Consider the following 55775-nt stretch of genomic DNA (forward strand, 5'->3'; position numbering starts at 1 on the left):
TGATGGCAGAGAGGTCACACCCGTTCCCATACCGAACACGGAAGTTAAGCTCTCTAGCGCCGATGGTAGTTGGGACCTTGTCCCTGTGAGAGTAGGACGTTGCCAGGCAAAATGGAGGATTAGCTCAGCTGGGAGAGCACCTGCCTTACAAGCAGGGGGTCGGCGGTTCGATCCCGTCATCCTCCACCATATATGTCGGAGGGGTAGCGAAGTGGCTAAACGCGGCGGACTGTAAATCCGCTCCTTCGGGTTCGGCAGTTCGAATCTGCCCCCCTCCACCATTCTTAATTAATGGGCTATAGCCAAGCGGTAAGGCAACGGACTTTGACTCCGTCATGCGCTGGTTCGAATCCAGCTAGCCCAGCCATTAAGAGCCATTAGCTCAGTTGGTAGAGCATCTGACTTTTAATCAGAGGGTCGAAGGTTCGAATCCTTCATGGCTCACCATTTTAAATAAATATGCGGGTGTGGCGGAATTGGCAGACGCACTAGACTTAGGATCTAGCGCCTTTGGCGTGGGGGTTCGACTCCCTTCACCCGCACTTTTAATAAAATAACTCAAACATGTCTTGCGGAAGTAGTTCAGTGGTAGAATACAACCTTGCCAAGGTTGGGGTCGCGGGTTCGAATCCCGTCTTCCGCTCCAATTTTCAATATGACATGCCGGGGTGGCGGAACAGGCAGACGCACAGGACTTAAAATCCTGCGGTGGGTGACCACCGTGCGGGTTCGACCCCCGCCCTCGGCACCATATGCGCCCGTAGCTCAATTGGATAGAGCGTTTGACTACGGATCAAGAGGTTAGGGGTTCGACTCCTCTCGGGCGCGCTTTTATTTACGGGAAGTGGCTCAGCTTGGTAGAGCACCTGGTTTGGGACCAGGGGGTCGCAGGTTCAAATCCTGTCTTCCCGATATTCCCAAAAACATGGGGCCTTAGCTCAGCTGGGAGAGCGCCTGCCTTGCACGCAGGAGGTCAGCGGTTCGATCCCGCTAGGCTCCACTTTATTTATTATATGTCTCGGAGGTATACCCAAGTTCGGCTGAAGGGATCGGTCTTGAAAACCGACAGGCGGTGAGAATCGCGCGGGGGTTCGAATCCCTCTACCTCCTCCATTTTCTTTTTAAATGGTTTAGATACATATAATAATAAATTTTTTATTTTTTCCTTCATGGAGGTATACCCAAGTTCGGCTGAAGGGATCGGTCTTGAAAACCGACAGGCGGCGAGAGTCGCGCGGGGGTTCGAATCCCTCTACCTCCTCCATTTTTTAAAAACATTATATTGTCGCGGGGTGGAGCAGCACGGTAGCTCGTCGGGCTCATAACCCGAAGGTCGCAGGTTCAAATCCTGTCCCCGCAACCAAATGGTCCCGTGGTGTAGTGGTTAACATGCCTGCCTGTCACGCAGGAGATCGCCGGTTCGACCCCGGTCGGGACCGCCATTTATGTTGGCTCGGTAGCTCAGTCGGTAGAGCAGAGGACTGAAAATCCTCGTGTCGGCGGTTCGATTCCGTCCCGAGCCACCATTTTTTTATGCCGACTTAGCTCAATTGGTAGAGCAACTGACTTGTAATCAGTAGGTTGGGGGTTCAAGTCCTCTAGTCGGCATCCTTTAGGGGCATAGTTTAAAGGTAGAACTGAGGTCTCCAAAACCTCCAGTGTGGGTTCGATTCCTACTGCCCCTGTTTAAAGTATATGGGCCTATAGCTCAGCTGGTTAGAGCGCACGCCTGATAAGCGTGAGGTCGATGGTTCGAGTCCATTTAGGCCCACCATATATATTATTCCGCAGTAGCTCAGTGGTAGAGCTATCGGCTGTTAACCGATCGGTCGTAGGTTCGAGTCCTACCTGCGGAGCCATGGCCCGTTGGTCAAGTGGTTAAGACACCGCCCTTTCACGGCGGTAACACGGGTTCGAATCCCGTACGGGTCATAAAAAAAGAGTCAGCATATTGCTGACTCTTTTTTATTTTGTAGAATCCTCCTTTATCAACTGATTTTCCTGAAATAAATAAAGGGATTTAGGAAAAGCTATGGTATGTATAAAAAGGAGGAGACAAAAATGACACGAGTGAGAGATATTATGAGTACTCATATTGTACATTGTACACCGCTAGACAATGTATATGAGGCTGCTGTAAAGATGAAAGAAGAATCGATTGGATTGATTCCAGTTGTTGAAAATGAACAAGTTGTTGGGCTTGTTACGGACCGAGATTTAGTTGTTCGAGGGATTGCTGAGAAACATCCTGGATCTAATAAAATTACAAATGTAATGACAACAAACATTGTTTCAGTCTCTCCAGATGATTCTATTGAAAAAGCTACAGAGTTAATGGCACAGTATCAAATTAGACGATTACCAGTAGTTGAGGGTGGTCAACTGGTTGGGATGCTAGCACTAGGTGATTTAGCTATAAGAGAATCGGCAGATGATCAAGCTGGATTTGCTTTAAGTGAAATTTCGGAGCATACGGAATGAAGAGAGACTTTCATTAGTGGGATAAGTTACGTATAAAAATCAGATGCATTATTCTAGTATATATGGATTAAACTAATATGTTAGCATGATGTATCTGAGCCATTATATAATAAGTGTATAGTTAGTAATTTCGACAGTTTATTTAAATTTGTCATTCTTAATTTTAAATAAGAGAAAAAATGATATACTGATAGATATAAGTATTATGAAAAATTTTGAATATAGCAATATTTATTGTTAATGATGTAATAATGGATTAATATTTCCTATGTAGATAAAAGGGAAGGGGAATTATATGAGGGCTATACAGCGCGATCCAAATTGGAATTTGGTTACAGATACATATATAGAGCCAAATAATTTCGCTGAATTATTTTCTTTGCTTGTACCTTGTCATCCAAAAGGTGAAGGGAAAGAACGGACTATATTAGTTTGGAAAGAAAAAGAATTTTATAAAGAAGAAAATTTAGCTTCATTTATCGTATATGGAATGAATAAAGTAAAGAATTTACCGCAGTTTCATAAAGATGAAATTCCAACTTTAGTACGTATTCTTCGTTTATGCCAAGAGATTGGTTGGTATGAAGAAGCAAATACTTTTATGGTAACTCAAGGACTATCTGAGTTTGTTCATACTTCATTGGAATATGAAACGTGGGATCTTTTGACGCAAGCGGTTGCTTTAAACTATTTAATTATTAAATATCGTATTGGTGAATTGACTGATGGGGATGTAGAAATTTGGGATAGAGTTAAATTTAATGAGAAATGTATAACGAATTGTAAACATCTATTATCTCATAAAGAAGTATTGGAATTTACATTCTTTTATATGTGTAAGAGAGCTAAATTACTATCAAAAGAACAATTGAATAGTGATATGATGAGTCTAGCGATGTATTGTAATACGTTTGTGTATGACTTATACACACATGACTTATTACGAAAATATCGTAAATGTACAGACTTCCTATCATATTATGGACCTAGTCAAGCGGTGTTAGCTTGTCAAAGAGCTGTACTTTCTCAAATTTCAGATCGATTAGACCCATTGAAAACTACTCATGTAGATGATTATTTATATGTAATGAAAGAAATGATGGAGCATATGACGATAGGAATAATGGATCGATATGATCATTTTATCGGAAAGTTATTATCATATGTGCCATTTTTCGAAATGATTCAAGTTCCACAACATGCATATTATTGTGAAGAATTATTGTATATTTGTAAGGGCATTGAATATAAAGAAGAAATATTACGCAATTATATATTTATACAATTACATGATTGTTTACCATCATTCTTTAAACTATTTCTTAAAAATAAACGTTATGCAACGATTCACGATATTCTGTTCTATTGGTGTGACGATGAGCAAAGAATGAGCTTAGAAAAAAAATATAATCTTAGTTTTATTTATGAAAAATATGCTTGCGGATAAAGAGCATTTTCTATATAAATTAAAAAGGATCTCAAGTTTATGTGAGATCCTTTTTTTATTAGTAAAGCAAGGAGAACGTAATTAAGACGAGAAATAACATGCCATAAAGGAGAAATTGTGCAGTATAACTTCCTTGTATACCAAAAAAACTATTTATTTTTGCATATAAATTCAATATATATTTTATCGGATTATCTTTGAAAGATTGGTACAAAGTGTCTCCTCTTTCTAAGCTTCTTGTTCGTGTTTTTTGTTAGTAGGAACATGAATGTATCTAGCTATGAATAATAAAACAGCCATAAAAAATACAGGAAATACGGTAGATAAATAAAAACCATTACTAATAATATTTGCTATTAGGGCACTTAATAGAAAGATGGCATTATAAATATGGGCAATTTTTTGTTTAAGTTGAACTTGAAAAGATTCCATCATAATTTCTAAAGCAACAAAAGCAATGATAATAGATAAAAATACAGTATTTGTATTGTAAATGATTAAACAACAGATTAAACCTAAAAAGGCTAAGTATTCAATTAAGAGAGGTATATTGATATTGCGTGACATACAATTTACCTAACTAAATATGGCAGTGGGTTTACTGCATTTGTTTTTTCAAAATTCCATTCTCCATTGTGTAATTCAAAATGAAGATGTTGCCCGTATGAATGACCTGTGTTTCCCATATGACCTACTAATTGTCCAGCTTGTACTTGATCACCAGCTTGTACAGTGCGATCTTTCATGTGAGCATAGACTGTTGTATATAATTTCCCGTTTATTTGATGGGCGATGAACACAACATTGCCATAGCTAGCTGAATAATATGATTTCACAACTTTGCCTGCAGCCGCCGCCTGGATAGAGACATTACCTGGAGCTGCAATATCTATACCGTAATGCATCTGTTCCCAACGCATATCAAAGGTTGAGCTAATTCTTCCTTGAGTAGGGAATTTGAAAACTGCTGGAATGGAAGCAGTTTGGGCTTTTTGAACTTGTGCTTGATTTTGCACTACATAATGTTTTGCCACGTATCCGTATCCTGTGCCAAAACGAATTTTATACCAAGTTCCTACAGTTTCCACTACTTGTAGTTGTGTTCCATTTTGTAATGAACCAAGTAGTGCACTACTTGTACTAGCGGTGCTACGTACATTAAGTTTAGGTGTTGCAACTGTGTATTTTGTATTATTTTGAACTGTGATACCTTTTACTAAAGGCTGTGAACCATTAGAAACGAATGCTTTTTGTACGTAACCTGTTTTGCCATTATGTAAAATTTTATACCAATCGCCTTGTTCTTCTTGAATGGTAACGAATTTTCCATTTGGTAATACATCTAAAATTGAAGATTCTAAATTAGGTTCAGATCGAACATTTAATGCATTGGCATTAACGATATATTGATTATTAGATTGAAGTTTGTTTTTTAGTAGAATAGAATCTTTTTGTACGTAACCTACTTTATTATTAACAGATACTTTATACCAACCATTAGTTGTTTCAAGTATGTTCACCTTCGTATTAAAGCGAATTGTATCAATTGATGAGCTATTTGCGTTATCTTTTGTATGTAAGGCTACCTGATCGACTTTTACATATCCAGTTTTCACATTAGATAATTGTTCAGCGTTGGCTGTTTGTACATTTGTTTCTCCCATAGAAGGAAGTAAAGAAGCAATTGCGACAGTAGTTGCTGTTAAAGCAGTAGCTTTCATATTCATATAATAGAGACCTCCTCTAGTTGTATAGTTGTAATTTTATTATAGTATAAAGATATAATATAGTGGGTTTATTCACATAAATGTAATATGAAATCAATATAAAAATAAATTTTTTGAGGATAATGATTCCTTTTTACCTAATTAATTAGGATAATAATTTCTAACATAGAATATAAGTATTATATAGCTTTGTTATTTTGTTGATAATTGAGAAAATTAAAACAGTTGATGATGTCTTATTACGGTGTTATACTGACAGTGTTAATTTCATAGTTTGCTAGGAGAGCTGGTGTTGCCAGCTGAGAGTAGGCCGTAAGCCTTTGATCCTTTTCATTACCTGATCTAGATTATGCTAGCGTAGGGAAGCAATTCGGACACTAATAATGAGTCCCCGTTTCTTTGCGTATAGAAACGGGGCTTTTTTATTTGAAAATTTCATATTGAACCACTAGGGGTGCTTGTTGTGCTGAGAGAGGAATAATCCTTAACCCTTACAGACCTGATCTAGGTAATACTAGCGAAGGGAAGTGGAGCAACGAATAAATTATAATTTTGTTTGCTGTAACCACTTCTTATTTAGAAGTGGTTTTTTATTTATATACACATACCGGAAGGGGATAGGGAAATGAAATTTTGCGATAGATTATTAGAAACTGTACAACCAGTTTGGGAGATGAGTCATAATCATCCGTTTGTAGTAGGTATGGGGGATGGCACGTTAGAAAAAGATAAGTTTCAGTATTATATTATTCAAGATTATTTATATTTGTTAGATTATGCAAAGCTATATGCGATTGGTGTTGTAAAGGCAACGAATCCACAAGTAATGGGGAAATTCGCTGAACAAATTGATGGAATATTAAATGGAGAAATGACGATCCATAAACAGTATGCAAAAAGACTTGGAATTTCTATAGAGGAGATAGAGTCAGCAAAACCATCTGCTAAAAATTTAGCTTATACAAATTACATGATGTCTGTATCTCAAAATGGCACACTTGCGGAATTAATAGCAGCACTTCTTCCATGTATGTGGAGCTATTGGGAAATTGGAAAGCGTTTAAATGATATTCCTGGAGCAAGAGATCATGAGTTTTTTGGTGAGTGGATTCAAGGATATAGTTCTGAAGAATACGGTAACCTTTGTATTTGGTTAATAGATTTATTAAATGAAATGGCAGTTGGAAAGTCTGACAAAGAGCTAGATCGATTAGAGGAGATTTTCCTATATTCCAGTCGATTTGAATATTTATTCTGGGATATGTCCTACCGTAAGGAGATGTGGGGATTTGAGGAGCAAGAACATACTACAGTTTCATAATGTTTCTTTTCATTATGATGAGAAACCAATCATCAATGAATTAAATGCTTCTATACAAGATAAAGAGTTTGTAAGTATTATCGGACCGAGTGGATGCGGGAAAAGTACTTTATTTCGCCTTATTACAGGTTTAGAAGAAGCAAGTACTGGTCAGATAGAGCTGACAGAAACGAAGAGCCATCCTGTAGGGTATATGCCCCAAAAAGATATGCTCCTGCCGTGGAGAACGATTATTGAGAATGCTGCTCTGCCGCTAGAGTGCCAAGGTGTACAGAAGAAAGAAGCACAAATAAAGGCAAAGGAACTGCTACATAAATTTGGATTACAAGGGTATGAGACTAAATATCCGAAAGATTTATCTGGTGGTATGAGGCAACGCGTATCCTTTATCCGAACTTTATTAACAGGCGGGGAGATATTGCTGTTAGATGAACCGTTTAGCGCGCTAGATGCTTTAACGAAGGCATCTTTGCAAGAATGGTTGTTTGAACAATGGAAAGAGTGGGAAAAAACAATTTTGTTTATCACTCATGATGTGGAAGAAGCATTATTTCTTTCTAATCGAATTTTCGTTGTAGAAAATCAACCGATAACTACTTTAACCGAGAGGATTGTACCGCTTGATTGTAACCGGACAAGAAAAGATTTATATAAGCCGGAAGTGTTAGCGCTGAAAGATGAGCTTCTTAGTATGTTACAAAGGCAGGTACTCGTATGATGAACCGGTTGAAGGAGTTATTACCTGCTCTTACACTTTCTAGTATTTTACTTGCCCTTTGGGAAGTAGGGGCAAGAATTGTAGATGAAATGTACATTTTACCGTCACCGTCTGCAATTGTAGTGAAGATATGGAAACTAAAAGATATATTATTTACGGTTCATTTACCGGCAACCTTATCCGTCGTTTTAATAGGGGTGGCTATTTCTATCGTACTTGGGGTAGGGCTAGCGATGTTAATGAATGCGAGTAATTGGATGGAGAGAGCATTTTATCCATTATTAGTCGCTTCACAAACAATTCCTATTACAGCACTTGCTCCGCTTTTCGTTTTATGGTTTGGATATACAATTTGGAGTAAGGTCGTTGTTACGGTTTTAATTACGTTTTTCCCAATTGCGGTCAATACGTATGATGGACTACGCAGTACGAAAAAAGAATGGGAGGAGCTCTTAGTTACGTATGGAGCAACGAAAAAAGATGTTTTTCTTAAATTAAAGTTGCCATCTGCTCTTCCTTATTTTTTCTCAGCTTTAAAAATTGCAGTTCCGCTTAGTGTGATTGGAGCAGCAATTGGTGAATGGCTCGGTGCACAAGCTGGGCTAGGATATTTCAGTAAAAGAATGATGACGCAGTTAGACGGAGCAGGTGTATTTGCACCCATTGTATTGTTATCATTATTAGCTATTTTCTTCGTCATACTTATTTCGGTATTAGAAAAGAAATTTATTAGTTGGAGGAAGCATTCATGAAATTATTAAAACGCATCTTTGTGTTTACATTATTAGTTGCAATGATCGCTGGATGTTCTAGTAATTCGGCATCAGAGAAGAGTAAAAAAGAAAAAGAAATAACGGTCATGCTTGATTGGTATCCAAATGCGGTACATAGCTTTATTTATGCGGCTATTGAAAAAGGCTACTTTAAAGAAGAAGGAGTAAAGGTGAATATTAAATTCCCTTCCAACCCGACTGACCCATTAACTTTAGCAGCTGCAGGAAAAGTAACAGTGGGCCTATATTATCAGCCAGATGTTGTTATGGCAAAAGCAAATGAACAAATTCCAGTGAAATCAATTGGAGCTGTCGTACGTTCACCATTAAATCATGTTATATCGCTGAAGTCAGCGGGCATTCAATCGCCAAAAGATTTAGAGGGGAAAACAGTTGGATATTCTGGAACACCTTTAAGTGAGATGTATTTAAAAACGATGATAAAAGAAGCTGGTGGTAATCCAGATACAGTGAAAGTAGTCGATGTTGGCTTTGATTTAGTACCAGCAGTAATTACGAAAAAAGTGGATGCGGTAACAGGGGCGTACATTAACCATGAAGTACCTGTTATGCGCCATGAAGGTCATGAACCAGCATACTTTAACCCAGCAGATTACGGTGTACCGAATTATCATGAACTTGTATTTGTAACAGGTGATAAAACGTTGAAAAAAGATAAAGAAGCGTTGCAAGCCTTCTTACGTGGTACGAAAAAAGGCTATGATTTCATGAAGAAAAACCCAGATGAAGCATTAAATATTTTATTAAATCATCAAGAAAAAGAAAACTTCCCGCTTGTACCAGAAGTTGAAAAAGAAAGTATGAAAATTTTATTAGAGAAGATGGAAACGAAAGATGAGCCATTCTTATCGGATTCAAAAGAGTCATGGGAGAAACAAAATAAATGGCTAAAAGATAAAGGAATGACGAAAGAAATCGTTCCGGCCGAGGAGTTATTCGAAAACATTTTAAAGTAGGCGAATGAATATGAAAAATGAGCTTCATGTAATCTCAAATGGTCACATGTCATTCGAAGAGTTAGTGAATATAGCAATGCAAATTGAAAGTGAGATTGATTATTTGCATATTCGTGAGCGTGAGAAAAGTACGAAGGAATTGTATGAAGGTGTGGAAAGTCTTTTGAAGAAAGGCTTTCCAGCATCGAAAATAGTGATAAACGATCGAATTGATATTGCTATTTTATTAAACATCCCGCGCGTGCAGCTAGGATATCGAAGCGCAGATGTAAGGTCAGTGAAAGAAAAGTTTTCTTATTTGCATGTCGGTTATTCTGTGCATTCTTTAGAAGAGGCGATTGATGCATTTAAGAATGGAGCGGATTCACTTGTCTATGGTCATGTATTTCCGACAGATTGCAAAAAGGGTGTGCCAGCGAGAGGGCTTGAAGAAATTTCAAACATTGCAAAGTGTTTATCCATACCGATTACAGCAATTGGAGGAATTACCACGGAAAACACCGGGGATGTTCTTACTAACGGCGTCAGTGGTATTGCTGTTATGTCTGGGATTATAAGTAGTAGTAACCCGTATAACAAAGCGAAGTCTTATAAGGACTCAATAAGAAAGTGGGCGGAAAAACATGTGTAAGAAGTATGATGTAGCGATAATTGGCGGTGGTGTAATTGGTAGTTCAGTTGCACATTTTCTAGCAGAAAGAGGATATAAAGTAGCGATTGTAGAGAAGCAAAGAATTGCATCTGAAGCCTCGAAAGCAGCTGCTGGTTTACTTGGGGTTCAGGCAGAATGGGATGAATATGATCCGCTATTTGAACTTGCTAGAGAAAGCCGTGCTATATTTCCACAACTTGCAGAAGTTTTACGTGAAAAAACAGGCATCGATATTGGATATGAAGAGAAAGGCATTTATCGCATTGCTCAAAATGAAAATGAGAAGGAAAGAATTCTTCGCATTATGGATTGGCAGCAGAAAACAGGTGAAGATTCTTACTTTCTAACGGGAGATCGTTTACGAGAGAAAGAACCATTTCTTTCTAAGTCAATTATAGGTGCTGTATATTATCCGAAAGATGGTCATGTTATTGCACCAGAGCTTACGAAAGCATTCGCACATTCTGCATCATTTTCGGGTGCTGATATATATGAACAGACAGAAGTGTTTGATATTCGTATTGAAAATAATAAAGTGACTGGGATTGTGACGAGCGAAGGTATTATCACATGTGAAAAAGTGGTTATTGCGGGTGGTTCATGGAGCACGAAGTTACTAGGTTATTTTCATCGCGAATGGGGTACATATCCAGTTAAAGGAGAAGTAGTTGCGGTAAGAAGTAGAAAACCACTTTTAAAGGCGCCTATTTTCCAAGAAAGATTTTACATTGCACCAAAGCGCGGCGGACGTTACGTAATTGGAGCAACGATGAAGCCTCATACGTTTCATAAAACTGTGCAACCGGAAAGTATTACTTCTATATTAGAGCGCGCGTATACAATAGTGCCAGCTTTAAAAGAAGCAGAGTGGGAAAGCGCATGGGCAGGGTTAAGACCACAATCGAATCACGAAGCTCCTTATATGGGAGAGCATGAAGAGATAAAAGGTTTATATGCTTGTACGGGCCATTATCGAAACGGCATTTTATTAAGCCCTGTTTCTGGTCAGTATATGGCGGATTTAATAGAAGGAAAGCAGGCGAATCACTTGCTAGATTCATTGCTTTCGAAAACAGTTTAGAAAGGGGCTGGAAGTTTGAATTTGAAAATTAATGGTAATCAAATTGAAGTGCCAGAGAGTGTAAAAACAGTAGCTGAGCTACTTACACATTTAGAGTTGGAAAACAGAATTGTTGTAGTAGAGCGTAATAAAGATATTTTACAAAAAGATGATCATACAGATACATCTGTTTTTGATGGAGACCAAATTGAGATTGTAACTTTCGTAGGAGGCGGTTGATTATGTTAAACATTGGACCATTTTCATTTCATTCTAGACTTTTATTAGGAACAGGAAAATTCCCTGATTTTGATGTGCAGCAAAAGGCAATTGATGTATCTGAGGCGGAGGTTTTAACGTTCGCAGTACGTCGTATGGATATATTTGATGCAAAGCAGCCAAATTTATTAGAGAAACTTGATGTGAAAAAATATAAGTTATTACCGAATACAGCTGGAGCAAAAAATGCTGAAGAAGCTGTTCGTATTGCAAAATTAGCAAAAGCTTCAGGGCTTTGCGACATGATTAAAGTAGAAGTTATAGGTGATGATAGAACGTTATTACCTGATCCGGTAGAAACATTAAGAGCATCTGAAATGTTATTAGAAGAAGGATTTATCGTACTTCCGTACACATCTGATGATGTTGTATTAGCACGTAAATTACAAGAACTAGGTGTGCATGCAATTATGCCAGGAGCATCACCGATTGGATCAGGGCTTGGTATTGTAAATCCGTTAAATTTAAGCTTCATTATTGAACAAGCGACAGTACCAGTTATAGTTGACGCTGGTATTGGTAGTCCAGCTGATGCAGCATTTGCGATGGAATTAGGAGCTGATGGTGTGTTATTAAATACTGCTGTGTCAGGAGCAAAAGATCCTATTAAAATGGCACAGGCAATGAAATTAGGTATTGAGGCAGGCCGTTTAGGATTTGAGGCAGGTCGTATTGCACGTAAACGTTGTGCAACAGCAAGTAGTCCTTTAGAAGGAATGAGCGTAGTTGAATAATCGATATTCTCGCCAAGAATTATTTTCTCCAATTGGAGAAGAAGGGCAACGAAAGATAAGAGAAAAGCATGTACTCATTATCGGTGCAGGTGCATTAGGTAGTGCAAATGCAGAGATGTTTGTAAGAGCTGGTGTAGGCGCAGTAACGATTGTTGACCGGGATTATGTCGATTGGAGTAATTTACAAAGGCAGCAATTGTATGCAGAGAGTGATGTGGAAAATAATCTTCCGAAGGCTGTAGCGGCAAAAAAACGTCTAGAAGAAATTAATCGTGAAGTAAGAATAGAAGCTCTCGTTCAAGATGTAACAGCTGAGGAGTTAGAAGAACTTGTTACAAACGTTAATGTAATTATTGATGCAACTGATAATTTCGAAACGCGTTTCATTGTAAATGATATAGCGCAAAAATATTCTATTCCATGGATTTACGGAGCATGTGTAGGGAGTTACGGCCTTTCTTACACAATTCTTCCTAGTAAGACGCCATGTTTATCATGTTTACTACAATCGATTCCGCTTGGCGGGGCGACATGTGATACAGCGGGGATTATATCACCTGCTGTATCTCTCGTCGTTTCTCATCAAGTAACGGAGGCTCTTAAACTGCTGGTAGAAGATTATGATTCACTTCGAGATGGACTTGTATCATTTGATGTATGGAAGAATGAATACTCATGTATGAATGTGCAAAAGCTTCGTAAGCATAATTGTCCTTCGTGCGGAGAGAATGCATTATATCCGTATTTAAATAAAGAAAACACATCAAAAACAGCGGTGTTATGCGGGAGAAATACAGTTCAAATTAGACCACCTCATAAAGAAGAAATGGATTTTGAGAGGTACAAAAAGCTGCTGAATGATCGTGTGAATGATTTAAATATAAATCCATATTTATTATCATTTTCTGTAGAAGAAAAGAGATTAGTTGCTTTTAAAGATGGTCGTGTACTTGTACATGGAACGAAAGATATAAGCGAAGCAAAAACAATTTATCATCGCTATTTTGGATAGAAAAGGATGAGTGGGATGGAAGTAAATAAAGCTTTAACAATTGCAGGGTCTGATAGCGGCGGCGGTGCCGGCATTCAAGCAGATTTAAAAACATTCCAAGAACTCGGTGTATACGGAATGACGGCTATTACGGCAATTACTGCTCAAAATACGCTTGGCGTTCAAGGGGTATATCCAGTTCCATTAGAAGGTATTACGGAACAGCTGAATTCAATTGGTACGGATTTAACACCAGATGCTGTGAAACTAGGAATGTTATTTAGCAGCGAAATTATTCAAATCGTTGCAGAACATATTAATAAATTTGGCTGGAATAATATTGTACTAGACCCTGTTATGATTGCTAAGGGTGGTGCATCATTATTACAACAAGAAGCAGTACAAGCATTAAAAGAATATTTATTACCAGTAGCAACCGTTGTAACGCCGAATGTTCCTGAAGCAGAAGTGTTAACTGGAATGGAAATTCATAATGTTGAAGATAGTAAGGAAGCTGCGAAAGTACTGCATGAATTAGGTGCGAAATACGTGCTTATGAAGGGCGGACATGCAGCATATCAAGGTAATGAAGTAATTGATTTACTCTTTGATGGAGAAACGTTTATTGAATTTAGAAGTGAACGAATTCCTTCAAAGCAAACACACGGAAGCGGGTGTACATTTGCTTCAGCGGTTACAGCAGGACTTGCGAAAGGCTACTCGATTGAAGAGGCAGTTCAAGAAGCGAAACGATTTATTAGTATAGCAATTGAAGAGCCATTGAATATTGGAAGTGGTCATGGGCCGACGAATCATTTTGCTTATAAAGTGAATAAAGCGCATGCGTAAGTAAGAAAAAGTCAGTTGTATAACTGGCTTTTTTTCTGTTTACTTTTTCCAAATAAAGGAGTAATATATCAGCCAGAATATATTTTTGTAATACGCTGAGTCCAATTATATGGAGCGGAGGAACCAATTTGTGCGTCGTCACTAGGGGTGAATCTTTCAATTTTGAAAGTAGGGCTACTCTCAAAGTCCGAATCCGACAGCTAACTTCGTAAGCGTCTTGAGAGAGGACGGTGCCATGATGGATACATCACTTCATCGATCTGATTAGTATAGGGGAATATCAATCTATGTTTGAGTTCTTTTATGCTAAGGAGGATGAGGTACGTGGAACTAACACTTATTTGTGTTGGAGAAGAAAGCAAGGTAAATAGTTTAAGAGATTTAGTAGCATTTCAACATGAGTTAATTATTTTTACAGCAAGTGAAGAGATAGCGGCTGAAGTTAGGAATTGTGGGTTTGATTGGACTTATAGCTGTAGTAAGGCGCAGGATTTTACTAGTATTTGTGAGTGTATTAAGAAGGTGATTTTACTAGGTGATGAGCTGCCAATCGTTAGCTTCTTTACAGAACACATTCGCTTTTCTTTTCAAGCACCTATTACTGTTGTTACAAGGAATAAACGATATCCAGCAAGGCTCTATGAAACAATTGGAGCTACATTTGTCGTGTTTACAAATTGTGATAATATTTCTTTTTTATTTTTTGAATAGGGCGGGGGAAAAGAAGATGAAGGTGTTGTTATTAGGAGATATAGCGAATCGTTGGGCGGTATCAGTAGATCGAGTTCAAGAATTGGTGGTGCTTGATCCTATTTTTCCAAGGCCCTATATCATATTGCCATCAAAAGACGCTTTATATTTAAAAACAGATGTTATCGAATATGAGCAGCTACATGCAGAATTGTCACAAGTTTATATTCGCGGGAGAAATTTACGTGCTTTTTTACGAGGAGAATAAATAGTGAATGAAAAAAGAGCGAATGCTAAGTGCAACAAGCTATGCACTTTATGTCATTCGCTCTTTTTATTTCGTATTTAAAAGATCATTTCTATGAAAATGAAAGAAAAGACGAGAAAATAGATGAAAGAATATTAATAACACTCGATGTAAGCGTTTAAATGGATGGATATTTTCTTATTTTCAGTAATTTAGCTCTTTACAAGTTAAATATAGAGGAGTATATTTACTCTCATAAATCATTCATAAAATTTCCAAAAAAACCTAAAATCGCTGAGTTCCAGAAATGGAGCGGGGGAACCAATTTTGTGCATCGTCACTTGGGGTGAATCTTTCAGTTTTGAAAGTAGGGCTACTCTTTAGGCCCGAATCCGACAGCTAACCTCGTAAGCGTTTAGAGAGGAGGTTTACTTTGTGTTGTTCATTTCGAACACTAAGTAGAGCTTAGTGTTCTTTTTTTGATTATTTAATGGTAAATTTTTACAAAAAGGAGAAGGGTAGCTATGTTAGATGTTGTAATGATCGGAATTTTTGTTGTGTTAGTCGCATTGATGGCAAGTCTTGCAAGTTGGTCAGATAAAGTTGTGAAAGAAGGGAAGCAATCATGACGATTGCCTTATCGGTTATTGTTGCAGCAATTACGGTGTACTTAGTGTATGCATTATTAAATCCGGAAAAGTTTTAATTAGGGGGAGTCATTCATTATGATCTGGGTCGCAGTTGTTATTACAATGCTGTTGTTTATTCTTGTGGCAAAGCCAACGGGAGTTTATTTAGAGAAAGCCTTTCAGGGTAGTAAAAAGTTAGATAAAGTATTCGGGCCTTTTGAAAAACTTATTTTTAAAATTACGGGTGTAAAAGAATACAATCAACCGTGGAAACAGTACGCATTGTCATTAGTTTTATTAAATGGATTTATGATTGTTGTCGTATATTTCATTTTCAGACTACAAGGAGTATTGCCATTAAATCCAGCACACATTGAAGGAATGGAGCCTACGCTCGCTTTTAATACAGCAATTAGTTTTATGGCTGATACAAACTTACAGCATTATAGCGGTGAAAATGGTTTATCTTATTTATCACAATTAATCGGAATTACATTTTTAATGTTTGCAGCACCGGCAACGACGTTAGCACTCGTTATGGCATTTATAAGAGGGCTCGCTGGAAAAGAACTTGGTAACTTTTTCGTTGATTTTACGAGAGCACTAACGAGAGTTTTTCTTCCTATCGCATTTATTGCGGCACTAATCTTTGTCGCACTTGGTGTACCACAAACGTTAGACGGGGCCGTTACAGCACAAACGATTGATGGCGCGAAACAAAGTATATTACGCGGGCCTGTTGCATCATTCGTTTCCATTAAGGAACTTGGAAATAACGGCGGTGGATTTTTCGGAGCAAACTCTACGCATCCTTTTGAAAATCCAGGACAAATGAGTAATATTTTGCAAATGATGCTTATGATGTTATTGCCAACAGCACTTCCATTTACGTACGGACGAATGGTAGGAAATAAAAAACAAGGTCGTATCCTCTTCGTATCACTATTCATGGTGTTTTTACTAGGGTTTATAACGATTACGACATCTGAACTACATGGAAATCCAGCGTTAAATGGAATGGGTATCGAACATGTACAAGGCAGTACAGAAGGAAAAGAAGTACGATTTGGAACAGTATTTTCTTCCCTATACGCAACAGTAACGACAGCTGCTGAAACAGGGGCTGTTAATACGATGCATGATACGTTAACACCAATTGGCGGGTTAGTACCACTCGTAAATATGATGCTAAATACAGTATACGGCGGCGTTGGAGCAGGATTTGTGAACATTATTATGTATGCGATTATCGCAGTCTTTATATCTGGATTGATGGTTGGACGGACGCCAGAGTTTTTAGGTAAGAAAATTGAAGGGAAGGAAATGAAATTAATTGCGGTAACGATACTATTTCATCCACTGCTTATTTTAGGGTTTTCAGCATTAGCTCTTTCAACAAGTTTAGGAACGGATGCTATTTCGCATTCCGGTTTCCACGGTTTGACGCAAGTGGTATATGAATATACATCGTCAGCTGCGAATAACGGATCTGGATTTGAAGGATTAGCGGATAATACACCGTTTTGGAATATTACAACTGGTTTAGTTATGTTTTTAGGACGCTATTTCAGTTTAATTACGATGCTAGCTGTTGCAGCTTCATTGAAAGAAAAGACGGTTGTACCAGAAACAGTCGGAACGTTCCGTACGGACAATAGTTTGTTTGGCGGCATTTTCATCGGAACAATTGTAATTGTCGGTGCATTAACATTCTTCCCGATGTTAGTACTCGGTCCAATTGCAGAATTTCTTACATTGAAGTAATGGAGGGTAAATGATGAGACCGGTAGTAGTAAAAGAAAAAAGAGTAAATGAGTCACAAATACATGCTGTAGAAGATGAAGTTAGACAAGCGAAAACGATGGATCGTGATATCGTGAAACATGCGATGAAACAATCCTTTGCGAAATTGAATCCGCAAGTCATGATAAAGAATCCGATTATGTTCGTTGTAGAAATTGGATTTATCATTACGTTCATTTTATCTTTTCTTCCAAGTCACTCTAGTAGTGTACCAGGATGGTTTAATATAACAGTTTCTCTCATTCTATTATTTACAGTTTTATTTGCTAACTTTGCAGAAGCGTTAGCGGAAGGGCGGGGGAAAGCGCAAGCCGATTCTTTAAAACAATCGAAGAAAGATGTGTTTGCAAATGTTGTAAAAGAAAATGGAGACATTGTTCAAGTTTCAGCAACTGATTTGAGAAAAGGTGACGTTGTTATTGTAAAACAAGGAGAAATGATTCCAAGTGATGGGGAAGTCATAAAAGGGTTAGCGTCTGTTGATGAATCTGCGATTACGGGGGAATCCGCTCCTGTCATAAAAGAAGCGGGCGGTGATTTTTGTTCCGTAACAGGTGGTACGATGGTCGTCAGTGATGAGATTACGATTGTCATTACGAGTAATCCTGGTGAATCATTTATTGATAAAATGATTTCGTTAGTAGAAGGGGCTGCTCGTCAAAAAACGCCGAATGAGATTGCTTTAAATACAGTATTAACGAGCTTAACGCTTATTTTCTTAATCGTTGTTGTGACGTTACCGATTTTTACAAACTATTTAGGGTTTCAAATTGATACAGCTGTACTTGTCGCGTTGTTAGTTTGTTTAATTCCAACGACAATTGGTGGTTTATTATCAGCAATTGGTATTGCTGGGATGGACCGGGTGACAAAGTTTAATGTGTTAGCGATGTCGGGTAAAGCAGTAGAAGCTGCGGGTGATATTAATACAATCATTTTAGATAAAACAGGTACGATTACTTTCGGAAACCGAATGGCACATACATTGCTTCCTGTAGGAAACGAGACGATCGAGCAAGTAGGGAAATGGGCTGCGATTAGTTCAGTTTTAGATGAAACACCAGAAGGTCGATCAGTTATCGAATATGTAAAAACGAAATCTATATCATATAATCGAGAAATTGCAGAACAAGGTGAGTTTGTTCCGTTTAAAGCAGAAACGAGAATGAGTGGTGTTGATTTACAGGACGGAACGAAAGTGAGAAAAGGTGCTGTTGGTAGCATTATTGAATGGGTTAGGTCACAAGGTGGAACGATTCCGAAAGATGTAAATCAAAAAGCAGATTCCATTTCCAAAGAGGGTGGGACACCACTTGTAGTTGCAGTGAATAATCGTATTTACGGTTTAATATATTTAAAGGATACAGTAAAACCTGGTATGCGTGAGCGTTTTGAACAATTGCGCCAAATGGGGATTAAAACGGTTATGTGTACTGGTGATAACCCATTAACAGCAGCAACGATTGCAAAAGAAGCAGGGGTAGATGAATTCGTTGCTGAGTGTAAACCAGAAGATAAAATTGCGGTTATTAAAGCAGAGCAAGATAAAGGGAAACTTGTAGCGATGACGGGTGATGGTACAAATGATGCGCCGGCATTAGCACAGGCTGACGTTGGATTAGCGATGAATAGTGGTACGACAGCTGCGAAAGAAGCTGCGAATATGATTGATTTAGATTCGAACCCGACAAAAATTATTGAGGTTGTAGGAATCGGTAAGCAATTGTTAATGACGCGTGGTGCATTAACGACGTTTAGTATTGCGAATGATATAGCGAAATATTTCGCTATCATTCCAGCGATGTTTACACTTGCAATTCCGCAAATGGAAGCATTAAACATTATGAAACTAACATCACCACTGTCAGCGATTTTATCAGCATTACTATTTAATGCAGTTATTATTCCATTACTCATTCCATTGGCGATGAAAGGTATCGCATATAAACCGATGAGTTCGAATGCACTACTTGGCCGAAACCTACTTATTTATGGACTTGGCGGGGTTATTGTACCGTTCATTGGAATTAAAGTAATTGATATAATTGTCGGCTTGTTCATATAAGGAAGAGGGGAAAAAGATGGCGAAGAAACAAAGTATACTATCACCAATCATCCGGATTACTTTTACATTTTTAGTGTTGTGCGGCCTTGTATATCCGCTTATTGTAACTGGTATTGCACAAGCAGTAATGAAGGATAATGCGGATGGAAGTCTAATATATAATGATAAAAATGAAGTGATTGGTTCTAAATTAATCGGTCAAAATTTCACAGATCCACGTTATTTTCATGGGCGTGTTTCTAGTATTGAATATAAAGCAGAAGCATCTGGTTCAAATAACTATGCACCGTCTAATCCAGATTTAGAGAAACGAGTAGAGAAAAGTATTGAAGAGTGGAAGAAACAAAATCCCACTGTTCCAGTTACAGAGGTGCCGATCGATTTAGTGACAAATTCAGGTTCAGGGCTTGATCCCGATATTAGTCCGAAGGCAGCTTCCATCCAGGTAGAGCGCATTTCGAAATTGACGAATATTCCGAAAGAAACGCTAAATCAATTGATTAAGGATCAAACGGAAGGTGCGGCACTTGGTTTATTTGGAGAAGATCGCGTGAACGTTTTAAAATTAAACTTAGAATTACAGAAATTAATGAAATAGTAACAGTGCTACCTCAATCTAACGGATTGAGGTAGTGTTGTTTCAAAAGAAAGGTTGTGAGTGTTTTGTATGCGGATGACTATGAACCAACGTTTCAAAGGCGAACGCCAGAAGAGTATTTAGAATATATTCGTCAGCAAAACCGCGGGAAGTTAAAGCTATACGTAGGAGCGGCTCCAGGAGTAGGGAAAAGTTATAAAATGCTACTTGATGCGAGAGAGATGAAAAAGGACGGTATGGATATTGTAATTGGTTTAATTGAAACACACGGGAGAAAAGAGACGGAAGACGCAATTGCTGATTTAGAAAAGGTTCCTTTAAAAGAAATAGATTATAAAGAGAAAGTATTTTATGAACTCGATGTGCAAGGAATAATAAAACGTGCACCGCAAGTAGTTGTTGTGGATGAACTTGCACATAGTAATATTCCTGGATCTAAAAATAAGAAACGTTATATGGATGTACAGGAATTGCTAGATGCTGGTATATCCGTCTTATCAGCGTTTAATATTCAGCATTTAGAAAGTGTTCATGACATTGTTGCTCAAATTACGAATGTAAAAGTAAGAGAACGTATCCCAGATTTTATTTTACAAAAAGCAAATGAAATTCAGCTCGTTGATGCAACGCCCGAAGTATTAAGAAAGAGATTAATAGACGGAAAGATATATAAGGAAGAAAAAATAGAGCAAAGCTTAAAAAATTTTTTTACGCTTAATAATTTAGGAGCACTAAGAGAATTATCGCTTCGGGAAGTTGCCGATGATATGGACGAGAAAATTAGCCAAACCGTTATAGAACCGATTGGCGTGAAAGAAAAAATTCTCGTTTGTGTACAATACAGTTCAACAGCAGAGAAGTTGATAAGAAGGGGATGGCGTATGGCGGATCGGTTAAATGCTGAATTGTATGTATTAAATGTTGAAAGAGAGAATATAGAGTCCCTTTCAGCAGGGAAAAAGCAAACGATTGAAGAGTGGAAGTCGCTAACGAATCAATTTGATGCGAGTTTTGTTTTAGAAGAGACAAAAGGAAGAAAGCCAGCGGATGTTATTATTGAAGTCGCGAAAAGACTACAAGTAACACAAATTTTACTTGGGCAATCGGCAAGAACACGTTGGGAAGAAATACGAAAAGGTTCAATTGTAAATGAAATTATGAGAGAAACGAAGTATATTGATATTCATATCGTTGCGGATCAAAGAGTTTAGAATAGAGACCATTTGTAGGTCTCTATTCTGCTTTTTGTACACCCTGAAAACGTAGCATTTTCATTGCGTATAAAATGATAAATAGAAATGTAATTGCACCTAGGAAGAAAATCCAAAAGTAATTTTGATTAAATACAAGAAATCCACCTACAAGTGGCCCTGTGCCCATACCGAGATAGCGGATGAAGTTGTACATACCGATAGCAGTTGCGCGTTCTTGTACGAATTCTTCCGTTAATAAAGTAGTGTGAGTTGGCATAGAAAGTCCCATACTAAAACCGTATAAAGATGTAACGATAATGATGAATGGAATATTGATGCTATATGTGAAAGAGAATAAAGTGACACATATAATATTGAAGAAACTAGTGATGAATAAAGCTTGCTTTGTTGTGAGGCGTTTTTGCAAAAGCTTGTAGCAATAACTTCCTAACATAATAGAAAGGGACATCGGTACAAATATAAGACCAATTTTACTTGCAGTTAAGTGAAATGAATTTGTTAAAATACTCGGTAAAAAAACGAGGAAGCAAAAGTAAATACAAAATTGAATGAAGCCAATAAGAGTAATAGAAAATCCAGTTTTATTTTTTAAGATAAACCAGTAACTCTTTTTTGCTTGCGGTTGCTTCATTACATTTGGTTTTGTTTCTGGAAGTAGTGAAATATTTATAATTAATAAGAGGACGCCAAGTGTAGATAAAAACAAAAATACGGATAAATGGCCATTTATACTGCCGAGATAACCACCTATAAGAGGGCCAATTGCCGGTGCGAGAGCAAGTAACATTTGATACAGGCTCATCGCTTCTCCGCGCTCTTTTCCTTCAAATAAATCACCGATAATTGTTGCTGCAACTACAGGGATAGCTGCTATTCCTATAGCTTGAACAGCCCTAAAAAATAGAAATAAATAAACGTTCGCCGAAAAAGCACATCCGATTGAACCAATTGTACTAATGATTAAACTAGGGATAAGGACAGATTTTCTCCCTTTTGTATCAATTAAAGGTCCATATATGAGCTGCATAATTGCAAGAACGAATGTGAATAGTGAAACTGTTAAATTTACTAGATAAAGAGAAGTGTGAAAAGAAGCTTGAATCATAGGCAAGATAGGTGTGTAAATATTTTGAGCGAAGGAACCGAGTAAGGCACTCATACAGACAACGTATAAAATGAAATGTAGTTTGGATTTTTTCATTATGTTAACCTCCTTGTAATTTGGTTTCCTTGGAAACTAAATTTATTTTAACATGTTTTTCTCACTTGTAAATATGAAAAAATGATTTTAAAATGGTATATAGTTAAATTGTTTCTGTGGAAACTTAGGGGGCGAACGGATTGGAACGTACAATGAAACAAATGGAAATACTTTCGGACATTCGTACACTTTTGCATAAAAAAGAAGAACATTTGAAAGGGCAAAATGAGAAATTTCTTCGTGAGACAGGTATAAGTGGTATGTCTTTATCTGAGTTACATGTGATTGAGTGTATCGGGAAAAATGGTTTGATGAATGTAACTGCTATTACGACAGAAATGGGAATGACGAAGGGTGCAATTTCTAAAATTTGTACAAAGTTGTTTCAAAAGCAATTCGTTGAGAAGATGCAAATATTAGATAATCAAAAAGAAATATTCTTCCGCTTAACGGAAAGCGGAAATGAAATATATAAAGCTCATGATAAACTGCATAAACAAGCTGAAGAAAAGTGGCTGCTACTGTTAGATGGATATACGGAAGAAGAGCAAGATTTTATTCAAAGGTTTATAAAGGATGTCTCCAAACATTTGGAAATATAATTGGAAGAAAAAACTCCTTTATTTCAAGCCTTTTGAATATAATTTCTAAAAAAACTCATATATAATAGAGGAAGATACTTAACATAGTGAATAATTAAAGAGTCAATATATAAAGAGGAGAGAATAACATGCTTGAAAATACGGGATTAGTATTAGAAGGCGGCGGTATGCGTGGTGTATATACGGGCGGGATATTAGAATATTTTATGGAACAAGATTTATATTTTCCATATGTAATTGGTGTATCAGCTGGTGCTTGTCATGCAGCGTCGTATCTTTCCAGACAAAGAAATAGAAATAAAACAGTAAATATTGATTATGCATCACACCCGCAATATTTATCGTATAAAAATTTATGGAGAAAACGCCAGTTATTTGATATGGATTTCATTTTTCATGAAATTCCAGAAAAACATGTCCCATTTGACTTTGAAACATACTTTAATAGCCCAGAGCGTTTCCTTGTAGGGACGACGGATTGTGAAACAGGAAAGTCTATTTATTTCGAAAAAGAGGGAACGAATGATGATGCATTAAATTTATTACAAGCATCTAGTTCATTACCTTTCATTGCACCTGTAGTAGATTATCGTGGTAAGCAGTTATTAGATGGCGGGATTTCTGATCCAATTCCAGTTCGTAAAGCACAGGAAGATGGGTTTAAAAAATCAGTCGTTATTTTGACGAGAAATCATGGTTATGCGAAGAAAAAGTCAAAGTTTGGATGGGTGGCAGCCAAAGCGTATAAAAAATATCCGAACCTTGTTAACACGATGCTAAATCGATATGAAGTGTATAATGAAACACTTCACTACATTGAAAAAGAAGAACAAGCCGGGAATTTATTTGTTATTCGCCCAGAAGTGCTGCTTCAAGTAGATCGTATGGAAAAAGATACAGCAAAACTACAAAATCTATATGAGCAAGGCTATGAAGATGCAAAGAGACAGTTTGCAGATTTACAGTCGTTTTTACAAAAATAAGTATTAGGCTGTGGAGAAGAATTTCTCTGCAGTCTTTTTTATTATTGGTTTGAATGTCGAATAACGGTTATACACTTCTAGTGTCATGGTATAATATGGATAAAAGTATGTAGAGAGGTGATACATATGGAAAATGTATATAAAGGGCTTAGACATACTGGATTTACTATGATGTTTATTTTTGGTGGCGTATTTTTACTACGCTGGTTCATTCATGATGAAATGCTACTAGATCAGCTTATTGGTTTTAGTGTAGGGATGGTAATGGTTATTTCATCAATTTTTATTCAAAAGTATAGTAAAGAATTACAGGTGAATGAAAAATATTAATAATTTTTAAATTCTTTTATCTTTTTCATAGTTTAGGAATAGTGGAGGCTTTCGTATGATTTTCTTATTTGCAGTATATTTTGTGATCATTATGACATTAGTAATTACGTTTCTTCTTTCAAAAAAATCATATAAGAAGCCTGTTATTAAATATATACCAACGTTAATATTGTTTATTTTGGCTGTCATTTCTTCTGTTATGTTTGTATTGAATAACGGAATGGGAGAGCTGATGATAGCGGTCTTTTTAGGGATTGCAGCGATTGTGAACGGTCTTTTACTTCTTGCATTGAAAGTAGTTCGTTTGATTGTTGCAAAAGGAAACTAGAGCATCGAATTTCGATGCTCTAGTTTTTTATGTATAAAAAAATCCCTCAGGAAGAGGGATTTTAATGTGGTAAGAAAATCAATTGATAAGCGAACAAGATTCCGAATACATACACAAGTGGGTGAACAGAACGGAATTTACCTTTTGCCACTTTCATAAGTGGGTATGAAATAAATCCAAGTGCGATACCTGTTGCGATACTTGATGTAAGTGGCATGCTTAAGATTACTAAGAATGCTGGGAATGCTTCATCAAATGCGTCCCAATCGATATGGCGAACTGAGCCCATCATAAGACTACCAACGATAATTAATGATGGTGCAGTAATAGCTGATACACCAGAAACGGCACTTACTAATGGTCCGAAGAATGCTGCTAGTGCGAATAGAACAGCTACTGTAACAGTTGTTAAACCAGTACGACCACCAGCTGCAACACCAGCAGATGATTCGATGTAAGCTGTTGATGGTGTTGTTCCAAACATAGAACCGATTGTTGCTGAGAATGAGTCAGATAGAAGAGCTCGTCCAGCTTTTGGAAGCTTTCCATCTTTCATAAAGCCACCTTGTTGAGCAACGCCAAGTAATGTACCTGTTGTATCGAATAATGTAACAAGGAAGAATGAAAATACAACGCCGTACAATCCGTAGTTAATTACATCAGATACAGCAGTAATTGGATTTGAAACGATGATTCCTTCTGGTAATCCAGGCATTGATGTAACGCCGTTTGAGAACGATAATTGTCCTGTGAAGTAAGCGATAATACCAGTTAATAGCATTCCGATAAATAGTGCGCCATTTACATTTAAAGACATAAGGACAATTGTAATCCCAAGTCCAGCTAATGCTAGTAGTACTGGAGCAGAGTGAAGATCACCAAGCCCAACTAAGTTTGCTTCATTTTTTGTAACGATACCTGTTAAGCGTAAACCGATAAAGGCAATGAAAAGACCGATACCAGCAGTAATTGCATGCTTTAAGTTTTCAGGAATTGCTTCCATTAATTTTGTACGGAAAGAAGTGAATGATAACAAAATTAAAATCATACCTGCTACGAATACAGCAGAGAATGCAATTGCGAAAGTCATGCCTTCATGAGCTTTTACAACAGAATAAGAGAAGTAAGCATTTAATCCCATACCTGGTGCAATTGCGATTGGTAAGTTTGTAAAGATCGCCATAAATAATGTTCCAACAACAGCAGCGATAATTGTTGCTGTAAATGCTTGTTCAAATGGAACTCCTGCATCCCCAAGGATTACAGGGTTTACGACAATGATATATGCCATTGTTAAGAAGGTAATAATACCTGCCATAATTTCAGTTTTAATAGAAGTTTTATGTTTTGAAAGGTTAAACATATAAACATCCTTTCTGTTTACGAATAATTTCCACAACAGTTATATATAATATTCGTTTTTTAACTATTTTGCAATAGTTTTGCATAAAAAGTTTACAACAATTCATATTTTGTGTCTTAAATTCGAATGTTAATCGTAAAAGTACGTGTGAATTGCAGTTTTTTATTGTGTGCATTATAAGGAAAAGGAGTTGAATGAAGATATGCCGCAGCAAAAAAACTTTGTAACAATGCCAGCGCAACATCAAAATAAACAACCTGGTATTGAATCGTTAATGGATCCACTTCCGCAGTTTGAAGATCCGAATTATAAAGGTAGCGAAAAGTTAAAAGGAAAGAATGTATTAATTACAGGTGGAGATAGTGGAATTGGACGAGCTGTTTCCATTGCTTTTGCAAAAGAGGGAGCAAATATTGCGATTGCTTATTTAGATGAAGAGGGAGATGCAAATGAGACGAAGCAGTATGTTGAAAAAGAAGGTGTAAAGTGTGTATTGTTACCGGGAGATTTAAGCGATGAACAACATTGTAAAGATATTGTAGAAGAGACTGTCCGGCAGCTGGGTAGTTTAAATATTTTGGTGAATAACGTTGCTCAGCAATATCCGCAGCAAGGGTTAGAATATATTACAGCAGAACAGTTAGAAAAAACTTTTCGTATTAATATTTTTTCTTATTTTCACGTTACGAAAGCAGCACTTTCTCATTTCAAGCAAGGGGATGTCATTATAAATACGGCGTCTATCGTTGCGTATGAAGGAAATGAAACGTTAATTGATTATTCCGCAACGAAAGGAGCAATTGTAGCTTTTACAAGGTCACTTTCTCAATCGTTAGTGCAAAAAGGGATTCGTGTAAATGGTGTTGCGCCGGGACCAATTTGGACGCCACTTATCCCATCGAGTTTTGATGAGAAGAAAGTTTCTCAGTTTGGGAGTAATGTCCCGATGCAAAGACCTGGTCAACCATATGAATTAGCGCCAGCATACGTATACTTAGCATCTGGCGATTCATCCTATGTTACTGGACAAATGATACATGTAAATGGGGGCGTTATTGTAAATGGATAGTTTTCATCGATAAGAGCAAAGTAAAGCTAATTGCATTTATTATGATATTAGTGCTAGGGAGGATTTAGATGAAGAAAGTATTGTTTATCGTAATCCTATTTTTCATCCTGCCGGTTAGTGCTTTTGCTGATACAGATCATTTAATATTAGTGAACCTTACGACAAATCAGTTGTCTTTTTTTGAAAATGGAAATTATACAAAAACATTCCCTGTAACGACTGGAAGAGATCGTACACCTACGCCTGAAGGTAATTTTTGTATTATAAATAAATATAAAAATAAAGAATACCATCGAAAAAAAATACCTGGTGGTGCACCAAATAATCCCCTTGGTACGAGGTGGCTTGGATTAGATAAAAATGAATATGCAATTCACGGGACAAATCGAGAAGGGACAATTGGTAGTAGGGAATCAAATGGTTGTATTCGCATGCATGACAGGGATATACAGTGGTTATACGACCGAGTACAATTGCAGACGAAAGTAATCATTTCTCGTTTTCATACGAGCCCCGAATATGAAGCGAATAAGCTTGGTTACCGGGTTGTGAGCTGGAATGGTCGTAAAGTAGAAGAAGAGCAAATTGGAATGCTTACGTTAGTAGACCGCGTGGATATATATTGGCAAGAACCAAATGGGCAGTTAACGAAAGTGAAAACGGTATTGCCGAATGAAAGATTTAAGGTGTACTCGAAACGAAAAGATGGAATATATTATATAGGAAACAATTTGTATATAGTGGATGAAACAGGAGAAAGAATTCGCTATGAGCAAATTCCTTCTTCGGCTTTAAGTAATATATATAAACGGAAATATAATGTTCCGTAATGGCTATCGTATTATAGACGGTAGCTTATTTCTACTTTGAGTTTAACTGCAACTATTGGATTTTGCTGAATATAATACAGTACAGATAGGGGGGACGGTTACATTATGAAAAGTGAATTCGCTTTTAAAATTTTCTTAGTAACGACCTGTTTATTTATCGTGTATTTGTATGCATTTCTCGTCTTTTCTTTTTATGTTCCATATGTTGATTTAATATTATTCTTCGGATTTATTTGGGCATTTGTGAAAGCAAGAGAAGGAGAGAAGAGTATATACCGGCGCATTACCTTATGTGGGACAGTTGTTCTCGTTATTTTGTACTTTTTTATCATGCATGATTTTTGGAGAGGAATGTAAAAAAGCATACGAGTAATCGTATGCTTTTTATGTTTAATATTTTGGCTTAAATGTATGACAACAAGTTTCTACACTCGTTGTTACAGAACTTTCTAGCGTCTCGTTTGTTAAAACTGCGCCTGTATATGAATCGTTTGTATTCGAACCAGTTTCTTGTGTATCTGGTTGAACAACGATTGCAGTTGCTTGACAAAAGTTACCTTGTCCCCAAAATGAGCAATTGGAAACAGAGCATTTCACTTCTGGCATAAAACCCCCTCCTTATACATTAGTTTGGGATTTTACGCCCCCTTTCATGTGTAGAAGGAGTTTCCTTTTCTCGTTATTTTTTCGTTTGCTCAAGCCATTCTTTTAATTTGTCTTCCGGTTGTTCACCACTAATACGGCTTACTTCTTTGCCATCTTTGAAATGAATGATTGTTGGAGTTCCTTTAATTTTATATTCATCCCAAGGAACATCTAGTTTTTCAATATCCATAACTTTCATATCAACGTTCAAGTCTTTAGCCATCGGTACTACGACAGGAGATAGCTTTTGGCAATGAACACAAGATGTTTGATAAAAGTATACTGTTTCTTCTTTTTTCTCTTTTAAATTCTTTTGAAGATCTGCAAGAGAGATTTTGTTTGTATAGTAGTCAGGACCATTTGTTGTACTACCAGTAGCATTATCAATTTTTTGGCTAGTAGCATTTTTTTCTTCCATTTGTGTGACAGCGAAAATTGCTGCAAACAAGGCGATAATAATACCGCCAAATATAAGCATTTTTTTCATTCTTCCATCTCCTTATTTGTTTTTGATGACAATAAAGCTACAAACCGCGATTGTAATAAAGCCGATAAGTGCTAAAAACGGGATTGTAATAAAGCCAAACCAGTTTATGAATTCTCCGGTGCAAGGTACACGCCCGCAAGCTGCTCCAGCAGCTGAAAATGCTGCGACTTTTTGAATGGCATAGTGATATAAAGAAATACAAGCACCAACACTTGCAATTGGTAAAGAATAACTGGCGATGCGATAATCTTTCTTTGCTACAGCGATGCCAAGCCATAAAACGAATGGGTACATAACAATACGTTGATACCAACAAAGTACACAAGGCTCAAATTTCATGATTTCGGAAAAATACAGACTTCCTAGTGTAGCGACAAAAGAAGCTCCCCATGCGGTAAGTAAAGCATATTCTTGCTTTTTTTCTCGTCCCATATTTTATACCTCTCTTATAATAGTTACATACTAAATTATAGTATGAAGTGCTACAGAAAAGAAAGAAAAAATATGTTTATCAATAAAAGTTTTATAAGAGGAAACTTTTATTGATATAAACATTTTAAAAAAGCGCTATTCTCATAAAGAGAATAGCGCTATATTTTACATTTGAATTTGCTCTACTTCATCTATATGTGACTTTTGGGATGCATGGTCAATATATTGAAATAGGAGCTGCAATTGTTTATCAACTTCTGGTAGTTCTTTACTGTATTGATAAGCGTGTAAAAAATGTTCAATACGCTTAGAAAATAATTGATCGTTCGTTTGAACCATAAGAACGAGTAATTTATCCCAATTACAGCAATACGTGTAATAGAGAGCTTTATCATAGTCGTTATATGTTTGCACTGTGTACCCTCCTTACTGAGGAGTTATATATAGTGTGTGACAAGCAAGGAGAAATACACTTGAAAGAATTTGTTAAGAAAAAAAGTGAATGAAAAGAAAAAAACGAGGTGTTTTCCTCGTTTTTAAGCTTTTGGCATTGGTGTAGGTGTTGGTTTTCCATATCCTTCCTTATACTTATTGTCAATATAGTTGCGAATTTCCAGCGTTGATTTTCCTTTTTGTTTCATGGAAGCAGATTCAACTGCAATTTCTAGGCAATTGACACAAGTCGTTGCGTGGGAATCCCAAACAACTTCACCATTCTTTTTAATTTCACGAATAAAGCAGTTTTTATTATTTTTATGTCCTACACTCTCACCACAACCGCAGTAACATGGAATCCAATCTAATAGTTCTGCATTTTGTCCAGCGACAGTGTAGATATCTTTCATTTGTGGATCAAGTTTGTCTAAGAAGGTAGGAAGTGCGTCGACTCCTTTTGTTTTTTCTTGAATGTCAGCTTGCTGAGTATGCGATGCGTGGTCATGCTCTTCTTTTGATTCAGATGATTTTTTTTCGTTTGTACTAGTAGCTCCGCAACCAGCAAGAATTAAACTCAGTACTGCAAGTAAAGAAAATACATATTTCTTCATACGCTTGTCCCCTTTACAAATGTATTAATCAAATTGTATCAGAGATTATGGTGTATCGGTTGAAGATTTTTTCGACTGATTTTTGAAGCGCCATCGTAGTGAATGAAATAGAAATAAAATTGGGATATAAGCGTATACAATATATAAACCAGCTTGAGATAGTACCGTATTTAATGTGTTGATACTTTCACGGTTTGTAAAAAATAAGGACGAAATAAAGATAGCTGCGATAAAAAATGGTAGTGTAATTTTAAATGGTATGTGAAAAGATTTTTTACTAATGCGACAGGAAGACCAAATTGTCAAACAAATATTCGGTAAAATAATAAGATACCATAAGAAAATAATAATGTACTCGAACCTTTGGATAAAAGGGATTTTAATAATTTTTAGCATCGTTAATGTTGGCCAAATTGTATGGTGTAGTTGTCCTTGGCTATAGTACATAAGGGAAACGATGGCTAATATTACGTACAGGAGCGTTGTAAAAGCAATACCACCATGCGCCCATTTATTTAATGATTTTCCTTTTCTAATAAATGGATAAAAAATAAGAATTGCTTCAAATCCGAGAAATTCTAATGCAGATGCTTTCGCTGCAGTTAAAATGTCTAAAGGTGAATGAGTTAGAATTGGGAAAATGTTACGGACATGCGCATATTTCATTGGGAAAACTAAGAAGAATAGGACGAAAATCGGTATGACAACGCCCCAAAAACATATTCCTGTTACAGAGCGAAAGCCGCCTCTAATTACGTAATAAGCTACAAGTAAAAATAATAAAGTTAATTTCCACGGTTTAATTGTGGGAAAGACCCAAACTTGAATAACTTCAATATATGTACGAAGAACAGTAAGACAAAATAATAGAAGGTATGCGGCGAAGCATACAGAAAAAAATGTTCCAATCCACTTTCCGAAACATGTCGTATGAATATCCATTAAATCATTATCTTTTTCTAACATTTTAAGCATGCAAAATAATATGATATGAGTTACAATGCCGGCAACGATAAGGGAAATCCAAGAATCATAACCGGCAAATTGCGCAATAATCCTTTGGTATCCTAATACACCTACTCCGACTTGAAGCGAGTGTAGTAGAAAGAATGTGAAATAAGGGGAAACAGTATGTGTTTTATCTTGTCCAGTCATGATAGCACCTCACTATTCTCCGATACCAGATTGTACGACATTAATCTTCACATTAACAGCAACGTCTACGTTAGGGTACATGTCTTGAATTTGTTTCATGCTCCATTTTCTTGAGTGACTACGAATTTCTTCTTGTATACCGATCGGATCGATTTCTTTTTCTTGGAATTGTTTTATTAATTCGTTTAAATGTTTTTCAAGTGTTTTTTCTACATGTTTTTTGACATAAGTTACATTTTCGCTCTTTGATAAATCAAGCCAGTCAGGGGCATTTTTTATGAGTCCATTTAGTTTCAGTCGAATGTGAACTTTCGGAATGTCACCGGCGTCGGAAAGGGAACAAACACTCTTTCCAGATAAGTTTTGGGTTGCGATTAAGCCTTTATTTTTACCTTGACGTATTGGAACTTCGTAACGTCCATTTTTCGTTGGATTAATGAGTAATTTAAACAAAAAAGATCCTGTTTTATCCGTATACATAGCCACTTTATCTTTTTTTAAAAAAGCAAGTCCCTTAATAGAAGCAGACTTGTCTTCATCCACTTTAATATATGGAAGAAAGGGATCGCATCCTGATGAATAATAGTTATATAAAAAAATATTTAAAGCTGTTCGCGGAATCGTTTCGGTTTCAATATTTTGCTCCAGTAAATCAGATAAATATAGCGATCCATTTGTTTTTATATGTTTGAGTAGTTGTTCAGTTGAGCCGTCCACAAGTGCTAGTTGCACATCACGCCCTATGTTAGGGTCACGTTGTAAGTTATTGATAATACTTCCTACTCCGCGTTCGCCAAATGATTTTCCGAATAGGACAACACGCATTTGTCCTACGGCGATAGTATGTGGTGATTTGGCGTTTAGAAGAGAGGATATTGTTTCAATTGTCCCTGCATGAGTGGATTGAGTTTCTGGTTTGGATTGAACACCTTTTGTGTAGTCGGGATATAAAATCGTCCCGCGAAATTTTTTATCTTTCGTTATGTCGAATCCGCTTACGTGAATCATTCGCTGTGTATCAACTATATTTGTTTCTGTACAACCAGATTGAAAAATTAAAATGATAATGGAAAAGCATAATAAAATATTTTTCATTGTTCCTCACCATCATGTTTTTCTTTCGCTTTGTTTGGATCATAGCGCCATTTCTTTTTCGGTCTTAGAACAGAAGCCCGTCCTGCAGTTTGACTAAATGGAAGGCGGAAGAGCCCTTCAGCTGTACCTAACCCGCGAAATGGATATAAAGGTAATAAATAAGGTGATCCAAGTGATTTTAAGCGAATTAAATGAGCTAATATAAATACAAATCCGACGATGAGGCCGACACCACCAAATGCTCCAGCTAAAATGATAAGAGGGAAGCGTAATATTCGAATAGTAGAAGACATTTTGACGGTTGGTGTTGTAAAAGAAGCGAGTGCAGACAACGCAACCGCAATTAATAAAATGGTACTCGTTAAAGCGGCTTCAACAGATGCTTGCCCAATTACAATACCTCCAACAATACCGATCGTTTGGCCGACTTTAGTCGGTAAACGAGCTCCGGCCTCGCGCAGTAGTTCAATCGTAATTTCTAAAAAAAGTGCTTCCAAAACAGGTGGAAATGGTACATTGGCTCTGGAATAAATAATTGGTCCAAGTAAATCCGCAGGAATCATTTGATAGTGATACGTTAAGACAGCTGTATAAATAGCTGATGAAAATAGAGAGAATGCAGCTCCGAAAAAACGAACCATTCTAAGGAATGAGCCTGCTATCCATGGCAAATAATAATCTTCTGGAGAGACGAAGAAATCGAGTAATGTCGCTGGTCCAGCTAATGCGTACGGTGAACCGTCTGTTAAAATGACAACTCCTCCATTCAATAATGAATAAACGGAGCGATCTAAACGCTCTGTAGGTAGTAAAACAGGGAAGGGGGAGTTGCTATTATCGCTAATTAACTGTTCAATCATAGTTGCATCGAATGGAAAATCAAAGTCAATATCTTGCAGGCGTTGCACTGCAGTATTCACATGCTGTTCATTTGTAATATCCGCCATATAAGCGACTATAATTTTTGTTTTTGAGATAGAGCCAACGGAAAGCTCCTTGAAAATTAATTGCTCTGTTACAATGCTTCGGCGAAGTAAATGTATATTCGTATCAATATTCTCAACGAATCCAATTTTGGGACCGATGACACTATATTCATTTTCTGTGTCGTTATATAATCGTGTACCTAAAGCTAAACTTTCAGCGCGAATAAGTGCATATTCGGCTGTTTGAGAATCAATTTTTAACTGTAAAAGTACATAGCCACCTAATAGTTTTTCACGGATATCATCAATAGAAGGATTGGTGATAATCTCTTCAAGTGTGACAATATTAGCTATGTCACTTATATTTTGAATGCGATCTAATTCTTTTTTGATAGGTGTTAAAATGAACCGATTAATAATAAGTGATTCAACTGTAGATTTATAATAAAACAAACATAATGTCCCATCTTCTATGACGTTATAAGAAGAAAAATCGCTTGATTCTTTCATAGTATGGATAAATTCTGGAATAGAACAGACTGTTTGTTTTTTCTTTTTTGATGTTACACGAAACATTTTCACACCCCCTGACATATATCATTTACTTGTGTTAGTTTTTGGGAAAGACGGGAATTTATACTTGAAAATTGAAAGTTCATAAAGAAAAGGAAGAGTATTGAAAATCTCTTCCTTTTTGGCATGTTAATTTGTTTTCTTTTCTTTAATAGACTTCACTAATTTCATCATTTCCGCTCTTATATCTTCTTTTTTTACATTTAGTTTTTCAGCAATTTGTTTAATGTCCATTCCATCTTTTTTCATTTTTAGCACATCATCAAGAGGGGTATTACTTTTTTGAGAAATGATTGTTAATACCGTGAGCTGACGCAAGCCGATATTATATTCCTTCATTTTTTGCTTTAGCTGATCCGGTGTGGATTTTTGCATAGTTGCTAAATGTTGTAGCAGTGCTTGCTTTGTTTCTTTATTCATATGATGCTTTTTCAACTTACTTGGATCTACACCGAAATGCTCGGCTGTTTTCTCCCAAGATTTATTTTGTTTATAGTAAGCTAAAACGTCTTTTATTTCTTTTTTACTCATTCTTGCAATATGAGCAGCTTTCCAAATTTCATGTTTGTTATAGCCAAGTTTTTCGAATGACTGCATTTCTTCTTCTGAAATAGGCTTATGATGGTGCAATGTTACTTCTTTTGGCGTGGCAGCGAAAGTAGGGAAGACGATTGCCCCGAATAATAATGTTACCATGGTCATACTTACTGCGATTTTTTTGTACATATAAACTCCTCCTAGATGGATAATGTGGAAAACTGTACGCATATCATTTCCATAAAATGTGAAATACTTGTGAACAAATCAAGTTTTTTTATTCACAAGTATGAAATGACGTTTTTAGAAGTTTTCCAACATAAAACATTGATTAATAGTAAAAAACTAGGGTATAATCGAAATTGAAAATCAATATCAATAACAAACTTATACATATAGATAAAATAAGGGAGAGAAAAATATGACTACATATACTTCCATCGCAAATGTGATTAAAGAAAGACGTTCTGTTCGTACATTTACAGATAAAGCAGTAGATAAAGAGTTATTAATTGAACTATTAAACGACGCAACGTGGGCACCGAATCATAAACACCGTGAACCATGGAATTGTAAATTATACATTGGAGAAGGCCGTCAGAAATTGGTCGACGCAGTATTAAACTCTTTCACAGAAGAAGAAAGAGCGAAACGCGGTAAAATTTTATCAGATCGTTTCTTAAGCACGCCAGCACAAATCGTTGTATATATAAATGAGGACCCTCGTCAAATTCAACGTGATGAAGATTACGCTGCAACATGTGCATTTATGCAAAACTTCCAACTGCTTGCTTGGGAACGTGGATTAGGTTGTGTTTGGAAATCAGGCGGATTAAACTACAATCCATTATTTATAGAAGGACTTGGTTTAACAAGAGGTCAACGCATCGTTGGAATTCTTCACCTTGGCTATTTCGATAAAGCGCCAGAAGGAAAAGCTCGTACACCGATTACGGAGAAGATGGAGATTATTGAAGGGTAATAGATAAGACATTCTCGTTTTTATGAGGATGTCTTTTTATTATGCAATCAATCCTCATGAAAGCTTGTTTCCAATCATACACTTTCTTAAGGGAAAGTGTAAGGAGGGAAAATAATGAGAGCAAGTGACGATAAAGCACTGCAATATGCGATTGCGGAAATTACGGAAATTGCGACTGGATTTGGGCTTGATTTTTATCCGATGCGTTATGAAATATGTCCAGCGGAAATTATTTATACATTTGGTGCATATGGGATGCCGACGCGGTTTTCACATTGGAGTTTTGGAAAACAGTTTTTCAGAATGAAATTACAATACGATTTAGGTCTTAGTAAAATATACGAACTCGTTATTAACTCTGATCCATGTTATGCCTTTTTATTAGATACGAACTCGTTAATTCAAAATAAATTAATTGTAGCGCACGTTTTAGCACACTGTGATTTCTTTAAAAATAATATTCGCTTCTCTAATACGAAACGAGATATGGTGGAGAGTATGGCGGCAACGGCTGATCGCGTGAAAGCATATGAGCATAAGTACGGAAAGGCAGAAGTCGAAACATTTTTGGATGCCATACTTGCCATTCAAGAACATATTGATCCGTCGCTTATGCGCCCGAAACTGGCTTGGAGTATGGATGACTTGGAAGAGGAAGAAGTAGAAAAGAAAAAGGCATCACAATACGATGATTTATGGAATTTAGATGATCGCAATAAAAAGAGGGAACGTTCTAATGTACGTAAAAAGAAGAAAATTCCGCCGCAACCAGAGAAAGATTTACTCCTCTTTATTGAAGAATATAGCCGTGAGCTAGAAGATTGGCAGCGAGACATATTAACGATGATGCGCGAGGAAATGCTATATTTCTGGCCGCAGCTTGAAACGAAGATCATGAACGAAGGTTGGGCTTCGTACTGGCATCAACGCATACTCCGTGAAATGGACTTAACATCTTCTGAAGCGATTGAATTCGCAAAGCTTAATGCAGGTGTCGTTCAACCATCTAAAACAAGTATTAACCCATACTACCTTGGTATTAAAATGTTTGAAGATATCGAAGAGCGCTACAACAATCCGACAGAAGAAATGAAAAGGCGCGGCGTAAAACCAGGATCTGGTCGTGAGAAAATGTTTGAAGTACGAGAAATTGAATGGGACGTATCGTTCTTAAGAAACTATTTAAATAAGGATCTCGTAATGAGAGAAGATATGTACTTATTCCAGCGCCAAGGTAAAGAATATAAAGTAATTGATAAAGAGTGGGAACAGGTGCGTGATCAGCTCGTCAATATGCGTACAAATGGTGGCTTCCCGTACTTAGTAGTAGAAGATGGAGACTACTTAAAGAACGGAGAATTGTACATTAAACATAGTTACGAAGGAATCGAGCTCGATTTAAAATACTTAGAAAAAGTACTGCCATACCTTCATCAGTTATGGGGAAGAACAGTGCATATGGAGTCCATTGTGGAGAGTAAGGGCGTTGTGTTTTCTTATGATGGGAAGATGGTGCATCGGAAGTATGTGTGATGAAAAGAACGGACATAGAATTTCTTGTCCGTTCTTTTTATTATATAGAGTTTTTGTTTACCAAACAGGTCGTGTGCTCGATGCTAATTTCCCTGTATTTTCTTTAGTAACGAATGTTGTTAAATCCTCTTTAAGCATTTGCATTCGTTCGGCACCTATGTTTGCAATCCATCGTTGTTCTATTTCAGCTACTATTTCTTCTTTTGCTTTCATTACGGCTAAACCACGTTCGGTTAAAATAATGATTTTGCCTCTTTTATCAGTAGGATGCTTTTTGCGCGTGACATAACCACTGTTTTCAAGAGAATCGATCATTTTGCTTACAGCTTGCTTAGAAATCCCTAAATACTCAGCTAATTCTATACCTGTTGCTCCATTAGGAAGGATACGTTTAAACATAAAACCATGTGCTGGCCTAATATCTTCAAATCCCAATTCAATTAATCTGTCATGCAGTTCAGTAATTAATGTACTGAAAGATAATGATAAAAGTGAAGCAAGGTCTAGTTCGTTAAATGTTTGATGATTCATGTATATAACCTCCATGATTGTAGTCAATTAAGTTGACTACATGCGAAACCTATTGTACTATACAGGATATAGTCAATCAAATTGACTATATCCTGTATAGTACAAATAATAATTTATATAAATAGAGTTAACGGAGGTTTCATATGGTTAATATCGTAAAAATTAGAGCTAACGTATTTATTCCAATGTCTTGGACAGAACCGAAGAAGGATATGGAAACAGGAAAAATAATTCAATTCGAAGGTGATTCACGCGAATTTACACCACATGCGGTAAATACTATGCGCTCTAGAGTTGAGCAAGAGGTAGTAGTTGATTTTTATAAAGAAGAAGTGTTTTCATATGCGAATACGGGTATTACGACAGAGAAGGTTACGAATCCAGATGGTTCTGTGAATAAAAGAACAGGAAAAGCGAGTACTGAAAATATTGTGTGTACGAATATCGTATGGAATCCTGATAGTGTGCAATTTAAAATGAGTGCGAGCGCAAGTAATCCGTTAAATATATATGCACCTCCTGTAGATTATGTATTACAGGTATGTGTGAAAAAGGATGGAGTTATTGATATTCAAGGAGAGCATGATGGATTCCCTTGTTTTGAATTTTATAAGCAAGTAGATTTCGGTTCATTTGAAAAAATATATACACATGATTTTAGAGAAACTGGTGATACAGCTGCAGCACTAGGTGGAGAAATAGATTATAGTTTTACAAAGAGTTTATAAGAAATAATAATGCAGTGTAGTTGAGAAGTGCAAAAGCCAATAGGATCAGTGGCTTTTGCATTTTTACTATACGTTAGTAAGGTTCAAAAAAACAAAACGCTTTACAATATACCCTTAAGGGTATATGATATTATACAAAGTTACAAAGTAATGTATAATATAGTTATAAATACGGAGGTGGGTTGCATTGGAATACAATCAAGATATGAAAAATAGATTGAAACGTATTGAAGGGCAAGTTCGTGGTGTACTTCGTATGATGGAAGAAGGAAAAGATTGCCGAGAGGTTATTACACAGTTAACGGCATCTCGTTCTGCACTTGATCGTACAATTGGACTTGTTGTGGGAACAAATTTAGAGCAATGTTTACGTGAGCAGTTTGAAAGCGGTAATGGTTCAAATGAAGAGTTAATTAAAGAAGCGGTTCAATTACTTGTAAAAAGCCGATAATCTGTCAAACATAAGTGTTGACAGATTTTCAAAAACACTTTATTATACCCCTACAGGTATATGTATATAAATTATGGAGGAATCGACTATGAGTATAAAAGTGGATATGAGTTTAGATTGTAAAGGTTTGGCTTGCCCGATGCCGATTGTGAAGACGAAGAAGGCGATGGAAGGTTTGACATCAGGGCAAGTGATTGAAGTTCAGGCAACAGATAAAGGGTCTACTGTAGATATACAAAGTTGGGCGAGTAAAGTAGGTCATCAATATATCGGGACGAAACAAGAAGGCGATCTATTGATGCATTACGTTAGAAAAGCACATGAGCATGAAGTGAATGAAGTAGTGAATTATCCTCAAACAATTACAAATGCGGAATTGCAAGAGATATTATTAAGTGGTGAAGAGTGCATTGTATTAGATGTTCGTGAAGCGGCTGAATTTGCTTTTGGTCATATTCCATCGGCTATTTCAGTTCCGTTAGGAGAACTGGGCAGTGCAGCATTAGATCAGACGAAGCAAATTTATGTTGTTTGCCGAACCGGTAACCGTAGTGATGTAGCTTGCCACATGTTGAAAGAGAAAGGGTATGCAAATGTGAAAAATGTCATTCCAGGTATGTTAGAGTGGCAAGGGAATGTGGAAAAATAAAATTTTTTTAAATAAAAATATACCTATGGGGGTAATTAGATGAGCATTAAACCGTTATATGCAAAAGATGTTGCAGAGAAAGTTTTATTCGGAGAGTTGTTCATTTTAGATGTTCGTAATGAGCCGGATTATGAAGATTGGAAAATTGAAGGGAAACAAATTTCTTCTATAAATAAACCGTATTTTGATTTATTAGATGGTGTAGATCATATTGCAAGTGAATTGCCGAGGGAGAAAGAAATATTAGTCGTATGTGCAAAAGAAGGTTCTTCACTTTTTGTTGCTGAGCAATTGTTGGAGGCTGGCTTCCAAAATGTTTTTTATTTAGCTGGCGGTATGAAAGCTTGGAGTGAGTATGTGAAACCGCTAAAAGTAGGAGATGTACAGGGCGGAGGAAGTATATATCAATTTAACCGCCTTGGAAAAGGCTGTTTATCTTATATGGTCGTTTCAAACGGAGAAGCAGCAGTTATTGATGCGGTAAGAACTGTTGAAGCATATGAAGAGTTTGCGAAAGAGCATGGCGTTACGATTACGAATGTAATGGATACACATTTGCATGCAGACCATATTTCTGGAGGACGTAAGTTAGCTGAAAGCGTAGGTGGCACGTATTGGTTACCGCCGAAAGATGCGGAGGAAGTTGTTTTCTCATATAAACCGCTTGTTGAAGGGTCTGTTATTACGGTGGGGGGTACCACAATTGAAATTGACGCATTATACTCACCGGGGCATACGATTGGAAGTACATCATTTATTATAGATGATTCCTATTTATTATCAGGCGATATTTTATTTGTAGATTCAATCGGGCGTCCAGATCTTGCTGGAAAGGCTGAAGATTGGGTGAGTGATTTACGAGAAACTCTATATGACCGATATAAAGTACTATCTCAACAATTAATTGTGTTACCAGCTCATTATTCAAAAATAAGTGAAATGGATGAGCATGGTGTTGTGAGCGCAAAGCTAAAAGATTTATTTGCGTATAATACAGGGCTAAACATTGAGGATGTGGGAGAGTTTCGTAAAGTTGTAACAGAGAATTTACCACCTCAGCCGAATGCTTACGAAGAAATTCGTCAAACGAATATGGGTAAAATCCATCCGAGTGCGGATGAAGAGCGTGAAATGGAGATTGGTCCAAATCGTTGTGCAGTGCATGAATAATGAAATAAACAAATAAAAAATGGAGGAATCGACGATGAATGTAAAACAAGTATTAGATGCGAAAGGTTTAGCATGTCCAATGCCGATTGTAAGAACGAAGAAAGCGATGGATACTTTGCAAACTGGAGAAGTGTTAGAAGTACATGTAACGGATAAAGGGTCAGTTAAGGATATTCCAGCGTGGGCAAATAAAGGTGGTCATGACATTGTAAAGCATGTAGAAGAAGCTGATGTGCTGAAATTCTGGATTAAGAAGGCGTAGCACGTTTATAAATGTAGAGGGGTTGGTTATATGAAAACAATATTAAGTACGCTTTTCATTGTACTGGCTGCAGTGTTTGTTATTTCACGTTTTTTACCGGTAAAAGGTGTTCAAAATATAAGTGGGAAAGAATTAAAGAGTATAGCGGGGAAAAAGGGGAAACAATTTATCGATGTTCGCACAGTAGGTGAATATAGAGGAAATCATATGAAAGGATTCAAAAATATCCCGCTAAATGAGTTAGCGAGTAAGGCAAGCCAGTTAGATAAAAATCAGGAAATAATCGTTATTTGTCAGAGCGGGATGAGAAGTAAGCAAGCGGCAAAAGTACTAAAGAAATTAGGATTCCAGCACGTTATCAATGTTTCAGGTGGTATGAATGGTTTGTGAGGAGGGAATTTGAAATGAAAGAAATGACAGTAAAAGAATTAGAAGAAAAATTGTTACGTAAAGAAGCAGTAAATATCGTAGACGTACGTGAAGTAGAAGAAGTCGCCGAGGGGAAAATCTCAGAAGCGTGTAATATTCCACTAGGATTATTGGAATTTCGAATGCATGAGTTGGATAAAAAGAAAGAGTATATTATCGTTTGTCGCTCTGGCGGAAGAAGTGCACGAGCAGTTCAGTTTTTAGAGAGCTACGGTTTTAGAGCAATCAATATGGTAGGTGGTATGTTAGCGTGGGAAGGTAAAGTCATATGAAGTAAGTGATTTGAGCCTTTTTATAAATAAATGAATACCCCTATAGGTAATTGGAGGGAGAACAACATGGAACAACAGAAGAAAACAACAATTGTTTTATTTAGCGGAGATTATGATAAAGCGATGGCTGCTTATATAATTGCAAATGGTGCAGCGGCGTATGATCAAGAGGTAACTATTTTTCATACTTTTTGGGGATTAAATGCTTTAAGGAAAGATGAACATGTGAAGGTGAAGAAAACTTTCATAGAAAAAGTATTTGGAAAAATGATGCCGCGTGGTGTGGATAAGATGGGATTATCCAAAATGAATTTTGCCGGTATGGGACCAAAAATGATTAAAGGTATTATGAAAAAACAAAATGCGATGCCTTTACCAGATTTAATGGATTTGGCGAAAGAACAGGGAATTAAACTTGTAGCTTGTCAAATGACGGTAGATTTATTAGGGTTAAAAGAGGAAGAGATTATGGAAGGGGTAGAGTTTGCAGGAGTAGGAGCTTATTTAGCAGATGCTTCGGATGGGAATGTAAACTTATTCATTTAAATCACCTTCTTTTTAGAAGGCGGGGGATATAAGGTGAGTTTAGTCGTATTACTTTTTATAATTGGGTTTATAGGATCGTTTATATCAGGAATGGTTGGAATTGGCGGTGCGATTATTAATTATCCGATGATCCTATACATTCCGGTATTGCTAGGATTTACTGGTTATACGTCACATGAAGTGAGTGGTATTACAGCGGTGCAAGTATTCTTTGCAACTTTTGCAGGTGCATGGGCTTATCGGAAAAGTAATGATATGGATAAAACGCTAGTTGTGTATATGGGAGCTAGTATTTTAATAGGAAGTTTCATAGGGAGTTTTGGTGCTAACGTATTAGAGGAACATACGGTCAATATTGTTTATGCGGCATTAGCAACAATTGCTGCTATTATGATGTTCATACCGAAGCGAAATAATGGTGATAAAGTGAAATATAATAAATGGTTAGCAAGTTTGTTAGCGTTTATTGTAGGAGGAGCATCAGGCATTATAGGTGCTGGAGGTTCTTTTTTATTAGTTCCGATTATGCTAGTTATTTTAAAATTGCCGATACGTACAACAATAGCGACATCTATCGCTATTACGTTTATTTCCTCAGTAGGGATTACGACTGGAAAAGTGATAACTGGGCAAGTGGTCGTAATTCCAGCTTTCATTATTGCGATTGCAAGTATCTTTGCTGCGCCACTTGGAGCGCGAGTTGGGAAGATGATCAATCAAAAAGCATTGCAATATATGTTATCAATTTTAATTGTAGGCACTGCTGTTAAGATGTGGATTGATATGATATCGAAATAAAAGGATGGTGCTGCTTGCAGCCCATCCTTTTATTTATGCCCAAATAACTTTCATTAAGTTTTTATATTCGTCATTTGCTAATTTATATAGCATTCTCGTATGTTCAAAGACAAGTGCTGGATTAAAGTTTGGTTCTGAGAATGCAAGTGATGCTGAAATATCAATTGCATTTTGCTTGTTTAATGTGAATTTTGCAAATCGATAAGATGTGTTTAATTCATTGATAACGTGCAAAATATCATTTGTTGCTGTTGCATCCGGTACGTGAGCAACATTGAAGCAGTATATATCTACAGTAGGATGTTCGTTTTGGAAAGCAGCGATAAGTTGAATTTTTGCGCCAGCCTCTGTCTCTAATCCTACTGAAAAATGAACAGAACCATCATTTTCATCTATATTTTCTTCCATGAATATATCGTTTGACTTTAAGTAGTCTTTAAAATCTGAGATGTTATGTTTTACTGCAGCTTTCATATGTATGAGCCCCCTGATAATTGGAATAGATTGCTACTATTTATTATAATTTAAAAATATTAAAAAAGATAGTTAGAAAGTTCTGATTTTTAGTTTCGGATAAATAAAAAGAAGCAGTACTCTACCTCCATAGAGAACTGCTTCTTTTTTATTCATTGTCGTTAGATGATGTTTCTGTGTCTTCACTGCTATTTTTTTCTTCATTGTTACTTGATTCGCGTTCACTTGAATTTTCAGACTTAGATTCTTTTGTTTTTTCTGTGCTTGTTTTCTTTGAATCCGATTCTGTTTTTGTATATGCGGGTAATCCAAGATGAGCACGAAGATCGTTTGTAACTTTTGCTAATTCTTTTTTATCTGGATTGTAGTAATACGTTCGGCCGCCACCAGCGGATTTGCTACATGTATCGTCACCTTTTTCCATATAGCAGTCGTCACCTTGAATTTGTAATTTCTCAATTTCCGAATCCGATCCGTACTTATAGAATGAAAGCATATCATCAAATGTTAAGTTTGTAACAAATTGCCCGTTAATATCATCAATAATGTTACCAACTTTTGTTACAGAGCCAACGCTTGTTAGTTTGTGTAGAATTGCTTCAATAACGAGTTGTTGACGTTGCCCACGCATTGCATCACTATCGATGTGGCGCGTTCTAGCAAGAGCAAGAGCTTCTTCACTATTTAGCGTTTGCACACCTTTTTTCAGGTGAATCGCTTCAGCATTATCATTACTATCTTGTTCAGTAAATTCAACTGGTACATCGACTTCAATACCGCCTAAATCATCGACAATTTTCATAAATGATTTGAAGTTAAACTTTACAAAGTAATCAACAGGAACATTTAGTAATTTTTCAACTGCGTCAATACTTGCTTGTGGTCCACCATCTTTTCCATTTTTAGTGGAACCGTATGCATGAGCGTGTGTAATTTTATCTTTTTTCTTTTCCACAGGAATATAAGTATATGTATCTCGTGGAATACTTAATAGTTTTACAGTTTTGCTATCTTTATTAAACGTTGCAAGTAATAGTGCATCCGTTCTTATAGCTTCACCATATTCTTTCCCACGGACATCGCTTTCATCAACACCCATGATTAAGACAGAGACGTTATTTGTGATAGGTTTTACAGCTTTATCACGTAAATTAGATTTATCACCGCGCGCTAAATCATGTGCGGCATTTCGAACAGCAGAAGATGCTTTATTTACTAAAAACCAAGTATAACCGCCACCTACTATTAAAAAGAATAGTATAACGCTTATAATAATTTTTATTTTTTTCTTACTTTTTTTCGGTTTACTGCGTGTATTTTCTTGCAAAGATGGGTTTTGCTCCATTTCCTGTACTCCTTCATTTGGATTGAAATACGACACTCATATCCACTTATTATAATGAAATTTAGCGAAAAAAAACATTACAAATCATTTACATTTCGTAAAAATTCAATATATTTATAAAAAGTCGGATTTTCTATATCTTATTTTTCAGATGTAGAATAAGTATAAGGTTTTTTAGTAGAAATGAAAATATGTATTATGAGAAAGTGATAGGGAAGTAAGATTTGTTGAAATATAGCCAAGAAGAAATGAGTAGGATTACTCGTTTCTTCTATATAATAAAGAAGAAATTTACGGATAAAGGAGAGCGCATAATGAATCATACATCATTCCGAGCAATCGTTGTGAACGAAACAGAAAGTAAGCAGTTTGTAAGAAACGTTGTTGATAGAGAAGTAAGTAGTTTACCTGAGGGAGACGTATTAATACAGGTTCATTATTCTTCATTAAACTATAAAGATGCGCTTTCAGCTACTGGTAATAAAGGTGTTACGAGAACATATCCTCATACGCCAGGAATTGATGCAGCAGGAGAAGTTGTGAGTAGTGAAGATGCAACCATTAAGGTAGGCGATCAAGTCATTGTAACGGGTTATGATTTAGGTATGAATACTTCTGGTGGTTTCGGAGAATATATTCGCGTGCCAGCATCTTGGATCATCCCTTTACCAGGGGGAATGTCATTAAAGGAAAGTATGATGTACGGAACAGCAGGTTTTACAGCTGCTTTATCAGTATATAAGCTTATTGACGCAGGCATAACGTCTAGTATGGGAGATGTACTAGTAACGGGTGCCACAGGCGGCGTAGGAAGTGTAGCTGTTAGTATTTTAAGTAAGTTAGGATTTAACGTAGTAGGAGCAACAGGGAAAATGGAAGAGGAAGAGATGCTACTACGTCTAGGAGCGAAAAAAGTGATTCATCGTGCGGAATTGAATGATGAATCGGGAAGGCCAATGCTAAAAGGGATATACGCCGGGGTTATCGATACTGTAGGCGGCAGTATGTTAGAAGCAGCTTTAAAAATAGTAAAGTATGGTGGTTGTGTAACGACATGTGGTAATGTGGCAGGGCAGGAACTACAAACAACGGTATATCCGTTTATTTTGCGAGGTATAAGCCTTTTAGGAATAGATTCTGTGCAATGCCCAGTGGATGTGAGAAGAGATGTATGGACGCTTTTAGCAAGTGAATGGGAAAATAAAGAGCTACGATCTTATACAGAAGAATGTACATTAGAAGAGTTAGATGAAAAGTTTACACTTATATTGCAAGGAAGGTTAAAAGGAAGAACAGTTATAAATATGAAATGAAAAAAGAGACGCTTATAGTAGCGTCTCTTTCCTATTATAATGATTGTTTTAAATTGATTTTACCTTGTTCACCTAAAACACCATCAGCAATATTTACAGCGTGATCACCAATACGCTCTAAGTTACTTACCATATCAACGTAGATGATACTTGCATCACCTGAACAGCTACGTTCGTTTAGACGTAATACATGACGTTTACGAAGAACACGTTCCATTTGGTCAATTTTACGTTCTTTCGCAATAACCGTTTGAGCTAGTTCAGTGTCAAAGTTTGTTAAGGCATTGATTGCATCTTGTAATGTTGAAATTGTTAACTCGAGCATTTCATTTAATTCAGCTAGTGCTTCGTCTGATAGGGAAACACGGTTTGAAATTTGGAAATCAACAAGTTCTACAAGGTTTTCTACATGATCACCGACACGTTCAATATCTCCGACTACACCTGCTAAAACAGAATGCTTTTCAGAGTCTGTTGGTGAAAGTGGTTTTTCTGATAGTAAAACTAAATACTCGGTAATTTTTTTATCTAAATTGTTAATAGCTCCTTCTAATTGAGTAGCCATGTCAGCGTGTTTTTTGTCTTGTGTATTTAAAAATTGATTTGCTTCTTTTAATCCATGTAATGAAAACTCAGCCATACGGATGATTTCTTTTTGAGCTTCTGTTAAGGCAATAGCTGGAGATTGCTCAATAAAGATAGGATTTAAATGTTGCGGTTTGAAATCAATAGCAGAATCTTCACCACGAATAATTTTTGTTACAATCCATGCTAATACAGCGATGAATGGGAACTGAATGAGTGTATTCGTTACATTAAACGTTCCGTGTGCAAATGCAATTGTCATTTCTGGATTTAAGTTTAATGACGTTTGGAAATATTGAATTAAATTCGTAAAAGGTATTAATAAAATTGTAAAGACAACTGTACCGACGATATTAAAGATAACATGAACTAATGCTGCACGTCTTGCTGCAATAGAAGTGCCGATTGCTGCTAATACAGCTGTAATTGTTGTACCGATGTTATCACCGAATAATACAGGAAGGGCAGCTTGTAAATCAATTGCACCTTGACCGAATAGTTCTTGTAAAATACCAATTGTCGCACTTGAACTTTGTACAATTAAAGTGAAGACTGTACCAACAACGATACCTAGAATTGGATTGTCACTCATGCTAACCGTTAATTCTTGGAATGACTCTAAAGAGCGAAGAGGTTTCATACCTGTGCTCATTAATTCTAAACCGAAGAATAACATACCAAAACCGAAGACAACTTGACCTAAAGAATGTACTTTTTTATTTTTAAAGAAGAATAGTAAGATAGCTCCAACTGCCATAATTGGGAGAGCGTATTCTCCGATTTTAATTCCGATAATAAATGCAGTAACTGTCGTTCCGATGTTCGCACCCATAATAACACCGATTGCTTGTCTTAATGTCATAAATCCGGCACTTACAAGTCCGACTGTTAAAGCGGTTGTTCCTGAACTTGATTGGATTAATACAGTAACTAACATACCTGCTAGTACACCCATCAGTGGGTTTGTTGTAAAGCGATCTAAAATATCGCGAAGACGATCTCCAGCTGCTTGTTGCAGTCCATCGCCCATGTATTTAATACCGAATAAGAAAATACCTAATCCACCAATGAACTGGAAGATCATATCTTGAACATTGTATTCCACGCATTCCACTCCTTAAATTTCATGTACGATGTAATTATTAACTAAACCTTGATGTACTGTAAACGGTTTATAAGTAAAATTTACACTAAATTTACAAAGGGATAAAAAGTTTACAAATCTTTAAAGAAACAGCTGGATTTAATTGGTTTTATCCCTATATAAACAGTGTTTTTGTAAAGAAATCACACTTTTTAGAATAGTATTGTTCAGTTTATGAAGGAAAGCGTCTGCGAGTTCATCGTATATTTTTTGATGAAAGTTAAAAAAATATGTAGGGAAATGATTTTATTAAATTTTCTTTGTTACGCATTCCACTTTTGCACATAAAAAAGCTACTGAATTATCCAGCAGCTTTTTCTGTGTTTTTATCTCCATGCTTTTGTTTTTTTATACTTGTAATATAAATGAACAGGAAAGCAATAAGTAGTAGAGAGGAATAGCGATATACAGTTGCGTAGTTTGTAAAATGTGCAATGAATCCAAATATAATTGCGCCAGCACCAATTCCAAGGTCGAATGCTGAGAAGAATGTAGCGGTTGCGACACCTCGTCGGTGCGGTGATACTCGGTCGATCATCCATGCTTGCAGTGCAGGTTGAATCGCTCCAAATCCACTTCCGTAGCATGCTGCTGCAATAATTAAACTCGGAATGGTAGTTGTATACGACAATAAAATAATACCTGTAAACGTAATAATAACTCCTGGAATAATAACGAATGCATGGCCTTTCACATCGTATAATTTTCCAGAAAACGGACGAGTGACAGCGATTGCAAGTGCATTAAATAAGAAAAAGAGGCTTATATCAGCAATTCCGACTTCCGTAGCAAATAATGTAATAAAGCTCCCGATTCCGCCGTACATTAATGTAATACATAATATTAATAATGAAGGAAGTAAAGCTTTGCGCTCAATAAATCCATCGAGAAAAGTACCAGGTGTTTGCTGTGGTGGTTGCGGCGATTTTTTGATTTGAAGTAGTTTCGTTAATATTAATGAAACTACTGTACAGGAAAGTGCACATAAAAAAAGAATTGTGAAGTTATATGTTTGCATAAGCCAAAGTCCGATAAGTGGACCGAGCGCCATTGCAATCGTTCCGGAAAGGCCGAAATATCCCATGCCTTCACCACGGCGAGCTTGCGGAATTAAATCTGAAACGACAGTTCCATATGTAGTCGTTGTAATGCCAAAGCCAGCTCCGTGTAAAATTCGAACGGCAAGTAATAGGAAAACGGTTGAAGCGAAAAGATAACTACCCATAGCGAGTAAACAAATAGCAGTACCAATCATTAAAATGATTTTTTTATTAAATTTCTGTAAGGCGTTTCCAGTTAGCGGTCTAACAAAAAGTGCCGCCACGGTAAACATGCCGACAACAAATCCGATATTGGAACTTGTGCCACCAATTTCTTTCACATAAACAGGTAAAGTTGGAATTAACATTTGAAACCCTAAAAACATACATAAGTTTGCTAGAATTAGCGCCATAAACTCTTTCGTCCATAACGGTTCTCGTTTTACGAGTATTGCCTCTCCCATATATTCATCCCCTATATAAAAGTTCTCTGTTCTTTCGAGTATATGTATTGGTCAATGTAACAGTCAAGGAAGGTGCCTTGAAAACGTACAACAATTTTCGAGGTAAAAAAACTGACAAATTTGTGTAAAGACTACACAACTAGGAAAAAAAGATGTAAAGTATAGATGTATAGACTAGTAGTTGTTATGAATGATAGAAATTGATTTTTTCTTTAACGAAAGCGGATTCAAAAGTAGTGGAAGAGAAGGGGATATACACTTTTTCGCTACATATATTTGAAAAGGTTTACAATATGATGAAGAAAGAGGCGTGTGCATATGAGACGATTAGGTATTTCTATTTATCCAGAACATTCGACAGTAGAGAAAGACAAGGAGTATGTAACATTAGCAAGTAAATACGGATTTACACGTGTATTCACATGCTTATTGTCTGTAGATGGAGAGAAAGAGAAAATTATAGAAGAGTTTAAAGAAACGATCTCTCATGCAAATGCATTAGGGTTCCAAGTATTAGTTGATATTAGTCCAGCTGTTTTTGAACAATTAGGTATTTCGTATAATGATTTATCGTTCTTCCATGAGTTAGGAGCGTATGGTATTCGTTTAGATGTCGGATTCTCTGGTTTAGAAGAATCGATTATGACTTACAATCCATACGGCTTAAAAATTGAGATTAATATGAGTAACGGTACGAAGTATGTAGATAACATTATGAGCCATAGACCAAACCGTGAAAATTTAATTGGTTGCCATAATTTTTATCCGCATCGTTATTCAGGATTATCATACGATCATTTCATTACATGCTCGAAACAATTTAAAGATTACGGTATGAGAACGGCTGCTTTTATTTCATCATTTGATGCAACATACGGACCTTGGCCAGTAACAGAAGGATTATGTACGTTAGAGCAGCATCGTGAATTACCGATGACAACACAGGCGAAGCATTTGTTTGCGACAGAATTAATTGATGATGTCATTATTGCGAATGCATATGCATCAGAAAAAGAATTAGAGGCATTAGGTGCATTAAATAAAGAAAAACAAACTTTTGATATAGAGTTATATGATACAACAACAGAATTAGAAAAAATTATTGTATTAGAGGAACCGCATTTTTATCGTGGAGATGTATCTGAATATATGATCCGCTCGACACAAAGTCGTGTGAAGTATAAGAAAGAAGAGTTCAAACCGCATAATACACGCGAAATTAAGCGCGGGGATCTTTTAATTGATAATGAACAGTATGGTCAATATAAAGGTGAATTACAAATTGCTTTAAAAGATATGGTGAACACAGGAAAAACAAATGTAGTTGGTCGAATTGTGGAAGAAGAAATTTTCTTATTAGATTATTTACAAGCGTGGGATAAATTCGGATTTACATTAAAGAAATAGATAAAATGAAAAAAGGAAAAAACTACTGACCTCAGCAGCTTTTTCCTTTTTACCCCGCATTAACGGGCAGTAAGACCCCTACTTCAAAATTTAGTGAAAATAAAGAAGTTAGGTGGGGGATCAACTGCCCGTAAAAGCCCGATTGGTGAGGGCTGATAATCAGTGGGGGATGAACACCCCCCACTGATTAAAGTTTCACTTTATATAAGTGCGAGAGGAAGAGCTATGACAAAGGTGCATCAGCGATTAGTTTCTATTTTAGAGGAGTTTTTAGAAGAGAAATCGATGTTAAATCGAGCTTTTTTAGCGAGCCGTTTACATGTATCAACGAAGACGATTCAAAAAGATATAAAATTATTAAATGATATATTGGAAGAAAACGGAGCAAAAATAGAATCGCAAAGAGGGACGGGATACGAATTAGACATTATACAAACGAAGGAGTTTGAAGAGTTTTGCGTGAGTCTATTTCAAAAACAGACGGAAAAGATCCCAACTTCTTATGAAGAAAGGATAGCGTACATTCTGCGACGTATTTTAACGACAGAGGGGTATGTGAAGCTTTCACAGTTAGCAGAGGAGATTTATGTAAGTAAATCGACTGTAAATTTAATTATGAAAGATGTTACAGATATATGTGGTCGCTATCAATTACAAATTGAAAAGAGACCGTATTATGGTATGCGTATTGTGGGAGAGGAGTTTCATATTCGTTCTTGTTTATCACAATATGGTTTACCGCGTTATGACCATACTCCGTTTCACGAGCAATTTGAGCAGAGTGATACATATTTATCGTTACCTCATATACCGCTTATCCGTTCGGTTATATTAAAGTATATCGAAGGAGGAACGATATATTTATCAGATATAGAAATTGATAATTTAGTTATTCATATTGCAATTGCATTAAAGCGTTGTGAAGATCAACATTATATGAAAGGACTACATGCAGAGCAAGCTGAACTTATCATAAAGAAAGAATATACAATTGCGAAAGAGATTGTAGGGGATTTAGAGAAAGAGTTGCATCTTTCATTTCCCGAAGAAGAAGTTTTATATGTGACGATGCATTTATTAAGTACTGCTGTTACAGCGAAAGATTGTTATGAAAATGTGGAAGAACTACTAGGGAAAGATCTATTTGCATTCATGCAACATATTCTTTTTAAAGTAGCGGAAGAACGGAATCTTATTTTTTATTATGATGAAGAATTATTATTTGGATTTGGTGTTCATTTAAAAACGTTATTAAACCGTTTGAAGTATAAGTTAAATACGAGAAATCCTCTTTTGGCAGAAGTGAAAAAGAATTATCCGTATGCTTTTGAAATTGCGGTTCTTGTTGGAGATATAATTGGTGAATATACGGGAGAATCGATTCCGGAAAGTGAAATTGGTTATATTGCGATTCACTTTGGCGGAGCGATGAGTCGTTTACAAGAACAGAACCAAAAGAAAAGATGTTTATTAGTTTGTGCAACCGGTCAAGGAAGCGCACAGCTATTGAAATATAAAATTTTATCGCAGTTCCGAGATAAATTAGAGATTGTAGGGATTACAGGCTATTATCAATTGAAAGTAGAAGATCTTTATAAAGAAAAGATAGATTGTATTATTAGTACGATTCATATACCAAGTGGTTTGCCTGTGCCTGTTATAAGAGTAAACTCAATATTTGATGATAAAGAGATTAAGTCAATCGGTCAGCAGTTGTTTACGCATGTGAATACTAGTGTGCAGCAATATATGAAGGAGGATTTGATTTATTTAAATCATAGCGCCTCTACGAAGGAAGAGGTTATCCAATTTTTATGTGAGAAAGCTGCTGAGAAAAACTATGTACCAGAAAACTTTTATGATTCTGTTATGGAAAGAGAGAATACATCGCCTACAGCGGTTGGGAATTTAGTTGCGATTCCGCATCCGATGCAGTTATTAAGTGAGAAAACATTTTTGATGTTTTGTACACTTGATAAAGCGGTTGACTGGGGCGATAAGAAGGTACAAGTTATTATTTTATTTAGTGTAAAGCGCAATAATAATGAAGATTTACAAAAGCTTTATGATTTTTTATATGATATTATGTCTAGTCAAAGTGCGATAGAGAAATTAACGCATGCTGAAGGTATTGAAGATTTCCAAGAGGTGTTACTGTCTATATAAAAAAGTATGTAAAAACTTCCGTTATACAACGGAAGTTTTTTATGTTTAATTGTATGCGTTTTCATAATAAGATAACAATATAGAAAAAAGATAGCTTGGGGGAATTTAAAATGACTGATATGCAAACTCCATTTGCGTTAATTTTACATGGTGGCAACGCGAGAAGCGCGTCACTGGAAGCAATTGCTTTTGCAAGACAAGGAGATTTTGAGAATGCGAGTGAAAAGATGACACTTGCTAGTGAAGAAATTTCAGCAGCTCATCGCATTCAAACAGACTTGATTCAAGAAGAGGCAAGAGGAAATCATGCAGAAATCAGTTTACTGTTAGTGCATGCACAAGATCATTTAATGAATGCAATTACAGTGAAAGAACTTGCTGAAGAATTTATCACTCTTCATAAACGAGTAGAAGAGAAGGTGACAGTATAAGATGTACATTTTATTATGTTGTGCAGCAGGCATGTCAACGAGTATGGTTGTAAGAAAAATGCAAGAAGAGGCGAAGAAACAAGGGAAGAATTATAAAATTAAAGCAGTGGATTCAGAACTTGTGAAACTGGAAATAAAAAATGCTGATGTAGTTTTAATCGGACCACAGGTGAAGTATTTGTTTCCAGCGGTACAGTTTCTTGCGAAGTCATACGATATACCAGTTGCAATTATAGAACAACGAGATTATGGCATGTGTGACGGTTTGAAAGTACTGAAACAAGCAGAACAATTAGTTTTAGCATAATTATATTTTTTTAAATATAAACATTATAATGTTATAACTTTATTTCATTCCTTCATTAAAAAAAGAAAGAGGAGGGGTATTGATGAATGGTTTTATGAGCTTTATGGAACAAAAGATTATGCCAACAACACAAAAGATTGCAGGACAACGACATTTATTAGCAATTCGAAACGGGGTTATTTCTACATTGCCGTTAACGATTGTCGGATCATTTTTCGTTATCTTTTTAAACTTACCAATTGATGCATATATGGAGTGGATTGCACCGTTTCGCCATATTTTAGATATTCCATTCCGATTTACAGTAGGACTAATGGCGTTATACGCAGCATTTGGGGTAGGCGCTTCACTCGCGAACTTTTATCAGCTCAATCAGTTAAGTGCAGGGTTGTTATCTGTACTCGCCTTTTTACTAGCATCAGTTGAACCAATTCAAATTACGAAAGCTGTACCAGGTGTTATTGATGCAGGTAGATACATTTCAGTAGGAACATTAAGTGCAACATCTTTATTCGGCGCAATTGTTACAGCGTTAATTGCAGTAGAAATTTATCACTTTATGATTAAGCATAATATCTCGATTAAATTACCAGATAGTGTACCACCAGCGGTTTCGAATTCGTTTGCAGCATTAATTCCAACTTTAGTCGTTATTCTTTTATTCTGGGGTATTCGTTACGGTTTAAAATTTGATGTAAATACAACAATCACATATTTAATCGCACCACTAAAATCAGTATTAGTAGGAAATAATTTATTCGGCGGTTTATTAACAGTATTCTTAATCGTGTTCTTCTGGTCATTCGGTATACATGGCCCTGCGATTTTAGGACCAATCATTCGTCCGATGTGGGATTCAGCAATTCTTGAAAATATGGAAGTATTCACAGCTACAGGAAATGCACATCAACTACCAAACTTATTTACAGAGCAATTTATTCAATGGTTCGTATGGATCGGTGGATCAGGATCAACATTAGCTTTAGTTATTATGTTTATGTTCTCTAAATCTAAATTCCTAAAAGAGTTAGGTCGATTATCATTCGTGCCAGGTTTATTCAATATTAACGAACCGATTATTTTCGGGGCACCAATTGTAATGAACCCAATCTTAATTATTCCATTCGTTATAACACCGTTAGTGACAACGACAGTATCATATTTCGCAGTTGTTTCAGGCATGATTCCGCTCATGATGGCGAAATTGCCATTTACGATGTTAGCACCAATTGCAGCGGTTATTAGTACGGACTGGACAATTATGGCTGGTGTACTTGTACTGGTTAACTTTGTTATCTCATTCGTTATTTACTATCCGTTCTTCAAAATGTATGAGAAACAACAAGTAGCAGGAGAGGAGAAAACAGAATGCTCGGAGCAATTATCATCTTAATTACATTCGTAGCGGGGCAGTGTATTGCACATTATTCAAAATGGGTACAAAGTAAATCTTTATTAGTTTTACTACTCGTATCAATAGTATTTATCGGTAGTTCAATGGGTGCCTATGTAATGCTAGGGTTACAATCACCGTACGTAATTATTGTACCAACGATTTTATGTGCAACATGTTTATCTGCAAAATATAGATTTACGAGCATGGCATTAATACAACGTGTGAAGGAGATGCAAAAGCATGGAGCGTAAGTTAGGAATTTCACTTTACCCAGAGCATTCAACGAAAGAACAAGATATGGCATACATTTCGGCAGCGGCACGCCACGGTTTTTCAAGAATATTCACATGTTTATTATCTGTGAATCGTCCGAAAGAAGAGATTGTAGCTGAATTTAAAGAAATTATTAATCATGCAAAAGATAATAATATGGAAGTTATTTTAGATGTAGCTCCGGCAGTATTTGATCAACTTGGTATTAGCTATAGTGATTTA

The 55775-nt window shown here is 36.5% G+C and carries 64 protein-coding genes, 20 tRNA genes, 1 rRNA gene and 4 riboswitches (1 of these 89 running past the window's edge); of the genes, 67 read left to right on the forward strand and 18 right to left on the reverse strand.

Annotated features, from left to right (window positions below):
- The 23 genes from rrf to ACTFOB_RS06855 all read left to right on the forward strand — a co-directional run.
- Window positions 1–108: ribosomal RNA gene (gene rrf / locus ACTFOB_RS06745) — 5S ribosomal RNA — on the forward strand; the annotation flags it as partial.
- A gap of 5 nt (window positions 109–113) precedes the next feature.
- Window positions 114–189, forward strand: a tRNA-Val gene (locus tag ACTFOB_RS06750).
- A gap of 8 nt (window positions 190–197) precedes the next feature.
- Window positions 198–281, forward strand: a tRNA-Tyr gene (locus ACTFOB_RS06755).
- An 11-nt stretch (window positions 282–292) separates the two neighbouring features.
- A tRNA-Gln gene (locus ACTFOB_RS06760) sits at window positions 293–367 on the forward strand.
- Window positions 368–371: 4 nt separating this feature from the next.
- Window positions 372–447: transfer RNA gene (locus tag ACTFOB_RS06765), tRNA-Lys, on the forward strand.
- A gap of 14 nt (window positions 448–461) precedes the next feature.
- Window positions 462–542: transfer RNA gene (locus ACTFOB_RS06770), tRNA-Leu, on the forward strand.
- Window positions 543–571: 29 nt separating this feature from the next.
- Window positions 572–646, forward strand: a tRNA-Gly gene (locus ACTFOB_RS06775).
- A 16-nt stretch (window positions 647–662) separates the two neighbouring features.
- Window positions 663–751, forward strand: a tRNA-Leu gene (locus ACTFOB_RS06780).
- 3 nt (window positions 752–754) lie between these two features.
- Window positions 755–828, forward strand: a tRNA-Arg gene (locus ACTFOB_RS06785).
- Between the two features lie 10 nt (window positions 829–838).
- Window positions 839–912 (forward strand) — tRNA-Pro (locus ACTFOB_RS06790).
- A 15-nt stretch (window positions 913–927) separates the two neighbouring features.
- Window positions 928–1000 (forward strand) — tRNA-Ala (locus tag ACTFOB_RS06795).
- 20 nt (window positions 1001–1020) lie between these two features.
- Window positions 1021–1113, forward strand: a tRNA-Ser gene (locus ACTFOB_RS06800).
- Between the two features lie 58 nt (window positions 1114–1171).
- Window positions 1172–1264 (forward strand) — tRNA-Ser (locus ACTFOB_RS06805).
- Window positions 1265–1286: 22 nt separating this feature from the next.
- A tRNA-Met gene (locus ACTFOB_RS06810) sits at window positions 1287–1363 on the forward strand.
- Between the two features lie 3 nt (window positions 1364–1366).
- Window positions 1367–1442 (forward strand) — tRNA-Asp (locus ACTFOB_RS06815).
- Between the two features lie 8 nt (window positions 1443–1450).
- Window positions 1451–1526 (forward strand) — tRNA-Phe (locus tag ACTFOB_RS06820).
- Window positions 1527–1535: 9 nt separating this feature from the next.
- Window positions 1536–1608 (forward strand) — tRNA-Thr (locus ACTFOB_RS06825).
- A 6-nt stretch (window positions 1609–1614) separates the two neighbouring features.
- Window positions 1615–1685: transfer RNA gene (locus ACTFOB_RS06830), tRNA-Trp, on the forward strand.
- A 12-nt stretch (window positions 1686–1697) separates the two neighbouring features.
- Window positions 1698–1774: transfer RNA gene (locus tag ACTFOB_RS06835), tRNA-Ile, on the forward strand.
- Window positions 1775–1784: 10 nt separating this feature from the next.
- Window positions 1785–1859 (forward strand) — tRNA-Asn (locus tag ACTFOB_RS06840).
- Window position 1860: 1 nt separating this feature from the next.
- Window positions 1861–1932, forward strand: a tRNA-Glu gene (locus tag ACTFOB_RS06845).
- A 129-nt stretch (window positions 1933–2061) separates the two neighbouring features.
- Window positions 2062–2481, forward strand: a complete 420-nt coding sequence (locus tag ACTFOB_RS06850; RefSeq protein WP_440028276.1) for a CBS domain-containing protein — start codon at window positions 2062–2064, stop codon at window positions 2479–2481.
- 295 nt (window positions 2482–2776) lie between these two features.
- Window positions 2777–3928, forward strand: a complete 1152-nt coding sequence (locus ACTFOB_RS06855) for a DUF3965 domain-containing protein (protein ID WP_440028279.1) — start codon at window positions 2777–2779, stop codon at window positions 3926–3928.
- A gap of 228 nt (window positions 3929–4156) precedes the next feature.
- On the opposite strand, the gene ACTFOB_RS06860 is transcribed toward ACTFOB_RS06855, so the two are convergent.
- Window positions 4157–4495, reverse strand: coding sequence for a hypothetical protein (locus tag ACTFOB_RS06860; RefSeq protein ID WP_151631623.1), 339 nt, complete (start codon window positions 4493–4495; stop codon window positions 4157–4159).
- 5 nt (window positions 4496–4500) lie between these two features.
- Entirely contained in the window at window positions 4501–5655 is a 1155-nt protein-coding gene (locus tag ACTFOB_RS06865) for an SH3 domain-containing protein (RefSeq protein ID WP_151631622.1), read from the reverse strand.
- 269 nt (window positions 5656–5924) lie between these two features.
- Window positions 5925–6036: riboswitch (TPP riboswitch) on the forward strand.
- A 59-nt stretch (window positions 6037–6095) separates the two neighbouring features.
- A riboswitch (TPP riboswitch) is annotated at window positions 6096–6198 on the forward strand.
- An 82-nt stretch (window positions 6199–6280) separates the two neighbouring features.
- On the opposite strand from ACTFOB_RS06865, the gene tenA reads away from it, so the two are divergent.
- From tenA to kdpDN, 18 genes are all read left to right on the forward strand, one after another.
- Window positions 6281–6976, forward strand: coding sequence for a thiaminase II (gene tenA, locus ACTFOB_RS06870; protein WP_087957401.1), 696 nt, complete (start codon window positions 6281–6283; stop codon window positions 6974–6976).
- Window positions 6945–7694, forward strand: coding sequence for an ABC transporter ATP-binding protein (locus ACTFOB_RS06875; RefSeq protein WP_440028283.1), 750 nt, complete (start codon window positions 6945–6947; stop codon window positions 7692–7694). Before tenA ends, ACTFOB_RS06875 begins: the two co-directional genes overlap by 32 nt.
- A complete protein-coding gene (locus ACTFOB_RS06880; protein ID WP_440028540.1) occupies window positions 7694–8446 on the forward strand; it encodes an ABC transporter permease in 753 nt (250 codons plus the stop codon). The genes ACTFOB_RS06875 and ACTFOB_RS06880 overlap by 1 nt, the downstream gene beginning before the upstream one ends.
- On the forward strand, window positions 8443–9444 hold the full coding sequence (locus ACTFOB_RS06885) for an ABC transporter substrate-binding protein (protein WP_151631620.1): 1002 nt from the start codon (window positions 8443–8445) through the stop codon (window positions 9442–9444). Before ACTFOB_RS06880 ends, ACTFOB_RS06885 begins: the two co-directional genes overlap by 4 nt.
- A gap of 10 nt (window positions 9445–9454) precedes the next feature.
- On the forward strand, window positions 9455–10075 hold the full coding sequence (tenI, locus tag ACTFOB_RS06890; protein ID WP_440028287.1) for a thiazole tautomerase TenI: 621 nt from the start codon (window positions 9455–9457) through the stop codon (window positions 10073–10075).
- The gene (thiO, locus tag ACTFOB_RS06895) at window positions 10068–11177 is read left to right on the forward strand and encodes a glycine oxidase ThiO (RefSeq protein ID WP_440028290.1); all 1110 of its coding nucleotides are present in this window, start codon (window positions 10068–10070) and stop codon (window positions 11175–11177) included. The genes tenI and thiO overlap by 8 nt, the downstream gene beginning before the upstream one ends.
- A gap of 15 nt (window positions 11178–11192) precedes the next feature.
- Complete coding sequence (gene thiS / locus ACTFOB_RS06900) at window positions 11193–11396, forward strand: sulfur carrier protein ThiS (protein WP_001049508.1); 204 nt, start codon at window positions 11193–11195, stop codon at window positions 11394–11396.
- Between the two features lie 2 nt (window positions 11397–11398).
- Complete coding sequence (gene thiG / locus ACTFOB_RS06905; RefSeq protein WP_440028293.1) at window positions 11399–12169, forward strand: thiazole synthase; 771 nt, start codon at window positions 11399–11401, stop codon at window positions 12167–12169.
- Entirely contained in the window at window positions 12162–13181 is a 1020-nt protein-coding gene (locus tag ACTFOB_RS06910) for a thiazole biosynthesis adenylyltransferase ThiF (protein WP_440028298.1), read from the forward strand. The genes thiG and ACTFOB_RS06910 overlap by 8 nt, the downstream gene beginning before the upstream one ends.
- 6 nt (window positions 13182–13187) lie before the next feature.
- The gene (gene thiD / locus ACTFOB_RS06915) at window positions 13188–14009 is read left to right on the forward strand and encodes a bifunctional hydroxymethylpyrimidine kinase/phosphomethylpyrimidine kinase (RefSeq protein WP_440028300.1); all 822 of its coding nucleotides are present in this window, start codon (window positions 13188–13190) and stop codon (window positions 14007–14009) included.
- 83 nt (window positions 14010–14092) lie between these two features.
- Window positions 14093–14240, forward strand: a riboswitch (cyclic di-AMP (ydaO/yuaA leader).
- 93 nt (window positions 14241–14333) lie between these two features.
- On the forward strand, window positions 14334–14720 hold the full coding sequence (locus ACTFOB_RS06920) for a hypothetical protein (protein ID WP_440028302.1): 387 nt from the start codon (window positions 14334–14336) through the stop codon (window positions 14718–14720).
- 16 nt (window positions 14721–14736) lie between these two features.
- On the forward strand, window positions 14737–14967 hold the full coding sequence (locus ACTFOB_RS06925) for a hypothetical protein (protein ID WP_048526269.1): 231 nt from the start codon (window positions 14737–14739) through the stop codon (window positions 14965–14967).
- Between the two features lie 261 nt (window positions 14968–15228).
- Window positions 15229–15374, forward strand: a riboswitch (cyclic di-AMP (ydaO/yuaA leader).
- Between the two features lie 96 nt (window positions 15375–15470).
- Window positions 15471–15575, forward strand: coding sequence for a signal peptide protein (locus ACTFOB_RS06930; RefSeq protein ID WP_440028308.1), 105 nt, complete (start codon window positions 15471–15473; stop codon window positions 15573–15575).
- A complete protein-coding gene (kdpF, locus tag ACTFOB_RS06935) occupies window positions 15572–15652 on the forward strand; it encodes a K(+)-transporting ATPase subunit F (RefSeq protein ID WP_000150656.1) in 81 nt (26 codons plus the stop codon). The genes ACTFOB_RS06930 and kdpF overlap by 4 nt, the downstream gene beginning before the upstream one ends.
- Window positions 15653–15671: 19 nt before the next feature.
- The gene (gene kdpA, locus ACTFOB_RS06940; RefSeq protein WP_440028310.1) at window positions 15672–17339 is read left to right on the forward strand and encodes a potassium-transporting ATPase subunit KdpA; all 1668 of its coding nucleotides are present in this window, start codon (window positions 15672–15674) and stop codon (window positions 17337–17339) included.
- A 13-nt stretch (window positions 17340–17352) separates the two neighbouring features.
- Complete coding sequence (kdpB, locus tag ACTFOB_RS06945) at window positions 17353–19443, forward strand: potassium-transporting ATPase subunit KdpB (RefSeq protein ID WP_440028313.1); 2091 nt, start codon at window positions 17353–17355, stop codon at window positions 19441–19443.
- 16 nt (window positions 19444–19459) lie between these two features.
- The gene (kdpC, locus tag ACTFOB_RS06950) at window positions 19460–20041 is read left to right on the forward strand and encodes a K(+)-transporting ATPase subunit C (RefSeq protein ID WP_440028316.1); all 582 of its coding nucleotides are present in this window, start codon (window positions 19460–19462) and stop codon (window positions 20039–20041) included.
- A 56-nt stretch (window positions 20042–20097) separates the two neighbouring features.
- Complete coding sequence (kdpDN, locus tag ACTFOB_RS06955; RefSeq protein ID WP_440028319.1) at window positions 20098–21252, forward strand: KdpD-like non-kinase potassium sensor; 1155 nt, start codon at window positions 20098–20100, stop codon at window positions 21250–21252.
- Window positions 21253–21274: 22 nt separating this feature from the next.
- Here the strand turns inward: kdpDN and ACTFOB_RS06960 are convergent, their stop codons facing one another.
- Window positions 21275–22456, reverse strand: a complete 1182-nt coding sequence (locus tag ACTFOB_RS06960) for an MFS transporter (protein ID WP_440028322.1) — start codon at window positions 22454–22456, stop codon at window positions 21275–21277.
- Between the two features lie 152 nt (window positions 22457–22608).
- Between ACTFOB_RS06960 and ACTFOB_RS06965 the strand changes: the two genes are divergently transcribed.
- From ACTFOB_RS06965 to ACTFOB_RS06980, 4 genes are all read left to right on the forward strand, one after another.
- A complete protein-coding gene (locus tag ACTFOB_RS06965) occupies window positions 22609–23058 on the forward strand; it encodes a MarR family transcriptional regulator (protein WP_440028545.1) in 450 nt (149 codons plus the stop codon).
- Window positions 23059–23186: 128 nt separating this feature from the next.
- On the forward strand, window positions 23187–24041 hold the full coding sequence (locus tag ACTFOB_RS06970) for a patatin-like phospholipase family protein (protein ID WP_151631606.1): 855 nt from the start codon (window positions 23187–23189) through the stop codon (window positions 24039–24041).
- Between the two features lie 126 nt (window positions 24042–24167).
- Window positions 24168–24371, forward strand: a complete 204-nt coding sequence (locus tag ACTFOB_RS06975; RefSeq protein WP_440028324.1) for a hypothetical protein — start codon at window positions 24168–24170, stop codon at window positions 24369–24371.
- Between the two features lie 55 nt (window positions 24372–24426).
- The gene (locus ACTFOB_RS06980) at window positions 24427–24699 is read left to right on the forward strand and encodes a sugar ABC transporter ATPase (RefSeq protein ID WP_440028326.1); all 273 of its coding nucleotides are present in this window, start codon (window positions 24427–24429) and stop codon (window positions 24697–24699) included.
- Window positions 24700–24760: 61 nt separating this feature from the next.
- On the opposite strand, the gene ACTFOB_RS06985 is transcribed toward ACTFOB_RS06980, so the two are convergent.
- Window positions 24761–26062, reverse strand: a complete 1302-nt coding sequence (locus ACTFOB_RS06985; protein WP_097890211.1) for an NCS2 family permease — start codon at window positions 26060–26062, stop codon at window positions 24761–24763.
- Window positions 26063–26264: 202 nt separating this feature from the next.
- On the opposite strand from ACTFOB_RS06985, the gene ACTFOB_RS06990 reads away from it, so the two are divergent.
- The 3 genes from ACTFOB_RS06990 (at window position 26265) to ACTFOB_RS07000 (ending at window position 28318) form a co-directional block, all read left to right on the forward strand.
- Entirely contained in the window at window positions 26265–27131 is an 867-nt protein-coding gene (locus tag ACTFOB_RS06990) for an SDR family oxidoreductase (protein WP_440028328.1), read from the forward strand.
- A gap of 68 nt (window positions 27132–27199) precedes the next feature.
- Entirely contained in the window at window positions 27200–27961 is a 762-nt protein-coding gene (locus tag ACTFOB_RS06995) for a L,D-transpeptidase (protein WP_440028330.1), read from the forward strand.
- A 105-nt stretch (window positions 27962–28066) separates the two neighbouring features.
- Entirely contained in the window at window positions 28067–28318 is a 252-nt protein-coding gene (locus ACTFOB_RS07000) for a hypothetical protein (RefSeq protein WP_000834190.1), read from the forward strand.
- 33 nt (window positions 28319–28351) lie between these two features.
- On the opposite strand, the gene ACTFOB_RS07005 is transcribed toward ACTFOB_RS07000, so the two are convergent.
- The 9 genes from ACTFOB_RS07005 to ACTFOB_RS07045 all read right to left on the reverse strand — a co-directional run bounded on the left by ACTFOB_RS07005 (window position 28352) and on the right by ACTFOB_RS07045 (window position 35046).
- Window positions 28352–28567, reverse strand: a complete 216-nt coding sequence (locus ACTFOB_RS07005) for a DUF1540 domain-containing protein (RefSeq protein ID WP_440028334.1) — start codon at window positions 28565–28567, stop codon at window positions 28352–28354.
- Between the two features lie 73 nt (window positions 28568–28640).
- Window positions 28641–29093: a thioredoxin family protein gene (locus ACTFOB_RS07010; protein ID WP_440028337.1), complete on the reverse strand. Its 453-nt coding sequence runs from the start codon at window positions 29091–29093 to the stop codon at window positions 28641–28643.
- 12 nt (window positions 29094–29105) lie between these two features.
- Complete coding sequence (locus ACTFOB_RS07015) at window positions 29106–29525, reverse strand: disulfide formation protein C (RefSeq protein ID WP_440028340.1); 420 nt, start codon at window positions 29523–29525, stop codon at window positions 29106–29108.
- A 165-nt stretch (window positions 29526–29690) separates the two neighbouring features.
- Window positions 29691–29939, reverse strand: coding sequence for a YhdB family protein (locus tag ACTFOB_RS07020; RefSeq protein WP_048526289.1), 249 nt, complete (start codon window positions 29937–29939; stop codon window positions 29691–29693).
- A gap of 122 nt (window positions 29940–30061) precedes the next feature.
- On the reverse strand, window positions 30062–30571 hold the full coding sequence (locus ACTFOB_RS07025) for a PCYCGC domain-containing protein (RefSeq protein ID WP_440028342.1): 510 nt from the start codon (window positions 30569–30571) through the stop codon (window positions 30062–30064).
- Window positions 30572–30616: 45 nt separating this feature from the next.
- On the reverse strand, window positions 30617–31726 hold the full coding sequence (locus ACTFOB_RS07030; protein ID WP_440028345.1) for a GerAB/ArcD/ProY family transporter: 1110 nt from the start codon (window positions 31724–31726) through the stop codon (window positions 30617–30619).
- Window positions 31727–31738: 12 nt separating this feature from the next.
- Window positions 31739–32821: a spore germination protein GerYC gene (gerYC, locus tag ACTFOB_RS07035; protein WP_440028348.1), complete on the reverse strand. Its 1083-nt coding sequence runs from the start codon at window positions 32819–32821 to the stop codon at window positions 31739–31741.
- Window positions 32818–34323: a spore germination protein gene (locus ACTFOB_RS07040; protein ID WP_440028350.1), complete on the reverse strand. Its 1506-nt coding sequence runs from the start codon at window positions 34321–34323 to the stop codon at window positions 32818–32820. Before ACTFOB_RS07040 ends, gerYC begins: the two co-directional genes overlap by 4 nt.
- 126 nt (window positions 34324–34449) lie before the next feature.
- Window positions 34450–35046 (reverse strand): hypothetical protein, encoded by a 597-nt coding sequence (locus ACTFOB_RS07045; RefSeq protein WP_440028353.1) that lies wholly within the window; start codon window positions 35044–35046, stop codon window positions 34450–34452.
- Between the two features lie 232 nt (window positions 35047–35278).
- Between ACTFOB_RS07045 and ACTFOB_RS07050 the strand changes: the two genes are divergently transcribed.
- Window positions 35279–35839 (forward strand): nitroreductase family protein, encoded by a 561-nt coding sequence (locus tag ACTFOB_RS07050; protein WP_000214810.1) that lies wholly within the window; start codon window positions 35279–35281, stop codon window positions 35837–35839.
- Between the two features lie 114 nt (window positions 35840–35953).
- Window positions 35954–37372, forward strand: coding sequence for a stage V sporulation protein SpoVR (gene spoVR, locus ACTFOB_RS07055; protein WP_440028355.1), 1419 nt, complete (start codon window positions 35954–35956; stop codon window positions 37370–37372).
- Between the two features lie 57 nt (window positions 37373–37429).
- On the opposite strand, the gene ACTFOB_RS07060 is transcribed toward spoVR, so the two are convergent.
- Window positions 37430–37903 carry a MarR family winged helix-turn-helix transcriptional regulator gene (locus ACTFOB_RS07060; RefSeq protein ID WP_440028358.1) on the reverse strand — a complete coding sequence of 158 codons (474 nt, stop codon included), beginning with the start codon at window positions 37901–37903 and terminating at the stop codon, window positions 37430–37432.
- Window positions 37904–38046: 143 nt separating this feature from the next.
- Here ACTFOB_RS07060 and ACTFOB_RS07065 point away from each other — a divergent pair, with 143 nt between their 5' ends.
- From ACTFOB_RS07065 to ACTFOB_RS07105, 9 genes are all read left to right on the forward strand, one after another.
- On the forward strand, window positions 38047–38631 hold the full coding sequence (locus ACTFOB_RS07065; protein ID WP_440028361.1) for a DUF3238 domain-containing protein: 585 nt from the start codon (window positions 38047–38049) through the stop codon (window positions 38629–38631).
- 187 nt (window positions 38632–38818) lie between these two features.
- Window positions 38819–39082 (forward strand): metal-sensitive transcriptional regulator, encoded by a 264-nt coding sequence (locus ACTFOB_RS07070; protein WP_000456206.1) that lies wholly within the window; start codon window positions 38819–38821, stop codon window positions 39080–39082.
- A gap of 88 nt (window positions 39083–39170) precedes the next feature.
- A complete protein-coding gene (locus ACTFOB_RS07075) occupies window positions 39171–39731 on the forward strand; it encodes a sulfurtransferase TusA family protein (RefSeq protein WP_151631586.1) in 561 nt (186 codons plus the stop codon).
- A 39-nt stretch (window positions 39732–39770) separates the two neighbouring features.
- Window positions 39771–40901, forward strand: a complete 1131-nt coding sequence (locus ACTFOB_RS07080; protein ID WP_440028364.1) for an MBL fold metallo-hydrolase — start codon at window positions 39771–39773, stop codon at window positions 40899–40901.
- A gap of 34 nt (window positions 40902–40935) precedes the next feature.
- On the forward strand, window positions 40936–41163 hold the full coding sequence (locus tag ACTFOB_RS07085; RefSeq protein ID WP_001101361.1) for a sulfurtransferase TusA family protein: 228 nt from the start codon (window positions 40936–40938) through the stop codon (window positions 41161–41163).
- A gap of 30 nt (window positions 41164–41193) precedes the next feature.
- Window positions 41194–41553 (forward strand): rhodanese-like domain-containing protein, encoded by a 360-nt coding sequence (locus tag ACTFOB_RS07090; protein WP_440028368.1) that lies wholly within the window; start codon window positions 41194–41196, stop codon window positions 41551–41553.
- A 14-nt stretch (window positions 41554–41567) separates the two neighbouring features.
- A complete protein-coding gene (locus tag ACTFOB_RS07095; RefSeq protein WP_440028371.1) occupies window positions 41568–41864 on the forward strand; it encodes a rhodanese-like domain-containing protein in 297 nt (98 codons plus the stop codon).
- A 66-nt stretch (window positions 41865–41930) separates the two neighbouring features.
- Window positions 41931–42410, forward strand: a complete 480-nt coding sequence (locus ACTFOB_RS07100; RefSeq protein WP_151631581.1) for a DsrE/DsrF/DrsH-like family protein — start codon at window positions 41931–41933, stop codon at window positions 42408–42410.
- Between the two features lie 33 nt (window positions 42411–42443).
- Entirely contained in the window at window positions 42444–43208 is a 765-nt protein-coding gene (locus ACTFOB_RS07105; RefSeq protein WP_440028374.1) for a sulfite exporter TauE/SafE family protein, read from the forward strand.
- 33 nt (window positions 43209–43241) lie between these two features.
- Here ACTFOB_RS07105 and ACTFOB_RS07110 read toward each other — a convergent pair whose 3' ends face one another.
- Both ACTFOB_RS07110 and ACTFOB_RS07115 read right to left on the reverse strand, forming a co-directional pair.
- A complete protein-coding gene (locus ACTFOB_RS07110; RefSeq protein WP_076535726.1) occupies window positions 43242–43682 on the reverse strand; it encodes a hypothetical protein in 441 nt (146 codons plus the stop codon).
- A gap of 148 nt (window positions 43683–43830) precedes the next feature.
- Window positions 43831–45027 (reverse strand): LCP family protein, encoded by a 1197-nt coding sequence (locus ACTFOB_RS07115; RefSeq protein WP_440028377.1) that lies wholly within the window; start codon window positions 45025–45027, stop codon window positions 43831–43833.
- 314 nt (window positions 45028–45341) lie between these two features.
- Between ACTFOB_RS07115 and ACTFOB_RS07120 the strand changes: the two genes are divergently transcribed.
- Window positions 45342–46340: a YhdH/YhfP family quinone oxidoreductase gene (locus ACTFOB_RS07120; RefSeq protein ID WP_440028380.1), complete on the forward strand. Its 999-nt coding sequence runs from the start codon at window positions 45342–45344 to the stop codon at window positions 46338–46340.
- A 34-nt stretch (window positions 46341–46374) separates the two neighbouring features.
- On the opposite strand, the gene ACTFOB_RS07125 is transcribed toward ACTFOB_RS07120, so the two are convergent.
- On the reverse strand, window positions 46375–48030 hold the full coding sequence (locus ACTFOB_RS07125; RefSeq protein ID WP_440028384.1) for a Na/Pi cotransporter family protein: 1656 nt from the start codon (window positions 48028–48030) through the stop codon (window positions 46375–46377).
- A 340-nt stretch (window positions 48031–48370) separates the two neighbouring features.
- Window positions 48371–49573, reverse strand: a complete 1203-nt coding sequence (locus ACTFOB_RS07130; protein WP_440028387.1) for an MFS transporter — start codon at window positions 49571–49573, stop codon at window positions 48371–48373.
- A gap of 318 nt (window positions 49574–49891) precedes the next feature.
- Between ACTFOB_RS07130 and ACTFOB_RS07135 the strand changes: the two genes are divergently transcribed.
- From ACTFOB_RS07135 to ACTFOB_RS07165, 7 genes are all read left to right on the forward strand, one after another.
- Entirely contained in the window at window positions 49892–50980 is a 1089-nt protein-coding gene (locus ACTFOB_RS07135) for a DUF871 domain-containing protein (protein ID WP_440028390.1), read from the forward strand.
- 225 nt (window positions 50981–51205) lie between these two features.
- A complete protein-coding gene (locus ACTFOB_RS07140) occupies window positions 51206–53146 on the forward strand; it encodes a BglG family transcription antiterminator (protein ID WP_440028393.1) in 1941 nt (646 codons plus the stop codon).
- 110 nt (window positions 53147–53256) lie between these two features.
- Window positions 53257–53577, forward strand: a complete 321-nt coding sequence (locus tag ACTFOB_RS07145; protein WP_000131338.1) for a PTS lactose/cellobiose transporter subunit IIA — start codon at window positions 53257–53259, stop codon at window positions 53575–53577.
- Window position 53578: 1 nt separating this feature from the next.
- Window positions 53579–53884: a PTS sugar transporter subunit IIB gene (locus ACTFOB_RS07150; RefSeq protein ID WP_061664791.1), complete on the forward strand. Its 306-nt coding sequence runs from the start codon at window positions 53579–53581 to the stop codon at window positions 53882–53884.
- 82 nt (window positions 53885–53966) lie between these two features.
- Window positions 53967–55277: a PTS sugar transporter subunit IIC gene (locus ACTFOB_RS07155; protein ID WP_151631573.1), complete on the forward strand. Its 1311-nt coding sequence runs from the start codon at window positions 53967–53969 to the stop codon at window positions 55275–55277.
- Window positions 55253–55531: a hypothetical protein gene (locus ACTFOB_RS07160; RefSeq protein ID WP_000900036.1), complete on the forward strand. Its 279-nt coding sequence runs from the start codon at window positions 55253–55255 to the stop codon at window positions 55529–55531. Before ACTFOB_RS07155 ends, ACTFOB_RS07160 begins: the two co-directional genes overlap by 25 nt.
- A protein-coding gene (locus ACTFOB_RS07165) for a DUF871 domain-containing protein (protein WP_440028398.1) crosses the window boundary here: on the forward strand, window positions 55521–55775 show its 5' portion. 831 nt of this gene lie beyond the right edge of the window; the window shows 255 of its 1086 coding nt (coding positions 1–255); it begins with the start codon at window positions 55521–55523; its stop codon lies off the right edge, out of view. Before ACTFOB_RS07160 ends, ACTFOB_RS07165 begins: the two co-directional genes overlap by 11 nt.

It is taken from the genome of Bacillus cereus group sp. MYBK79-1, from assembly GCF_051915365.1.
Classification (GTDB): Bacteria; Bacillota; Bacilli; order Bacillales; family Bacillaceae_G; genus Bacillus_A.

What these genes read in the sequence shown, in the direction of transcription:
- ACTFOB_RS07115 (WP_440028377.1), bottom strand. Translation starts at nt 45,027, where the DNA reads ATGGAGCAAAACCCATCTTTGCAAGAAAATACACGCAGTAAACCGAAA.
- ACTFOB_RS06855 (WP_440028279.1), top strand. Translation starts at nt 2,777, where the DNA reads ATGAGGGCTATACAGCGCGATCCAAATTGGAATTTGGTTACAGATACA.
- ACTFOB_RS06980 (WP_440028326.1), top strand. Translation starts at nt 24,427, where the DNA reads ATGATTTTCTTATTTGCAGTATATTTTGTGATCATTATGACATTAGTA.
- kdpF (WP_000150656.1), top strand. Translation starts at nt 15,572, where the DNA reads ATGACGATTGCCTTATCGGTTATTGTTGCAGCAATTACGGTGTACTTA.
- ACTFOB_RS07110 (WP_076535726.1), bottom strand. Translation starts at nt 43,682, where the DNA reads ATGAAAGCTGCAGTAAAACATAACATCTCAGATTTTAAAGACTACTTA.
- ACTFOB_RS07100 (WP_151631581.1), top strand. Translation starts at nt 41,931, where the DNA reads ATGGAACAACAGAAGAAAACAACAATTGTTTTATTTAGCGGAGATTAT.
- ACTFOB_RS06990 (WP_440028328.1), top strand. Translation starts at nt 26,265, where the DNA reads ATGCCGCAGCAAAAAAACTTTGTAACAATGCCAGCGCAACATCAAAAT.
- ACTFOB_RS06885 (WP_151631620.1), top strand. Translation starts at nt 8,443, where the DNA reads ATGAAATTATTAAAACGCATCTTTGTGTTTACATTATTAGTTGCAATG.
- ACTFOB_RS06865 (WP_151631622.1), bottom strand. Translation starts at nt 5,655, where the DNA reads ATGAATATGAAAGCTACTGCTTTAACAGCAACTACTGTCGCAATTGCT.
- ACTFOB_RS06860 (WP_151631623.1), bottom strand. Translation starts at nt 4,495, where the DNA reads ATGTCACGCAATATCAATATACCTCTCTTAATTGAATACTTAGCCTTT.
- thiO (WP_440028290.1), top strand. Translation starts at nt 10,068, where the DNA reads ATGTGTAAGAAGTATGATGTAGCGATAATTGGCGGTGGTGTAATTGGT.
- ACTFOB_RS07130 (WP_440028387.1), bottom strand. Translation starts at nt 49,573, where the DNA reads ATGGGAGAGGCAATACTCGTAAAACGAGAACCGTTATGGACGAAAGAG.
- ACTFOB_RS07085 (WP_001101361.1), top strand. Translation starts at nt 40,936, where the DNA reads ATGAATGTAAAACAAGTATTAGATGCGAAAGGTTTAGCATGTCCAATG.
- ACTFOB_RS07065 (WP_440028361.1), top strand. Translation starts at nt 38,047, where the DNA reads ATGGTTAATATCGTAAAAATTAGAGCTAACGTATTTATTCCAATGTCT.
- gerYC (WP_440028348.1), bottom strand. Translation starts at nt 32,821, where the DNA reads ATGAAAAATATTTTATTATGCTTTTCCATTATCATTTTAATTTTTCAA.
- ACTFOB_RS06970 (WP_151631606.1), top strand. Translation starts at nt 23,187, where the DNA reads ATGCTTGAAAATACGGGATTAGTATTAGAAGGCGGCGGTATGCGTGGT.
- ACTFOB_RS07135 (WP_440028390.1), top strand. Translation starts at nt 49,892, where the DNA reads ATGAGACGATTAGGTATTTCTATTTATCCAGAACATTCGACAGTAGAG.
- ACTFOB_RS07000 (WP_000834190.1), top strand. Translation starts at nt 28,067, where the DNA reads ATGAAAAGTGAATTCGCTTTTAAAATTTTCTTAGTAACGACCTGTTTA.
- ACTFOB_RS07015 (WP_440028340.1), bottom strand. Translation starts at nt 29,525, where the DNA reads ATGGGACGAGAAAAAAAGCAAGAATATGCTTTACTTACCGCATGGGGA.
- ACTFOB_RS07060 (WP_440028358.1), bottom strand. Translation starts at nt 37,903, where the DNA reads ATGAATCATCAAACATTTAACGAACTAGACCTTGCTTCACTTTTATCA.
- ACTFOB_RS07045 (WP_440028353.1), bottom strand. Translation starts at nt 35,046, where the DNA reads ATGTACAAAAAAATCGCAGTAAGTATGACCATGGTAACATTATTATTC.
- ACTFOB_RS06985 (WP_097890211.1), bottom strand. Translation starts at nt 26,062, where the DNA reads ATGTTTAACCTTTCAAAACATAAAACTTCTATTAAAACTGAAATTATG.
- ACTFOB_RS07120 (WP_440028380.1), top strand. Translation starts at nt 45,342, where the DNA reads ATGAATCATACATCATTCCGAGCAATCGTTGTGAACGAAACAGAAAGT.
- ACTFOB_RS07155 (WP_151631573.1), top strand. Translation starts at nt 53,967, where the DNA reads ATGAATGGTTTTATGAGCTTTATGGAACAAAAGATTATGCCAACAACA.
- ACTFOB_RS06965 (WP_440028545.1), top strand. Translation starts at nt 22,609, where the DNA reads ATGAAACAAATGGAAATACTTTCGGACATTCGTACACTTTTGCATAAA.
- ACTFOB_RS07025 (WP_440028342.1), bottom strand. Translation starts at nt 30,571, where the DNA reads ATGAAGAAATATGTATTTTCTTTACTTGCAGTACTGAGTTTAATTCTT.
- ACTFOB_RS07145 (WP_000131338.1), top strand. Translation starts at nt 53,257, where the DNA reads ATGACTGATATGCAAACTCCATTTGCGTTAATTTTACATGGTGGCAAC.
- ACTFOB_RS06850 (WP_440028276.1), top strand. Translation starts at nt 2,062, where the DNA reads ATGACACGAGTGAGAGATATTATGAGTACTCATATTGTACATTGTACA.
- ACTFOB_RS07040 (WP_440028350.1), bottom strand. Translation starts at nt 34,323, where the DNA reads ATGTTTCGTGTAACATCAAAAAAGAAAAAACAAACAGTCTGTTCTATT.
- ACTFOB_RS07150 (WP_061664791.1), top strand. Translation starts at nt 53,579, where the DNA reads ATGTACATTTTATTATGTTGTGCAGCAGGCATGTCAACGAGTATGGTT.
- ACTFOB_RS07095 (WP_440028371.1), top strand. Translation starts at nt 41,568, where the DNA reads ATGAAAGAAATGACAGTAAAAGAATTAGAAGAAAAATTGTTACGTAAA.
- thiG (WP_440028293.1), top strand. Translation starts at nt 11,399, where the DNA reads ATGTTAAACATTGGACCATTTTCATTTCATTCTAGACTTTTATTAGGA.
- kdpC (WP_440028316.1), top strand. Translation starts at nt 19,460, where the DNA reads ATGGCGAAGAAACAAAGTATACTATCACCAATCATCCGGATTACTTTT.
- ACTFOB_RS06960 (WP_440028322.1), bottom strand. Translation starts at nt 22,456, where the DNA reads ATGAAAAAATCCAAACTACATTTCATTTTATACGTTGTCTGTATGAGT.
- tenI (WP_440028287.1), top strand. Translation starts at nt 9,455, where the DNA reads ATGAAAAATGAGCTTCATGTAATCTCAAATGGTCACATGTCATTCGAA.
- spoVR (WP_440028355.1), top strand. Translation starts at nt 35,954, where the DNA reads ATGAGAGCAAGTGACGATAAAGCACTGCAATATGCGATTGCGGAAATT.
- ACTFOB_RS07075 (WP_151631586.1), top strand. Translation starts at nt 39,171, where the DNA reads ATGAGTATAAAAGTGGATATGAGTTTAGATTGTAAAGGTTTGGCTTGC.
- ACTFOB_RS07140 (WP_440028393.1), top strand. Translation starts at nt 51,206, where the DNA reads ATGACAAAGGTGCATCAGCGATTAGTTTCTATTTTAGAGGAGTTTTTA.
- ACTFOB_RS06995 (WP_440028330.1), top strand. Translation starts at nt 27,200, where the DNA reads ATGAAGAAAGTATTGTTTATCGTAATCCTATTTTTCATCCTGCCGGTT.
- ACTFOB_RS07160 (WP_000900036.1), top strand. Translation starts at nt 55,253, where the DNA reads ATGCTCGGAGCAATTATCATCTTAATTACATTCGTAGCGGGGCAGTGT.
- ACTFOB_RS06975 (WP_440028324.1), top strand. Translation starts at nt 24,168, where the DNA reads ATGGAAAATGTATATAAAGGGCTTAGACATACTGGATTTACTATGATG.
- ACTFOB_RS06880 (WP_440028540.1), top strand. Translation starts at nt 7,694, where the DNA reads ATGAACCGGTTGAAGGAGTTATTACCTGCTCTTACACTTTCTAGTATT.
- ACTFOB_RS07005 (WP_440028334.1), bottom strand. Translation starts at nt 28,567, where the DNA reads ATGCCAGAAGTGAAATGCTCTGTTTCCAATTGCTCATTTTGGGGACAA.
- ACTFOB_RS07030 (WP_440028345.1), bottom strand. Translation starts at nt 31,726, where the DNA reads ATGACTGGACAAGATAAAACACATACTGTTTCCCCTTATTTCACATTC.
- ACTFOB_RS07010 (WP_440028337.1), bottom strand. Translation starts at nt 29,093, where the DNA reads ATGAAAAAAATGCTTATATTTGGCGGTATTATTATCGCCTTGTTTGCA.
- tenA (WP_087957401.1), top strand. Translation starts at nt 6,281, where the DNA reads ATGAAATTTTGCGATAGATTATTAGAAACTGTACAACCAGTTTGGGAG.
- ACTFOB_RS06925 (WP_048526269.1), top strand. Translation starts at nt 14,737, where the DNA reads ATGAAGGTGTTGTTATTAGGAGATATAGCGAATCGTTGGGCGGTATCA.
- ACTFOB_RS06930 (WP_440028308.1), top strand. Translation starts at nt 15,471, where the DNA reads ATGTTAGATGTTGTAATGATCGGAATTTTTGTTGTGTTAGTCGCATTG.
- ACTFOB_RS07090 (WP_440028368.1), top strand. Translation starts at nt 41,194, where the DNA reads ATGAAAACAATATTAAGTACGCTTTTCATTGTACTGGCTGCAGTGTTT.
- kdpA (WP_440028310.1), top strand. Translation starts at nt 15,672, where the DNA reads ATGATCTGGGTCGCAGTTGTTATTACAATGCTGTTGTTTATTCTTGTG.
- ACTFOB_RS07050 (WP_000214810.1), top strand. Translation starts at nt 35,279, where the DNA reads ATGACTACATATACTTCCATCGCAAATGTGATTAAAGAAAGACGTTCT.
- kdpB (WP_440028313.1), top strand. Translation starts at nt 17,353, where the DNA reads ATGAGACCGGTAGTAGTAAAAGAAAAAAGAGTAAATGAGTCACAAATA.
- thiD (WP_440028300.1), top strand. Translation starts at nt 13,188, where the DNA reads ATGAGTGGGATGGAAGTAAATAAAGCTTTAACAATTGCAGGGTCTGAT.
- ACTFOB_RS07080 (WP_440028364.1), top strand. Translation starts at nt 39,771, where the DNA reads ATGAGCATTAAACCGTTATATGCAAAAGATGTTGCAGAGAAAGTTTTA.